A 56,779-nucleotide genomic window follows, 5' to 3' on the forward strand; every position below is an offset into this window, starting at 1 on the left:
CCACTTGGCGGAAGCCTTCGAGCAACAGCATGCCGGGGATATGGTCGAGGGGGTGGTCGAAGATCGCCGGGTTGTTCAGGTCGACGATCAGCGGCGCCACCAGCGTCGCGGCGCCCTGCTCCAGTTCACGGCCGAGCACCACATTGTTCAGCCAGTGACGCCCTACGGCGGATGGACTCAAGGGTGGCGGCAACTGTGCCAATGGATCGGCGTTGGCGGGAATCGCCGCCAGGCCACGGGCACGCATCTTGTTCCAGGCCGCGCCGCTCATCCAGCGAATGCTCATGCGTTCGTGGCGTGCAGCCACTTCGCCATTGATGCTCAGGGACATGTTCAGGGTCACGCCACTGCGCTCGCCGTGGCGCAGGTATTCATCCACCACGTAGACATCGATCTCGGCGGATGCCGGACGATCCCCCACCACCAATAAACTCCGGTCGGTCACGCGGGTCACACTGTCCAGGTAGATAAACTTGTCCTGGGCACTGACGTCGAGGAACGCATGGGAGATATAAATCGACGCCTGGCGGAATACTTCCAGCAATAACAGCATGTCGTAGTGGGCGGCGCGGTGGGTATGTTCACTGAAGTAACTGTGGGTGCGCGGTAGTTGGGCGCTGCAGCGAAAGTGTCCTTCCTTTACCAGTTCCGCGCCGGTCAGGAACACTTCGCTGACGGCGGCACGGTGCACCATGCTGCGCGGCACGGTGTTTTCGCAACGAATAGCCAGGGCTTCAGACATAGCAATCTCCTCCTTTGATTACTGCGAGAAGGCTAAGCTGAAACGTTTTTTCGCCACAACTGACCGAACGGCTAGGTCGTTGGACATGAACCTGTAGAACTTGCACTTCAGACATGGGCATCTGTCTCCTGATGAGCTTCTCCGTAAGCGTGCAGACCGCCGTACACGTTCATCGCGGTGAACGTTGTATGCTTTGCGCGGACAACCCGTTCTGGTTGTCAGTACCCTTGTGCAGATAGTCCCTTATATTTTCACTGCGCACTTAGACCCATTTGATCGAAGCTTATAAGCGCAACTAAATCATCTAGACACCCAACTAATCGTTCTAACTTAGTAGTGAAAATCCACACGCGAAGTTGCTCAAGGTCGTAAAGAACATCACGACCCGGAGCAGATTCACATGTTGAAAACAGGATTCACCCTGGCGCCTTTGGCGTGTGCATTGGCCATGGGCGGGCTGACAGTGCCGAGCCTGGCGTTGGCGCAAAACGACGCGGCGACGGTACAGCGGGTGATTGACTTCAATATCCCCGCAGGCCCCCTGGATGAGGTGCTGCTGAGCATCTCCCAGCAAAGCGGCCACCCTATCGCCTTCGATCCGCCGCTGGTGGAAGGCCGGGGGAGCCGCGCGATCCAGGGCCGACTGAGCCAGGAACAGGCGCTGGGCATTGCCTTGGGCGGCTCCTCGTTGGGCTTCAGCCAGACGGCCAGCGGTGCAGTGTTGATCCATCGACTGGCCAGCCCGGCAGCGGCGGCCAACAGCGAACCGCTGGCGCCACGCCTGAAATCCGTGGAGGTGATCGGCACCCGACGCAGCGACGTCACCGCGCTGCAAAGCGCGGCCCCCGTGGATGTGATCAGCAGCGAGCAACTGCAGCGCGCCGGCACCGATAACCTGGCCAAGGCCCTGGAAACCCTGGTTCCGTCGGTGAACTACCCGCAGGTCAACGGCACCGATGGCGTGTCGTCGCAGCGGCCGGTGTCGTTACGTGGGTTGGCGGCCGACCAGGTGCTGGTGCTGGTCAATGGCAAGCGTCGGCATGCCTCGGCGTTCGTCAACACCAAGGCCACCCTGGGGCGTGGCTCACAGGCGGTGGACTTGTCGACGATTCCCGTCAGCGCCGTCGACCATATCGAAGTACTGCGCGATGGCGCCTCGGCCCAATACGGGTCGGATGCGATTGCCGGGGTGGTCAATATCGTGCTCAAGGAGCAGGACCACGGCGGCGCCGTGCAAAGCACCTTCGGCCAGTACACCAAGGGCGATGGCTTTCGCCGGTCGGTGGGCGGCTGGAGCGGTTTCACCTTGCCCGGCGATGGTTTTCTCACCCTCAGCGGCGAAGGCCTGCGCAGCGAACGCACCTCCACCGGCGGCACCGATGGGCGGCAGTTCTACCCCAGCGGCGACGCCCGTGAAGCGGATGCCGACCGCCATTGGCGCTACGGCTCGCCGGGCCTCGAGGACTGGAACCTGGCGCTGAACAGCGGCCTGTCCCTGAGCGACACGGTCGACCTGTACGGCTTCGCCACCTACCAGGACCGTACCGGCGAATCCCAGGCAACCTTTCGCCGGCCCATCGACCCCAACAACCTGGTAGCCGTGTACCCCAACGGTTTCCTGCCACTGCTCGACGTGCGCTCGCGGGATGCCTCGGTCACCGGCGGCGTAAAGATCCGCGATGAGCAACTTGGCAGCTTCGACCTCAGTGCCAACTACGGGCGCAATCGCATCGACTATCACCTCAGCGATTCGCTCAACGCCAGCCTCGGCACCGCCAGCCCCACGAGCTTCAATGCCGGTGCGCTGGTCAATGAGCAAACCAACGTCGGGCTGGACCATATCAAGGAATTCAAGGTCGGCTGGGGCGCAGGCCCGCTGGTGTTCTCCAGCGGCCTGGCGTGGCGCAACGAAGCCTATGAAGTGATCGCCGGCGACCTCGCCTCCTGGACCCACGGCAGCGCCCTGCCCGCCCGTGCCGGCGGCGCCCAGGGCTTCCCCGGCACCCAGGACAGCGACGAAGGCCGTTATGCCCGCCACGTGTTCGGCGGCTACCTGGGCCTGGAGCAGCAAGTCACCGACAAACTGCAACTGGGCCTGGCCGGGCGCAGCGAGCACTACGATGATTTCGGCACCACCAGCACCGGCAAATTCTCCGCGCGCTACGACTTCACCCCGCAGTGGGGCCTGCGCTCGACCCTCAGCAGCGGCTACCGCGCGCCCACCCTGGGGCAGATCGGCACCTCGGCGACCCAGACCGAGTTCAAGGCCGGCGACCCCACCGCCTACCAGGTCGGCACCGTCAGCGTGAACACCCCGGTCGCCCGCGCCTTGGGCGCCAGTGACCTGAAGCCGGAAAAATCCACCAGCCTGTCCCTCGGCGTGGTCTGGCAGCCGCTCGAGCGTGCAAGTGTCAGCCTCGATGCGTACCACATCCGCATCCAGGACCGCATTGCCCTGTCGGAAACCCTCAGCGGCACCCAGGTCAGCCAGATCCTCGCCAACCAAGGCTATGGCAACTACTCCGGGGTGAGTTTTTTCACCAATGCACTCGACACCAAGACCAGCGGCGTGGACCTCGCCGCCCACTATCGCCTGGACCTGGCCGACGCCAGCCAGCTGACCCTCAACGGCGCCTTCAACTACAGCAAGACCCAGGTCACCGACATCAAGGACAACCCCGGCCCGCTGGCCGGCACCGGCATCACCCTGATCAATCGCGAAGCCCTGAGCTATGTGGAAAGCGCCTCGCCCAACAGCAAGCTGATCCTCGGTGCCGACTGGCGCAAGGGCGCCTGGCAGGCGAGCGTCAACACGATTCGCTACGGCACCTACACCCTCGATTCCAACCTTGGCGAAGCCCGCGACCAGACCTTTTCGGCGCAATGGGTGAGCAACGCCAGCCTGTCCTACGACATCAACCAGGCGCTCACCCTGACCCTGGGCGGCAACAATATTTTCGACAGCTACCCGGACAAGATCGACGTGGCCAACCGCTTTGTCGGCGGGCGCGTGGCCTACCAGAGCATCTCCCCGGCCGGTGCCGAAGGCGCCTTCTACTACGTGAAAGCCGACTACCGCTTCTGACTCAACCAAGGAGTTCCCATGAGCTTTGATCCTGTGCGTTTTACCCAAGTGTTCGAACACGACTTTGCCCTGGCCAAGCAACTGCTGATCAAGCACCAGGTGTTGTCGAGCAATGAGGCGGGCAATATCAGCCTGCGTATTCCCGGCGAAGCACGGCTGGTGATTGCCTCGCTCAGCGGCGCCGACAGTGGCGTGGCGGCGATTGTCGACTTCGACCTGCAACACAGCCAGGGCAGCCTCACCGACAACCTCAAGGAAGTGGCGGCGCTGCACGTGGCGATCTACCGCGAGCGGCCCTCGGTGAATGCGGTGATTCACACGCACTCGCCGTACCTCACCGCCTTCGCGATTGCCGGGCGAGCGTTGCGCCCCCATGCCACGCAGTTGCTGGGGATTCTGGATGAAGACCAGGAGGTGCCGCTGACGGCGTGGGGGCCGCGGTATGCGCCGGAGCCGGTGGTGGCGGCGTTACGCGAGCATCCGCGTGCGCCGGCGGCGTTGCTGGCCAATCACGGGCCGTTTGCGTGGTCGGAGCGGGACGTGCTGGCGGCGACGCGGTTGTTGGTGAACCTGGAAGAAGCGGCCTACCTGACCTTCCTGGCGCAGCAGCTCGGTACGCCGCAGCCCTTTCCCAGCGGCGCGGCGCAGCGGTCGCGCCTGGGCTGGAGTGCGACATGAGTGCGCTCGCTCATCGCCCTGATAAAAGTGGAAGGGGCGGTGCGACGATTCGACTTGCCTCCGGCCCTTACGACAGGTCACTTTGGCAGCGGGCGCTGTTGGTTATTTTTGCATTCGGCGCACTCCACGCCCACGCCGAACCCCTGCTGGAACGGGCCCAATCCCGTGGCACCCTCAACGTCTGCACCAGCGACGAATTCCCCCCCTTCAAGACCTTCGATGCCCAAGGCAAACCCGCTGGGTTGATCCTGGACCTGATCGTCGACCTGCAACAGCAGTTGTCTGCCAAGGTCGGCCAGCCGCTCACGCTGCAACTTGTGCCAGTCAATCCGCTCAACCGCCTGCTGTTCCTCGAACAGGGCCGTTGCGAGGTGCTGGTCACGTCCCTGCTCGACACCCCCGCACGGCGGCGCGAAGTGGATTTTGCCGTTCCCGGTTTCTACAGCTCGGCCGCCACGGTGTTTGCGCCGAAAAGTACCGCCGTGCCGGACTGGCAAAGCCTGCGCGGCAAGACCCTGTGTGCGCCCGCCACCAGTGTGTGGGTGCGCCCGTTTGAAACGCGCTACGGCGTGCAGTTCGCCTCGTTCAACGGCACGGCCGAAGTGCGCAAGGCGGTGGCCGACAGCCGCTGCCTGGGGGCGATGGGTGACGATGCGTTGTACAGCGCCCTGGCGCGCCAGCCGGAATGGGCCGACTACGAGGTCAAGCTGCCGGGCCAGGACCCGGCGCCGTGGGGCATTGCTTTGCGCAAGGGCCAGCCGGCGTTGTTGGCGGCGCTGTCGAGTATTGTCGAAGGCTGGCATGCCCAGGGCGTGATCATCGGCCTGGAACAGCGCTACGGCCTGGCGCCGAATGCCTGGGTAGCGCAGCAGCATGCGCGAGCCAGCCATGAGTGAGTTCAACCTGCGCCTGTGGCTGGAACAGCATGGCCTGTCGCTGAGCATCCTGTGGGACCCGATGGACCGCCAGCGCTTCCTGCTCGGCCTGGGCCTGACACTGTTGCTGTCGGTGGCAAGTATTGCGCTGTCCCTGGCGATCGGTGTGTGGGGCGCTGCCGGCCTGGGTTCGCGCCGCTCGCTGTGGCGCCGGTTGAGCGCGGGGTACGTCGCGTTGTTTCGCAACACGCCGCTGTTGGTGCAGCTGTTCTTTTTCTACTTCGGCGTCGGCGCCTGGCTGCCGCTGGCGGACGACACCAGTGTGCGGCTGCTCAACGGCACGCAATGGGCGATCATCGTGATCGCCCTGCACAGCGGCGCGTTCCAGGCCGAGAACCTGCGCGCCGGGATCGATGCCGTGCCCCGCGCCACCCTCGACGCGGCCGCCGCCCTCGGCATGCAGGGCGCCACGGTACTGCGCCATATCGTGCTGCCGCTGGCGCTGCGCAACAGCCTGCCGGCCATGGGCAATACGGTGGTGCAAACCATCAAGTCGACCTCGATTGCCTACGCAATTGCGGTGCCGGAATTGCTCTATGCGAGCAATCGGATCTGGTCGGACAACTTCAACGTCGCCGAGATGATGCAGGTGCTGTTGCTGGTCTGGTTGCTGCTGATCGGCGCCAGCAGTTGGCTGCTGCGCCGCCTGGAAAACCACCTGCGCCTGCCAGGCCAGGAGTTGCCCGATGCTGCCTGAACCGTCCTGGCCTGCGCTGTTGTGGCAGTGGGCGCCGGCGCTGCTGCAAGGTTTCGGCCTGAATATCCTCATGGGCGTCACCGCGATGCTGGTGGCCACGCTGGCCGGTGTCGTGCTCGGCAGCCTGCAGGTCAGCGCCCGGCCGCGCCTGCGCCGTGGTGCCGGGCACCTGAGCCGCCTGCTGCGCAACCTGCCGTGGCTGGTGGTGATGTTCTATGTGGCCTACCTGTTGCCCTATGAAGTGCACTGGGCCGGGCGCTGGTGGCAATTGCCGGATTGGCTCAAGGTCGCGCTGGGCCTGGCCTTGCCCGCTGTGGGCTATGTCTCGGAGATCGTGCGCGGCGCCGTACGCGCGGTGCCGATGGGGCAATGGGAAGCCGCCCAGGCCCTGGGCATGCATCACGGCCAGGCGTTGCGCCACGTGATCATCCCGCAGACCCTGCCGAGCCTGATGGCGCCGTGGATGAACCTGTATTGCGCGGTGACCATGTCCACCTCCCTGGCCAACCTGCTGGGGGTGGAAGAGCTGATGACCACCGTGCAATCGCACCTGTCCACGCAACTGCGCAACGACCTGCTGCTGCCCGCCTACGGCTTGGTGTTCATCGCCTTCTTTGTCTACATCTACCCCCTCTCCCGCCTGGCCAAACGGCTGGAGCGCACATGAGCACTGACCCTATGCATGACGATACGCTGCTGACCCATTTGGGACGCGACCCCGCCAGCCACGAAGGCAGCGTCAACACCCCGGTGTATCGCAGCTCGACCTTTATCTGGCCCGACACCGGCACCCTCGAAAACCACCTGCAACAGGCCGCCGACCCGCACTATCGCGGGCATATCTACGGCCGTAACGGCAACCCCACCACGGCCGCGTTCGAAGACGCCGTGGCGCAGCTGGAAGGCGGCTTTCGCGGGCTGATCATGCCCAGCGGCCTGGCGGCGATTGTCGGCGCGGTGCTGGCGGTGGCGCGGGCCGGCGACCATATCCTGGTGACCGACAACTGCTATTGGCATGCGCGCCAGGTGTTCGACCAGATCCTGCCGCGCTATGGCATTGAGGCCACGTACTTCGCGCCGATGCTCGGCGCCGACATCGCCGGCTTGCTGCGCCCGAATACGCGCCTGGTGTACGCCGAAGCACCCGGTTCGAGCACCTTCGAGGTCCAGGACATTCCCGCCCTGGCCGCTGCCGCCCATGCCCACGGCGCACTGCTGATGCTCGACAACACCTGGGCCACGCCGCTGTTCTTCAAGGCGTTCGCCCACGGCGTGGACATCTCGATTCATGCCGCCACCAAGTACCTGGTGGGCCATAGCGACGCCATGCTCGGCGTGATCGTCACCACTGAAACCCTGTATTCGACGCTGCGCGAGACCGTCCGCCAACTGGGCTATATCGCCAGCGCCGACGACGCCTACCTGGGCCTGCGTGGCCTGCGCACCCTGGCTGTACGCCTGCGCCAGCATCAGCGCTCGGCGCTCACCGTCGCGCAGTGGCTGCAACAGCGTCCCGAAGTGGCCCAGGTGCTGCACCCGGCGCTGCCGGGGGCCATTGGGCACGACCTGTTCAAGCGCGACTTCCTCGGTTCCACCGGGCTGTTCGGCGTGGTCCTCAAGCCGCGCTTCGAGCCCCAAACCAAGGCCTTCCTGGAAAGCCTGCAGTTGTTCGCCATGGGCGCCAGCTGGGGCGGTTTCGAGAGCCTGATTCGCCAACAGCAGCGCCACCCTTCGGCACAGATTGAAGCGGGCGTGCTGCTGCGCCTGCACGTGGGCCTTGAAGCGGTCGAGGACCTGCTCGCCGACCTGCAACAAGGCCTCGAACGCCTGAGCGCCACCCCCCATTCCCCAAGGAGTCTGCCATGAGCCAAACACTGCCCACCCACTACAGCATTTGCCCGCTGCTGGTCGCGTCCAATATTGCCGTTGAACTCGGTTGGCTGGACGAGGAATACCAACGCGTCGGCGCCGACGCGATCTACCTGCGCTCACTGCCCGACAACCTCGGTTGGCTGCCGCACTTCACCCATGGCGAAGCCCGCTTGATTCGCGATGGCGGCGCGGTGCCGGCCTTGTGGGCGCGCGCCGACCAGGCCGATACGTTGCTGGTGGCCAGCACCGCCACCCAACGCGCCGGGCAGATCCTGGTGCGTGCCGAGGGGCGTATCCGCCAGGTCGCCGACCTGTTCGGCAAGCGCATCGGCGTGCCGGTGAGCCGCAACACGGCGCGGGTCGATGTGCTCAAGGCGCTGGCCGAGCATGGCCTGTTCAATGCCCTGCAACTGGCCGGGCTGGAGCCGTCGCAAGTGCGCCTGATCGAGCTGGAGGACGAAGGCGACCCGCAGACCTTGTTGCCGGCCGTGCGGCCTTCGGCGTTCTGGTCGCAACTGCATGGGCTGCATGGCAAACCCGGGCATGAGGTGCAGGCCCTTGCCGAAGGCCGTGTGGATGCGCTGCATGTCGCGGCCGGACATGTGCCGGCGCTGCTCGCCAGCGGTGAATTCACGGTAATCGAAGACCTGGAACGCTACCCGGACTGGACCCTGAAAAACCACAACGGCCCCTACGCGACCACCGTCAACCGTGCCTTTGCCGAAGAGCATCCCCAGGTGGTCGTGGCGTTCCTGCGCGCCGCGATCCGCGCCGGGCGCTGGGTCAACCAGCACCGCGACGCCGCCGCCGAGCTGTTCACCCGCGTGACCTTCCTGCCTGACGCCGGGTTTATCCGCCGCGCCATTGCCGAGCTGGATTTTGTGCCGAACCTGGCGCCGCAGAACCTGGCGGCCCTGGAGCTGAAGAAGGACTTCCTGGTGCAACGCGGCTTTCTGCAGAACGACTTCAGCGTGCACGAGTGGGCCCAGCCCGAGTTTCTCGCCCAAGCCCACGCCGGGCTTTAACGCCACACCTTTGCCAAGGACAGACAATGATTGCTCAGTACCGCAAGACCCTGCTGGCCAGCCTGCTGGTCGCCGATTCAAGCTGGGCGGCGCAGGCCGCCGATTCCAACGAACCGCAACTGAGCAAAGTCGAGGTGGTCGGTGCCCGCGTGACCGAAGCCAGCGCCGCCATCGGCGAAGACAAGATCAGCAATACCCTGAGTATCTCGCACCAGGCGTTGCTGTCGGCGCCGGCCGGCACTTCGGGGTTGAAAATGCTCGAGGCGCTGCCCGGTTTCAACGTGCAGGTCAACGATGCGCTGGGCCTGTATGAGTTCGGCAACTCGGTATTCGTGCGCGCCTTCAACCTGCAGCAGATCGGCTTTTCCATCGACGGTGTGCCACTGGGCCGTACCGATCAGTTCGGCGGCAGCCCGATCTATCGCTACGTCGACAATGAAAACACCGAGCGGGTCACCGCCTCCACCGGCGCGGGCGACGTGTCGCAATCGGGCTATGCGTCCCTGGGCCCATATGTGGATTACCAGACCAGCAACCCCACCCTCGAGCCGGGCGCCAGCCTGTCCTATACCCTCGGCAGCGACAGCCTGCGGCGCAGTTTCGTCAAGCTGCAAAGCGGCGAGTACCAGGGCCTGTCGGCGTATTTCAGCCGCTCGAAAATCGACGGCGACCTGTGGCGCGGCCCCGGCACCATCGACCGTGAACACCTGGAAGCCAAGGTGCGCTATCGCTTCGGTGAACGTGACGAGGTGTGGCTGCGCGCCGTGCACAACGCGTTCTACGACTACGACTCGCCCTACGTGAGCAGCGCCCAGTACGACGGCAGCGCCAATGACCCGTTCGGTCGCTCGGGCCGTTACTTCGCCTACCTCGGCAGCCTGCCCGACTTACCCGAGAGCGTGCCCGGCGTGCGCTACAGCAACACCCACTACAACCAGTTCTACAAACAGGCGGTGAACCAGCGCCGCGACACCTTGTACAGCCTGGGCGGCCAGTTCGAGATCCGCCCGGACCTGCTCAACTACACCACCCTCTACTACGAGGCCAAGAAAGGCTTTGGCGTGTCCCCCGAGGCCTACGCCACTTCCCTGGCGCTGCACAACGCCGAAAGCAACGTGGATGGCCTGTTTGCCCCACGGGGCGTGCAATACGGTTTGTCGTCCCTCAGCGGCCATCGCTTCGGCGGGCGCACCGGGCTGCAATGGGACATCGGCCAGCACCAGATCGACACCGGTGTGTGGGCCGAGACCGATGTGTTCAACCGCCAGCAGGCGCGCTACAACCTCACCGACGGCAGCCCGGCCGGCGAGCCGCTGTTCAATGAACCGGTGCACCTGCAAGGGGATTTCAGCTCTACGCGCAATTCGTTGCAGTACCACCTCAAGGACACCTGGACCCTGCTCGACGACCGCCTGCGCCTGCAGTTCGGTTTCAAGAGCCTGCACCTCAAGTACCGCATCGAGGGCTATCGCAACGCCGGCGACTACATCAACGACCGCCAGCCGCGCCTGGCCACCCAGTGGAACGACGCCTTCCTGCCCCAGGCCGGGCTGGTCTACAACCTCACCGATGACACTCAGGTATTTGCTTCCTATTCGGAAAACATGGCCCTGCCCCGAGGCGCCGACGACATCTTCCGCGCGGCCAGCCCCAGCGCGCCGCCACCGGAGGCGGAGCGGGCGAAGAACTACGAGGTGGGCTATCGCATCAACCGCCCGACCTTCAACGCGGCCTGGGCGCTGTACCGCACCGACTTCGACAACCGCCTGCAAGCCTTCGCCTCAGCCGTGCCCGGTAGCAGCCAGGTGGAAACCTACTACCAGAATGTCGGCAAGGTGCAGGCCTACGGCAGCGAGCTGAGCGGGCAATGGAAACCCCCGGTCCTGGCCGACAAGGTGGTGCTCAACGGCAACCTGACCTACAACACCTCCACGTTCCGGAACGACGCCGGCGGCCTTTCGATCAAAGGCAACGAGGTGCCCGACAGCCCGCGCTGGCTGGCCCAGGCCGGGGTTACCTATGAGCTGGCGCCATGGGCACTGCTGAACTTTTCGGCACGCTATATCGGCGAGCGCTACAGCAACTTCACCAACAGTGAATCGGTGCCCGGCTACACCCTTTACAACGCCTACCTGGATCTGGGGGGCGAGCGCCTGCACTACGGCCCGCTGAAGAATGTGAAGGTGCGCTTCAACGTCGACAACCTGTTCGACAAGGATTACCTGGGCTACATCCTCACCAGCACCAGCGGCCCCGCGGTGTTCCGCCCGGGTTCGCCGCGCACCTTCCAAAGCACCTTGAGCATGGAGTTCTGAACATGAACACGCGCCTGCTGCTGCTCGCCCTACTGCCACTGCTGGCCCACGCCGACACCGCCGTCAGCCCCGCCACCCTGGCCCTGCACCAACGCCTGCTGGTATTGGACAGCCACCTGGACACGCCGCTGACCCTGACCCGCCCCGGCTGGAACATCCTCGAGCGCCACGACTATCGCCAGGACGGCAGCCAGGTCGACCTGCCGCGCATGCGCGAAGGCGGCCTGGATGGGGGGTTCTTCGCCATCTACACCCCCCAGGGCCCACGCACCGAGGAAGGCCGCGCCTACGCCAGCGCCTATGGCCTGGCCACCCTCACCCGCATCCGCGATGTGATCGACCGCAACCCCGACAGCTTCGCCCTGGCCCTGACCGCCGCCGACGCCCGGCGTATCGCGGCCCAGGGCAAGCGCGTGGTGTTTATCAGCATGGAAAACGCCGACCCGCTCAGCTCCGATCCCGAGTTGCTCGACACTTACTACCGCCAAGGCCTGCGCATGCTCGGCCTGGTGCATTTCATGAACAACGACCTGGCCGACTCGGCCACCGCGCTGCCGGAATGGAAAGGCCTGAGCCCCAAGGGCCGCGACCTGGTGCAACGGGCCAACCGCCTGGGCATCCTGCTCGACGTGTCCCACGCCAGCGACGCGGTGTTCGACCAGATGCTGGCGTTGTCCAGCGCCCCACTCATCGCCTCCCACTCCAGCAGCCGCGCGGTCAACCCGCACCCGCGCAACCTCGACGACGCCCGCGTGCGCCAACTGGCAGCCAAGGGCGGGGTGATCCAGGTCAACGCCTACAGCGACTACCTGATCCCCCTCACGCCCAACCCGGACCGCAACAAAGCCATGGCCGCGCTCGGCGCACGCTTCCACAACCTTGCCGCCCTCAGCCCGGAGCAGGTCAAGGCGCTCTATCAGGAACGCGACAGCCTCAACCAGCGCTTCGCCCAACCCAAGGCCAACCTCGATGTGTTCATGAAGCACCTGTTGCACCTGCTGGAAGTGGCCGGCCCGGATCACGTCGGCATCGGTGCCGACTGGGACGGCGGCGGTGGCGTGAGCGGGCTGGACGATGTGAGCCAATTGCCGGTGATTACCCAGCGGTTGCTGGATGCGGGGTATAGCGAGGTGCAGATCGCGAATATCTGGAGCGGGAATTTGCTGCGGGTGTTGCAGGCGGCACAATCCGCCGCCCTATAGCCTTTGCCTACTGCCACCCTCCCCCCATCACCTTATACAAACTCACCCGATTACTCTGCTCCGCCAGGCGCAGGGTGATCAGGTCCTGCTGGGCGCTGTACAGCGAGCGTTGGGAATCCAGGGCTTCGAGGTAGCTCTGCGAGCCGGCGCGGTAGAGCGCGTCGGACAGGTCGTAGCTCTTTTGGCTCGCCTCGGTCAGCGCTTGCTGGGCGGTGAGGCGCTGGTCCAGGGTGCTGCGCACGGCTAGGGCGTCGGCGACTTCCTTGAATGCGGTTTGCAGGGTTTGCTGGTAGGTCTGCACCTGGATCTCTTTCTCGACCTTGGCCGCATCCAGGGTCGCGCGGTTGCTGCCGGCATCGAAGATCGGCAGGCTGATGCTCGGGGCGAAGGTCCACGCGCCGCTGCCGGCCTTGAACAGGCTGGACAGTGACGCACTGGCGGAGCCCGCATTCGCGGTGAGGCTGATGCTGGGGAAAAACGCCGCGCGTGCCGCGCCAATGTCGATGTTCGCGGACTTGAGGCTGTGCTCCGCCGCCAGTACGTCGGGGCGCCGCTGCAACAGGCTCGACGGCAGCTCGGCCGGCACCTGCACCAACGCCGCTGCCGATCGCAGGTGGGCGTCGGGCAGCAAGGCGTCGGGGATGTCGCTGCCGACCAGCAAGCGCAGGGCGTTGCGGTCCTGGAGGATCTGGCTCTGATACTCGGCCACATCGACCCGCGCCGATTCGACGGTGGTTTGCGCCTGGGCCACGGCCAACGCCGTGGAGCCACCCAGGGCGTGGCTGCGCTGGGTCAGTTCGTAGGTGGACTGCTGGCTGGCCAGGGTCTCTTCGGCCAGTTGCAGGTGCTCGTTGTCGGCGGCCAGGGTCAGCCAGGCGGTGGCCACTTCGGCCACCAGGCTGATTTGCGTGCTGCGCCGGGTTTCGGTCAGCGCCAGGTAGTCTTCCAGCGCTTCGTCCTGCAGGTTCTGCACGCGGCCGAACACGTCGACCTCATAGCTGCTCAGGCCCAATTGCGCGCTGTAGTCATGGCTGGTGACGGCCGTACCGCTGCTGGACAGCGAGCCCGGCGTGCGGCTGTGGGTACCGCTGACGCTGGCGTCGAGGGTCGGGAACGCCGCTGCGCGCTGGATGCGGTATTGCGCCTGGGCCTTCTCGATATTCAGGCTGGCCAGGCGCAGGTCGCGGTTATTGGCCAGGGCCAGGGTTTGCAGGTGTGCCAGGCGGCGGTCGGTAAAGAACTGCTGCCACTGGATGTCGGCCGGCACCTCACCCTGCACACCCGCTTGCCATTCGCCAGGCACCGGTGCCTCGGGTTGCTGGTAGTGTGGCGCCAGGTTGATGCAGCCACTCAAGACCACTGCGGCCACTAACGGGAAGAGAAAGCGGGTCATGCGTCACCTTTTTCGACAATGGGCGCCGTGCTGACACGGCCAAAGCGGCGACGGATCAACACAAAAAACAGCGGTACAAAGAAGATCCCCAGCACCGTGGCGCTGAACATGCCGCCCAGCACACCGGTGCCGATGGCCCGGCGCCCGGCGGAACCTGCGCCACTGCTCACGGCCAGGGGCAGCACGCCGAACATGAAGGCCAGGGACGTCATCAGGATCGGCCGCAGACGCTGGCGCACGGCGATCAGCGTCGCTTCGCGCAGGCTGTTGCCTTGCTCCTGCAGGTGCTTGGCAAACTCGACGATCAGGATCGCGTTCTTCGCTGCCAGCCCTACGGTGGTCAGCAGGCCGACCTGGAAGTACACGTCATTGCTCAACCCCGTAAAGCGAGTGGCCCACACCGCGCCGACGATACCCAGGGGCACTACCAGGATCACCGAGAACGGCACCGACCAGCTCTCGTACAACGCGGCCAGGCACAGGAACACAAACAGGATGGACACCGCATACAGCAACGGCGCCTGGGACCCGGAAAGACGCAACTGGTACGACTGGCCGGTCCACTCGTAGCCGATGCCATCGGGCAGTTGCCGGGCAATCGCCTCCACCGCGTCCATTGCCGCGCCGGAGCTCACGCCGGGCGCCGGGTCGCCGACCACTTCCAGGGAGGATGTGCCGTTGTAGCGCTCCAGCAACGGCGAGCCATAGCTCCAGGCACTGCTGGCAAATGACGAAAACGGCACCATTTCATCGTTGCTGTTGCGCACGAACCAGTGGTCCAGATCGGCCGCTTGCATTCGTGTGCTGGCTTCGCCCTGCACATAGACCTTCTTCACACGGCCCTGGTTAAGGAAGTCGTTCACATAGGTACCGCCCAACGCCGTGGACAAGGTGCTGTTGATGTCGCTGGTGCTCAGGCTCAGGGCCCCCGCCTTGCGGTCATCGATGCTGATTTTGAGTTGCGGCGCATCGTCCAGGCCATTGCTGCGCACGCCCAGCAGGCGCGGGTCATGCCTGGCCAGCGCGATGAACTGCTCGCGCGCCGCCACCAATGCGTCGTGGCCAAGACCGGCGAGGTCCTTGAGCTGCAAATCAAACCCCGAGCTCTGGCCGAGGCCACGCACGGCGGGCGGTTGCATCACGAATACATCGGCATCGCCGATGCTTGCCAGGGCCAAGGTGGCACGTTGGGCAATCGTGGCGGCATCGTCCGAGCGCTCACTCCAGTCCTTCAAGCGAATAAACGCCCGTGCGGTGTTCTGACTGTTGCCGCCCATGCCCAGGCCGCTGATGCTGATCATCGCCTCGACTTCCGGCTGCTTGAGCATGTACGCCTCGAACTGCTGCAACACCGCCTGGGTGCGGCTGTCGGTAGCGCCCACCGGCAGCTGGATTTGCGCCATGAGAATGCCCTGGTCCTCATCCGGCAGAAACGAAGTAGGCAAGCTGGCATAACCCGCCGCCATGGCTGCGGCAATCAGCACATACACCACCAGGCTGCGCCATGAGCGTTGCAGGACAGCGCCGACCAACGCTTCATAGGCGCTGGAACAGCGTTCGAAGGAACGGTTGAACCAACCGAAAAAGCCCCGTTGAACCGCGTGCCCCGGCTTGAGCAACGTGGCGCACAGTGCCGGCGTGAGGGTCATCGCCACCACCACCGACAGCACCATGGCCGAGACGATGGTCACCGAGAACTGCCGATAGATGATCCCGGTGGAACCGCCAAAAAACGCCATGGGAATAAACACCGCGCTCAACACCAGGGCGATGCCGACCAGTGCACTGGTGATTTCATCCATCGATTGACGCGTGGCCGCCAGGGCCGACAAGCCCTGTTCGCTCATCACCCGTTCGACATTTTCCACCACCACAATCGCATCGTCGACCAGCAAGCCAATGGCCAGGACCATGGCAAACATGGTCAGGGTATTGATCGAGTAACCGAACAACGCCAGCACGCCAAACGTACCCAGCAACACCACCGGCACGGTGATCGCCGGGATCAGCGTGGCCCGCAGGTTTTGCAGGAACAGGAACATGATCAGCACCACCAGCACGATGGCCTCGCCCAGGGACTTGACCACTTCCTCGATGGACAGGCTCACAAAGGGCGTGGTGTCGTAGGCGATCACGTTCTTCAATTGCATTTCGGTGGGGTAAAACGGCGCCAGTTCCTTGAGCTTGGCCTTGACTGCCTCGCCCACCTCCAGCGCATTGGCGCCCGCCGCCAGTTGAACACCCATGGCGGCCGCCGGCTTGCCGTTGAGGGCTGAGTTGATGTCATAGCTCTCGCTGCCCAACTCCACACTCGCCACATCACCGAGCAGCACGACCGCGCCGTCGCTGCCGGACTTGACCACCACATTGCGGAACTCCTCGGCCGTCTGCAGTTTGCTGCGCGCGCTGATGGTGGCATTGAGTTGCTGGCCCTTCACCGCCGGCAATGCGCCGAGTTGGCCGGCTGAGACCTCGGTGTTCTGCGCCTCCAGCGCGGTGCTCACATCCGACGGCATCAGCGCGTATTTTTCCAGCAGCGCCGGGTCCAGCCAGATGCGCATGGCGTAGCCCGAACCGAGGGTCTGTACGTCGCCCACGCCGTCGATACGGCTGATGGAGTCGAGCAAGGTGCTGGAGATGTAGTCACCGATCTGGGTGCCGGTGACGCTGGGATTATCCGAGGCCAGGGCGGCAATCATCAGGAAGTCCGAGCCGCCCTTGGTCACGGTCAGGCCTTCGCTCTGCACCGACTGCGGCAAACGCGATTCGGCCTGTTGCAGCTTGTTCTGCACCTGCATCTGCGCCACATCGGGGTCGGTGCCGGCGCCAAAGGTCAGGCTGATACTGGCGCTGCCCGCCGAACTGCTGGAGGCCGACATATAGGTCAGGTTGTCCAGGCCTTTCATCTGTTGCTCGATGACCTGGGTCACCGAGTCTTCGACGGTCTTGGCCGACGCGCCGGTGTAGGTGGCGGAAATACGCACGGTGGGCGGCGCGATGTCCGGGTACTGCTCCAGCGGCAACTGGCTGATGGATAACGCGCCGCCGAGCATGATCACGATGGCGATGACCCAGGCGAAAATCGGTCGATCGATAAAGAAACGCGCCATGTTCAACCCTCCTGCGCCAGGGCGCCGGCATCGGCGGCCTGGGTCTGGACCACGGCGCCGATGCGGACTTTCTGGCCACCTTCGACGATCACCTGGTCACCGGCCTGCAAACCCGCCGTCACCCACCACTGGTTGCCCACGGCGCGGTCAACGCTGAGTACGCGTTGCTCGACCTTGCCGTCAACCACCAGCAACACCGAGGTCACGCCGCTGGCGCTGCGGCTTACGGCTTTTTGCGGGATCAGGATCGCCTGGTCATCCAGGGCCTGCTCCAACACGCCACGCACGTACATGCCAGGCAGCAGCACATGCTCGGGGTTGTCGAACACCGCACGCAAGGTCACGGTGCCGGTGCCCTGGTTGACGCTGACCCCGCTGAACTTGAGGCGGCCGTCGTGGTTGTAGGTGCTGCCGTCATCCAGCGTGAGGCTGATGCGCGCCTCGCCGTCGCCGTTGGCCTGCAACACGCCACGGGCCAGGTCGCGCTTGAGGGCGAGCAATTCAGTGGTGGACTGGGTCACATCCACATAGATCGGGTCGAGTTGCTGCACGGTAGTGAGTGCGGTGTCCTGGTTGGCCACCACCAGTGCGCCGGGGGTGACCGTGGAGGTCTCGATACGCCCGGCCACCGGCGAGCTGATGCGGGTGTAGGCCAGGTTGATGCGGGCAGTGTCGAGGTCGGCCTGGGCCACCTGGACGTCAGCGGCGGCGGTCAGCAGGGTGGCCTGGGAGTCTTCGTTGGTTTGCTGGCTGATGGCGTCGATCGTCACCAACCGGGCGTTACGCGCGGCGGTGGTCTGTGCCGACTTCAAGGTGGCGCGCGCCTTGGCCAGGCTCGCCTGGGCCTCAGCCAATGCTGCCTTGTAGGGTGCCGCATCCAGTTGGTACAGCGCCTGACCGGCCTTGACCTCGGCGCCTTCGACAAACAGGCGCTGCTGCACGATACCGCCGACCTGCGGGCGAATCTCGGCGACCATAAACGCCTGGGTGCGCCCGGCCAGCTCCGTGGTCATGACCTGGCGCTTGGGCTGCACAGTGATCACCGAGACCACGGGGGTGGCGACTGCGGGCGCAGGGTCGCCGGCCGAGCAGCCGCCAAGCAGCACCAGAATGATGAACGACAGGAGAACCGCGGCGGTTACCAGGTATTTGGCGAAAAGTTTGGTCGACATAGTTGCCTCTGCAAGACGGGGTGGTGCAAGCCTTACCGTCATGCTGCTAGGCAAATGTGCAGGAAAATTGAAGATTGCCCGCCTGGGTTGAATCTTTCCTCCCTGGGGCCCTAAATGGGCGGGTCCACTCTTTTACGGCCCTTGTTCATGAAGTTGAGTATCTCCACCAAACTGTTTGTCGCCGTATCGGCCGGTGTGCTGCTGGTCATCCTCAGCATGGGCCTGGCCACCGGCTGGAGTTTTGGCCGCGGGTTTCTTGGCTATATCAATGAACAGGCGCTGGAGCGCATGGCCACGGTGGTGCCGCGCCTGGCCAGTGCTTATGCGCGTGAAGGCAATTGGGCGTTCATGCGCAACCGCCCGGATCGCTGGTTCGACATCATGCGCCCAGACCCCGACGAAGAACGGGTCACCAATGACCTGCGTACACCGCTGGCCTCGGACTTGACCGGTGCGCTGTTTCGCATCGCCTTGCTCGACAAGGACCGCAAGCGCGTCACCGGCTACACCGCGATTGGTGAGGATGCACTGGTGAGCCCCATTGTGGTCGCGGGCGAAACCGTGGGCTGGCTGGCCGTGACCCCGTTCCAGAGCGTGACCGAAGCCGGTGGCGAACGCTTCCAGCAATACCAGCTGCGCACCAGCCTGGTGATGGGCGTGTTCTCGCTGCTGCTGGCGATGCTGATTGCCTGGTGGATCGCACGCACGCTACTGGAGCCGGTCAAGCGCGTGGCCGCCGCCACCCACCGCCTGGCCAGCGGCGACTACAGCAGCCGCGTGGCCGTGGCCTCCAACGACGAAGTCGGCCAACTGGCCCGCGACTTCAACCAGTTGGCCTATACCCTGGAGCGCAACGAAAAAATGCGCCGGGAGTTCATGGCAGATGTCTCCCACGAACTGCGCACGCCGCTGTCGGTGCTGCGCGGCGAGCTGGAGGCGATCGAGGACGGTGTGCGCAGCCTGGACCCGAATACGATGAAATCCCTGCTCGGCGAAGTCGGCATGCTCAGCAAGCTGGTGGATGACCTGTATGAGTTGTCCCTGGCGGACATCGGCGCACTGACCTATCGCAAGGCCCCGTGCATGCTGAACGACGTGCTCGAAAACAGCCTGGCGATCTACCGGGAGCGTTTCGCCGCCCGCCAGTTGCAGCTCGACCTGGAGCTGCCTCGCGAGCCCGTGGAGCTGCTGGCGGATGCCAGTCGGCTGCAACAATTGTTTTCCAACCTGCTGGAAAATTCGCTGCGCTACACCGACGTCAATGGCAGGTTGCGCATCAGTGTGGGGGTCGACCGCGACACGGTGCGTATCGACTTTCTCGACTCCGGGCCGGGCGTGTCCGCAAGCCAGTTGCCACGCTTGTTCGAGCGGTTCTACCGTGGCGAGTCATCGCGCAACCGCGAGCATGGCGGCGCCGGCCTGGGCCTGGCAATCTGCCGCAGCATCGCCAACGCCCACGATGGCAGCCTGGTTGCCGACCACTCGCCCTACGGCGGCCTGTGGCTGACCCTGCGCCTGCCCCGGAGCTTGTGAACCATGCACGATGAGCCGCCGATCCTGATCGTCGAAGACGAACCCAAGCTCGCCGCCCTGATGCGGGACTACCTGGAGGCCGCCGGCTATACCACCCGGTGCCTGGACAATGGCCTGCACGTGGTGCCCGCCGTGCGCGTCCACGAGCCCAGGTTGATCCTGCTCGACCTGATGCTGCCCGGCCGTGACGGCATGCAGCTGTGCCAGGACCTGCGCGGTTTCAGCGCGGTGCCGATCATCATGATCACCGCCCGCGTCGAAGAAGTGGACCGCCTGCTCGGCCTGGAACTGGGTGCCGACGACTACATCTGCAAACCCTTCAGCCCCCGTGAAGTGGTGGCCCGGGTCAAGGCCATCCTGCGCCGCAGCCCACAGTTGCTGGGCACCGGGGCGCCGCGCCTGCTGATCGACGAAGCCCGCTACCAGGCCTCGCTGGACGGCATCGCGCTGGACCTCACGCCCCTGGAACTGCGCCTGCTCAACACCTTCGCCCGCGCCGCCGGCCGTGTGTTTTCCCGCGACCAATTGCTGGATCACCTCTACTCCGACCACCGCGTGGTCACCGACCGCACGGTGGACAGCCATATCCGCAACCTGCGGCGCAAGCTGGAACAGGTATGCCCGGGGGAAACGCCGATTGAGTCGTTGTATGGGGTGGGGTATCGGTTTCAGTTGGCTGAAAAGCAGCCACAGGCCTGACAACCCCCCTCCCCACATTGGGTTCTTCGGTGTTTGGAAGATTGAGGTTACATCGGCGTGCTGCTGATAACCCGCAGCGCCAACCCCTCGTACGCATCCAGGGTAATGGTGAACTCGCCCTCCGCCGTCAGGTCGCCCTCCACCCGTTCGTTGATGATGTCCACCACCATCCCCGCCGCGATATCCGGCAGGTTCAGGGTTTCGGTGATCGGCGTGGCGCCGAAGTTCAGCGCGGTGATTTGCGTGCCTCTGCCGGCCGGCAATTCGTGGACCATGATCAGCAGGCCGGGGTTCTGCACGTCGGGCACCAGTATCTGGCGGCTGGCGGCGATGTCGTAGGCGCGGCGCACGGCGAGGATCTTTTGCAGTTGCGAGGCGAACGAGTCCGGGTCCTGCAACTGGCTGTTGAGGCTGCCGTAGAGGCTTTTCGAGCGCGGCATCTGGCCGGCCGACAATTCTGCGTCCGGGTTCAGGTCCACCAGGTCGTAGGCGCCGCGATGAATCCAGCGGGTATCGCCATCCTGCATCAAGTGCTCGACGTCCTCGGCGGCCAACGGCAGCGCGCCTACCAGGTCCCAGCCGGACAAGGCGAACACCCCCGGCTGCATGGCGTTGTACATCACCAGCAGTAAATGGATCTGGCGAATCTGTTGGATGTCGGCAGCACTGATCGCCTCCAGGTCGCGAATGCCCAACGCCGCCGTGATGATGCTGGCGGTGGTGCAGGACACGCCATTGGTCACGAACTTGAGGTTATACGGCGCGTGCTCGCCGGCCAGGCGTTCGTACATCTGCTCGCGGATGTGCTCGCGCAGGATATTGCCGGGGAATGTCTGCCCCTGGTAAAGGAAGGTGTCGTGGGCATGCAGGGTCCAGAAGTGCACCAGTTCCAGGGTCAGCTCATCGTGGTTCTGCAACGCGTGGATCAGCGAGCCGGGGTCGATGCCCTGGCGGTGCATTTCGCGCAGCATCAGGCGCAGGAATTCGGCATCGCCCATCAACAGCGCGTGCTGGTACGCCGGACGGGTGATGAAGTCATAGGACAGGTCGGCGCCGCCGTGGGACATCGACGCAATGTCATCCACCGTGAGGTTCAACTCCTGGAAGCTGAAACCGCCGGCCTTGCGAATCGCCCCGCCGAGCAGCTGGTTGCCGGTGATCGACAGCGGATGGCTCTCGGACCAGGCCGTGCCATCGAGGGTGCGTTCCACACCGAGGAAACCATTGGCATCCAGGCGCAGGATTTTCGCGCCCATCACGTCGATGGCGTGCAAGGCGTCGCCGATGATCATCTGCTGCGCGGCGAAGGTCGGGTCGAGCCAGTTCAGAGACGGCTGGCCTTCCTTGAAGTAATGCAGGTACACCCAGCGACGCGGCTTGCCATCCACGCCGATGACCACCGGCGTGGTGCTCCAGTCGGTTTCCTTGACGCCGGGCTCGAAGAAGATCACCCGCTGTAACTGGCCGACGATATAGTGCTTGTCGCGCAGGGCGTCCACCTGGGCCGGGCTGAGGTTCTGCGCATCACGACCCTCGGCCACGTCGGGCAGCAGCGGCCAGTCTTCCTCACGGATCTCCACCATATGGTAAAGGCCGGGGTAATCCTCGTAGGCCATCTCCGCCAGGCGAAAGTCCGCGCCCTTGCCGGTGTGGGACGGAATCACGTCGTCGATGATCACTGCATTGTGCGCCGCCGCCATGCGCGTCAACGCCTGCAACTGCGCCTCGGTGCCCAACTGCGGGTCGATCTCGAAGCTGATGCGGTCGAAATTGCCGTCGATGGTCGGCGTGTGCCGGGTGCCGGTCAGGCCACCGGATTTTTTCAGCGGGCCGTTATGGATGCCCTGGATGCCGATCTTCGACAGCGCATGCCACAGCGTTTCATCCCCCAGCGCCTCCAGCACCGTACCGCCCTCGCGCGTCACAATCGACGCCGGGTAGGCGGTAAACCACACCGACGACAAGGCCGAGGCATCACGGGGCCGGGTCTGCGCGTACGGCTGCTGCCACAACCGGCCCTGGCCCGAATAGAGCTTGGCGCGCTGGCGTGCCGCGTGCAGCATCGATTGTTCCACCAGCCAGTTCACATGGTTGTTTTCAGCCGCGGTCATAAGCGTGGTACCTGTCGTGGTTAAACATTACTCGTGAACATATGAGGGCTCGGTGGGCCATTCGTTGCATTGCAATGTGGCGTGCCTGAACGGGGGCTCGGGCGCTCAGCAGGTTTTCCGATACTGCCTCGGCGTAAACCCCGTCGATGCCTTGAACTGCCGGGTGAACGCGCTGTGGTCGGTATAGCCGCACTGCAGCGCAACCTCGGTGATCGGCATGTCGCTGTGCAACAACCGATGGGCGTGTTCCAAGCGTACTTTCTGGATCATCTGCCGGGGTGTCAGGTGGAACACGCGCTTGCAGTAGCGCTCCAGTTGCGCCACAGAAATCCCGGCGATGCGCGTCAGTTCGCCGAGGGTGACGCGGCGGTTGAAGTGCGTGCGGATGTGCTCGTCCACGGCGGCCAGGCGTTGGTAGGCCGGGTGGGTCTGGCTGGCCGATTGCAGGTCGACCGAGATCCCGGCCAGGCCGATGATGCGGCCTTCGTGGTTGTACAGCGGCCATTTGTGGGTGAGGCACCAGCCGGGTTCGCGGCTGCCGTAGAGGTGCAGTTCGAGTTGGTCTTCCAGCACAAAACCCTGCTGCAGCACGCGCCGGTCCTGCTCGGTGTAGCCCGGCCCCAATGGTGCGGGAAAAACGTCGGCGCTGGTCTTGCCCAGCAATGGTTGCAACTGCTTGAGGCCGCAGCGCTGCACCAGGGTGCGGTTGGCAAGCACGTAACGAGCGTCCAAGTCCTTGATGAAGATCGCGGCATTGGGGATCACATCCAGCATCGGCAGCAGTTGCCCCACACCGGCCAGTAGCTGCTCGATGTTGTGGGGAGGACTGGCCCCTTGGCAAAGGCTCGCAAACGCGCGTTGAAGCATGAGTGTCTCTCCCCGGCTTTCGCCCTGATGGCAAGCAGATTGCCCCATGCCCGGGGTGCTGTCGAGCAGGGCGAACTGTGCTGATTTCGTCATCGATGCCGGCAAAAAACATCAATCGCCGCCCAGCCTGCGCGTTCACGATAGGGCCACTGCATGCCTATCCCTACACTCACAAGAAGGCAGCCCACAGCTCTTATTGATGGAGCGCGTTATGAAGCGACTGCATGTGATCGACTCCCACACCGGCGGCGAACCCACGCGCCTGGTGATGACCGGCTTCCCCGCGCTCAAGGGCGCGAGCATCGCCGACCAGTTGGAAAACCTGCGCACGGAGCACGACCCGTGGCGCCGCGCGTGCCTGCTGGAACCCCGTGGCAATGACGTACTGGTGGGCGCGCTGTACTGCGCGCCCGTCACCCCGGGCGCTACCTGCGGGGTGATCTTCTTCAATAACGCCGGTTACCTGGGCATGTGCGGCCACGGCACCATCGGCCTGGTGGCGTCCCTGCGCCACTTGGGGCGCATCCAGCCGGGCGTGCACACCCTCGACACCCCGGTGGGGCCGGTGGCCGCGACCTTGCACGACGACGGCGCCGTGACCCTGCGCAACGTGCCTGCCTATCGCTATCGCCAGCAGGTGACGGTGGATGTGCCGGGGCATGGCGCAGTCCAGGGCGATATTGCCTGGGGCGGCAACTGGTTCTTCCTGGTGTCCGAGCACGGCATGGCGCTGGCAATGGACAACGTCGACGCTCTCACCGACTACACCTGGGCGATGCTCAAGGCCCTCGAGGCCCAGGGCATCCACGGTGCAGACGGCGCCCTGATCGACCATGTCGAACTGTTCGCCGACGATGCCCACGCCGACAGCCGCAACTTCGTCATGTGCCCTGGCAAAGCCTACGATCGCTCCCCCTGCGGCACCGGTACCAGCGCCAAGCTGGCGTGCCTGGCCGCCGATGGGAAACTCAACCCCGGTGAAACCTGGGTACAAGCCAGCATCACCGGCAGCCGCTTCGAAGGCCGATATGAATGGGACGGCACACGTGTCATCCCCTTCATCACCGGCCGCGCCTACATGACCGCCGACAGCACCTTGCTGATCGACGAGCAAGACCCGTTTGCCTGGGGCATCTGAGCCCAACCCCTTTGATTGAACGCTGCAAGGAGCCAGAACAATGAGCGACAACATCTTCACCGGTTGCATCCCCGCGCTGATGACCCCATGCACCGCCGTGCGCAAGCCGGACTTCGACGCGCTGGTCGCCAAGGGCCGCGAGTTGATCGATATCGGCATGAGCGCCGTGGTGTATTGCGGGTCCATGGGCGACTGGCCGTTGCTCACCGAAGCCGAGCGCCAGGAAGGCGTGGCGCGCCTGGTGGCGGCCGGGGTGCCGACCATTGTCGGTACCGGTGCGGTGAACAGCCGCGAGGCGGTGGCCCACGCCGCCCACGCGGCCAAGGTCGGCGCCCAGGGCTTGATGGTGATCCCGCGCGTGCTGTCCAGAGGTGCGTCCGCCACCGCGCAAAAGGCGCATTTCTCGGCAATCCTCGAGGCCGCGCCCAACCTGCCGGCGGTGATCTACAACAGCCCTTACTACGGCTTTGCCACCCGCGCGGAGTTGTTCTTCGAACTGCGCCGCGAACACCCGAACCTGATCGGCTTCAAGGAGTTCGGTGGCGCTGCCGACCTGCGCTATGCCGCCGAGCACATCACCTCCCAGGACGACAGCGTGACCCTGATGGTCGGCGTCGATACCCAGGTGGTGCACGGTTTCGTCAACTGCAACGCCACGGGCGCGATCACCGGCGTCGGCAATGCCTTGCCCCGCGAAGTGCTGCACCTGGTGGCCCTGAGCAAGCAAGCCGCCAAGGGCGATGCCAAGGCCCGGCGCCAGGCCCGGGAACTGGAAGCGGCGCTGGCGGTGCTGTCTTCCTTCGATGAAGGCTGTGACCTGGTGCTGTATTACAAGCACCTGATGGTGCTTAACGGCGACACGGGCTACGCCCTGCACTTCAACGAGACCGATGTGCTCAGCGATGCCCAGCGGCGTTACGCCGAAACCCAGTACGCGCTGTTTCGCCAGTGGTATGCCAACTGGTCGAGAGAGGCGTAGCGGATGCACGACCCTGACCCTGCGGATATCACCGTAATCGGAGCCGGCATCATTGGCGTTGCCTGCGCCCTGCAGCTGGCGCGCCAGGGGCGGAAAGTGCGGGTGATCGACCAGCAGGCGCCCGGCATGGGCGCCTCCTACGGCAACGCCGGGCACTTGGCGACCGAGCAAGTGTTCCCGATCGCCGACCTGTCGATCCTCAAACGCTTGCCCGCCATGCTCACGGACCCCATGGGCCCGCTGCGCCTGGACTGGAAATACCTGCCGCGCGCCCTGCCCTGGTTCATCCGCCTGCTGCTGAACCTGCGCCCGGCGAGTTACCAGAGCACGGTGAAGGGTCTGCGCGCGCTCAATGAAGCGAGCCTTGGCGCCTGGCAACGGTTGCTGGCCAGTATTCAGCGCCCGGAGCTGTTGCGCGAAGATGGCTCGCTGCTGGTGTTCGAACGTTCAGACTCCCGCGCGGCCATCGATGGGTTGCAACAGCGTATGCGGCAGCAAAACGTGCCGGTGGATTTCTGGTCGGCGGATGCCATACGTGAAGCTATCCCGCAATTGGGCGCCCAGATCCAGGGCGGCCTGTTTTTCCCGCGAACAGGACACTTCCTCGACCCTTACCGGTTGGTCTGCGAATTGGTGGAGGTGGCGAAGGCCAGTGGCGTGCAGCTCCTCCAACACCAGGTGCTGGATGCGCGGATTGAAGGCGATGGCATCACCGTGAGCACCGATCAAGGCACCTTTGCCGCCCGCCAGGTCCTGATCGCCTGTGGCGCCCACTCGGCCAGACTCACCGCCGCCCTGACCGGCAAAAAAGTCCCGCTGGACACCGAACGGGGCTATCACCTGATGCTGCCCCATGAACAGCAGCGCCTGCCGTTTGCCGTCACGTCCCTGGAGCGCAAGTTCATCATGACGCCCATGACAGGCGGCCTTCGCCTGGCCGGCACCGTGGAATTCGCCGGCCTCGACCGCCCGCCGAACATGGCGCGGGCGTGGCAGTTGCATAGGTTAAGCCAGGGACTGTTCCGTGAGGACCTGAGTGCCGAGGACGCGACGCCGTGGATGGGCTTCAGACCGTCGCTGCCGGATTCGCTGCCGATTATTGATCGGGTGTGTGACGGGAAGGTGCTGCTTGCGTTTGGGCATCAGCATTTGGGGCTGACCCAGGCGGCGGTGACGGCGGAGATGGTGGGGCAAATGGCGTCGGGAGCGCCTGAGTTTTCGGGGTTGCCGGCGCTAGGGCCGTATCGACTGGGGCGGTTTTGAGAAGAACCGCCACGTCCAAGCACAGCAACTTGCATACGCTATTTCATGTGGTGAGCGGGCTTGCCCCGCGTGGGGGGCGAAGCGCCCCTGATCAAGACGAATGCGGAGTCTCAGGCACTCCTCTGCGCCTGGTTTTGGGGCTGCTGCGCAGCCCAACGCGGGCGGTGCGACGATTCGACAAGCCCGCTCACCACAATTGAGCTCGACAACTCCCACATTTGATCTTCATGGTTTTGCAGACGGTGCTCGCTTCACTGAACGAGACTACCGGTCGAAGCTGCCAACAGGGCATCCGCCATGCCTTGGATTTCTTCGCGCATCCACAGCTTTTCCAACCAGCCGCCAGGAATCGCTTGGGCGCCATAATATGCACCGGCCAGTTGGCCAACGATGGCTGCGGTAGTGTCTGCGTCATCGCCCAGATTGGCCGCCATCAGCACTGCCGCCGCAAAGCTGTCGGTATGGTGGAAGCACCAGAGTGCGGCCTCAAGGGACGCCACGGCGTAGCCGGTGCCGACGATATCATCACGGGACTTCTCCAGGTAATTGCCCTGCGCAAGTGCGGCGACGTTGGCCGCCGCTAGGTCCATCTGCGCCAACTGCAATACCTGATCCTTTGAAACACCCTCAAGCGCATTGCTGATTGCCTGGGCCAGCACCAGGCAGCACTCGATTGCCTCCTGAGCAGCGTGGGTGGTGCGCGAGCTTTCGGCGGCGTAATGGCGGATACGTTGAAGGTCCGGAAAGTAAAACAACACCACCGGTGCAAGGCGCATCATCGAACCATTTCCGGCGGAATACGGGTCCGTAGAGCCTGAAAAGGGGTTTGCACTGTCTTGATAGGCCGTTAGCGCCTTACTCACGGTCAGGCCAATATCGAAACAGTCGCCGGTGGAACTCAAATAGCCCCATTTCCACCAATTCAGATAGCGGCCCATCTGATCCGCCGCGTCAAAACCCTCTTTGCGCAACAGACTTTCGGCCAGGCACAGCGCCATTGATGTATCGTCGGTCCACTGGCCGGGCTTGAGGTTGAACGGCCCTCCTCCCACCATATCGGTGAGCGGAGTAAATGTGCCACGGGGCATGAACTCCACCGTGGTCCCGACTGCATCGCCACAGGCCAAACCCAGCAGACTGCCGCGATAACGATCCAAACGTGTAAGAGACATGGGTCCTCCTTGAAAAATCATGCCGGCGCGCATAGAGCGGCAGTCACTTTACTTGACCAACCGCTTCTCCTTGGAGGGGCGATATCCGAAATACGAGCTGTAGCATTTGCTGAAATGGCTCGGCGAGACAAACCCGCACGCCACCAGCACTTCCACCTGTGACAGTTCGGTGTGCTGCAACAGCCGGCGTGCTTCGGTGACGCGCAGTTCCATGTAGTAGCGCTGCGGCGTGGTGCCCAGTTGTTCCTTGAACAGGCGCTCCAGTTGGCGGCGCGAGCGGCCGGCGTAGACGGCGAGTTGGTCGAGTTCCAGCGGTTCTTCGAGGTTGGCGTCCATCAGCTTGACCACTTCGCGCAGGGGCGCGCTGACGCTGACGTTTTCAGTGGGTTTGATCCGCCGGTAACGCGACTCTTCAAAGGCGAGGATGTCTTCGACACCTTCGACCAGGGCTTTGTCGTGCAAGCTTTTGATCCAGTCCAGGGCCATGTGGAAAGCGCCGGAGGGGCTCGACGCGGTGAGGCGGTCGCGGTCTATCACGTAGGGCTCGCTGGTAACGTGGGTGGCCTTGGACACTTCCGCCAGGGCCGGGCGGTGTTCGGGGTGGATGGCGCAGCGGTAGCCCTGCAGCAGGCCGGCGCGGCCGAGGAACCATGCGCCGTTCCACAACCCCGCGAGGCTCACGCCCTGCTCGGCGGCACTACGCAGCAGTTGGATCAGTTGGTCGTCAGCCTTGAGTTCGGTACGAAAGCCCCCGCAGATCACCAGCAGATCCAGGCCTTGCAGCGCGGGCGCATCGAGACGCGCGTCGGGGCGGATCACCAGGCCCAGGTCGCTGATGACTTCCCCGTCGTCACAACCGAAGGTGCGCGTGGCGAACAGATCAGGTCGCAGCAGGTTGGCGGTGACCACGGTGTCGAGGGTCTGGGTGAATGCCGGCAGGGAGAAGTGTTCGAGCAGCAGGAAGCCGACGCGGCTGACCGATGCCGGCTGGGAGGTTTCGTTGAGGTAGCGCAGGTTCTTGCCTTTCATGCCACCGCTGAACTGGCGTCTTTCCATCGAGGGTTGGCCCACTTTTATTGTTGATGCAATGGGCGCCATCTTAGGGGGAAAAACGCTGGCTGTCTCAGGCACTGATCTTGAAAAAACCACAGGCCCCAAAAGCCCGTGGCAGAAACCTCGCCGGCGCATCTGATACGGTTTTTTCTTTGCTATCTGCGCCTGTATTGAAACGCCGCCTGGGCGGACAATGGCCACCATTCCCACCCCCTTCCCTTCGGAGGCCTTATGACCAAGATGGCAATTTTCCTGTTCGGTTTTTTAGTGCTGACCATCGGCATCGGCCTGCTGGCGACCATCTCGCCGGTTTAGCACCTAGCCGGCAAACAACATCGGGTACAGCGACAGCACCAGCAACCCGGCCATTGACCAGTTGAACAGCCTTACCCAGCGCGGTTCGCGCAGCACATTGCGCAAGCCGCTGCCACACCCGACCCACACGCACACACTGGGCAGGTTGACCACGGCAAAGACCAGCGCGATCACCAGCACGTTGGTGACATAACCCTCGGCGGGGGTGTAAGTAGTGATGGCCCCGAGCGCCATGATCCACGCCTTGGGGTTGACCCATTGGAACGCCGCCGCGCCGAGGAAGGTCATGGGCTTGCCGTGTTCCTCATTGCTATCGGACATGCCGCCCGCCGTGGCGATCTTCCAGGCCAGGTACAGCAAGTACGCCGCGCCCACGTAGCGCAACACTGTGTAGGCCCACGGGAATACCTTGAACACTTCGCCCAGGCCCAGGCCGACCGAAATCACCAGCAGCATGAATCCGATACTGATCCCCAGCGCATGGGGCATCGAGCGGCGAAACCCGAAGTTCACCCCCGAGGCAAGCAACATGGTGTTATTCGGCCCTGGGGTGATCGAGGACACGAAGGCGAACAGCACAAAGGCTGACAGCAGGCTGGTAGACATGGACATGGTGCGGCATCCGAGCGGTGTGGTAGGCCTGCGACAGTAGTGGGTTATGCCGCCCGGCGCCCCGTACAGCCAGGCACGGATCGAGGCATACACTTCAGGTTCAAATGGCTCAGGCGTTTTCACAAAGCTTTCACAGGCGCGGCCTTATGGTGAACCCAGCTCCTAATGAACATCCCTTTTAGCCCGTGCTCCCCATCGCGGGCTTTTCTTTGCCTGGGATTTATCCGGGGCAAAAAAAGAGGCAGACCATTGTTCATGGCCTGCCTCTCGTTGACTGACTGTCAGCGCGGACCGCCACCAGGGCCGCCGCCTTGACCATGACCACCACCGCCATGGCCACCACCCCCGCCACCGCCCGGCGGCATGAATATCCAGCAGCCCGACAAGGTCGACAACAGCGCGACAACAACAGCTGCCTTGGTTAGGTAATTCAACTTCATGACAACGCTCTCTGCTTTACAAGGTTGGGTGTACGTCAAGTAAGACCGCGTTAAATGAAGTCCGTCATGGGTTTCGTGTAACGTCTTGGTAGGGTTTGTGTTGGGGTGGATACACGTCAACTCATTGGGTACGCGTTAATCGGGGGGGAAGAACATGCTCAACATTCGCGCAGCGACCAAGGCCGATCTCGATAGCCTGCGTGCAGTCGGCTGCGAGACCTATCAAGCGCATTTCTCGACACTCTGGTCTCCCGCAGGCATGCAGGACTTTCTCGAACAGGATTTCTCACGGGATTCGCTCAGCCGCTCACTTGAGCTGCCCGACCGTCATTCGTGGCTTATCGCCTCAGACGAACGCGGTAACCCCTTGGGTTTCTCCAAGGTCAACTGGTCAACCCCGGCGCCGATCACCGGCGAATTGGGGGCAGAGCTGCAGAAAATCTATTTCCTCAAGTCCGCCGCCGGTCTTGGCTATGGCAGGCAACTTTTGCAGGTTATCTGCGATCAGGCGGTGCAGCGCGGGGAACGCTTGCTGTGGCTGGACGTGCTCAAGAGCAATTCAAATGCCCAGCGGTTTTACGCGGGGTTTGGGTTTCGCCGGATCGGTGAAATCCCCTACAGCACGGACTTGGCAGAAATCGGCATGGTGGTCATGGGCCTTGAACTGAATCAGCACCAGGCGGAGAAGTAGATGAAAGAGTTGATACAGGGCCTCGATGGACCCAGAACCGCCCAGCAGGAGTTGTTTTATGACCTGGACGATGCAGCTGCAGTGATTGGCTGGTCCGTGGTTGAGCTGACAGCCCTGGCAAACAGCAGCAGGACGCCGAGTGAGGCGTTGGCGCTAATGAAGATCTGCACGTTGCTGGCAACTCAGCGGGATAAAATCACCAGGTACGCGGGTGAAGTGAAGGCGCAGCGCATCAGCAGGTCAGAGACTGAGTGCTGAAGATTGAGTTCAGTACGCTCAAGAATGAGGGCCTCGACTCGGAAATCGTAGCCAGCCCTCGATCTTTACGTCAGTGAATAGTGCGAGCCAGCGGGAGCCGCCTCGATCAGCTCATTCGACAGCAGCGTCAGGTTGAGCGTTTGTCGTCGAGATCATGTAGTTTTTTAACACCCTTCCCCGTCTTTCGCTCGTATTGATGATGAAAAAACCAAACGACCAAAAGTAGCATCGCCAGACCAAAAATGAATAGCAACAGCTCTATTGCGGGACCTTCGTGTGAAAACATTTTCGTTCCTCATCCTGAAGTAGCGTGACTTGAAAACAGCCACAACCGAAATTATTCGTAACAATACGAACATTTTCAGGGTAGTCGCCAACACGAGCCATGACAACCTTAAAAGCCTCCTGACCCTTGATCTAGACGCGTCACTCGTCGAAAAAACCTTCGAGCGCGGGAGGGACACGGCACAACGCCATACACAAGGGGAAGGGAATGCTCCCTGCACAGGCGGATGCGGAGGGAGGTAGATCGGCCTGCTCGAGAGGTTGGCACCCGGGCCTTTTCTTTCGCCCAATAAAAAACCCCGTAGACGTTAATCTACGGGGTTTTCAAGAGTGGAGGCCGAGGTCGGAATCGAACCGGCGTAGGCGGATTTGCAATCCACAAATTTCCATTTATTTATCAATAAGTTATACAAAAATCTATTCCGCATCACCAAGATATACACGCCGCTGGAGCCCTCTAGAATCGGGCGGCTTTATTTCGGTTGCGGAATGGATTTTCCGTGCTTCGTCACCTACATCTCCGCAGCCTCACCTCTTCTTATATCCCATATCTTTTTCCATTTCGGTCTTGTCTGTCGCCTTGGTGATATGGGTATGACACACCTCATAGACATAAGCGAAATGGCTGCTTTTTACCATTTGCGTAGTGCTCGTTGGTAAAAGCAGCCATTCGATTAACGGCATAGAGGGATAGGGATTCGAACCCCTTCTTGCGTCTCTGCATACCGCTTAAGGCCAGAAAATACGATGTTTTCGTCCTTTGCTCATGGCGCCATGCGGTCTATGGCGGCCCTGAATCTGCCCTAATTTTGCCCTAAACATCTTCTCCACTGCCGCTGCTATGCTTGATCTTTCTCGAAAGGAGTCGACCCCATGTCAGGCGATTACTCACTACCCGATGTACTGGAAAGGATCTATGACAATCAGCTCGCCTTGGAGGCGGCGGTAATGGAGCTGACGTTGTGGGTGGAACAGAGGGCTTCGCCAGAGGTCGGCGATAATATTCGTGGAGCACTGGAAGCTATTGGAGAGAACGCTGGCCACATCAAACAGGGCTTGGCCAAACTCAAGGGTACGAATCGCGGCTAGGCATCAGCTTCCCGAGTTGACCTCAGAATCGCCTCAGGCAAGCCTAATGATTGCCAATATAAATATGCACAAAAGGCCATAGTCACCGAAAGGAGCTAGTCGTAATTGTTTAGATAATCGGAGGTGATTCCAGATCACGGTGGCACGGTGGCATAGATGCATTTTCTGGACTAGTGTCCAAACTGGCCGTACGTGGAACATTGGATGGTAAGGAGCTGTAATGTCTCAAAAAATTTACTTTGACGAGTCCGGTTTTACAGGCAACAACCTATTGCATCCGAGTCAAAATTATTTTGCCTACGCCTCCGTTGCGTCCGATGATGATGAAGCAAAAGCACTCGTTGAGCGATTGATCAAGAAATACCACATTCAGGGTGGTGAGCTTAAAGGCGCCAACCTAGTGAAATTCGCCAAAGGGCGGAAAGCGATTTCTGAAATATTGGAGGCTTTCGATGGGCGCATAAAAATCTCGATCTCAGATAAAAAATTCGCGCTCGCAGGGAAGGTTCACGAGTATATATTCGAGCCCTGCTACTCAGATGTGAACTCGCTTTTCTACAGGATTGGATTTCACCGATTCATCGCTAACATCCTGTACACAGAGTTCATGGCCCGTGGAGCAGGTGCGGAAGAACTATTTGCTGAGTTTGAAAGTCTGATGCGCGAGCTGGATGGGAAAGGCCTACAGACGATCTTCTCTTCATCCGATGCTTCTCATTCCGAAACTCTCAGGATGATCAGAGAATTCGCACAGAAGCGTCACACCGACATTCAAAAGGAGCTGGACTCTCTTGCTGATGGAGAGACAGGCAAGTGGGTATTGGATCTCACCGACAGCGCGCTTTTCACCCTCCTGGCAAACTGGGGCACTCAGTACGAGCAGCTTACCGCGATCTGTGATCACTCCAAGCCGCTCCTAGCCAATCAGGAGATGTATAACGGCATGATTGGCAATACCGAAAAGGTTTTTTCAGAGCTTGTGGGTGGGCAAGAACATCCCGTGACTTTCAACCTTTCAGGGCCAATTGAGTTTGCAGACTCTCGCACGACGCATGGCATTCAGCTCGCTGACACGATTGCTGCTGCTGCAGTCTTCGTCTTTTCTGGAAAGCTAGATGAGTCGAGCGAGCATTGGCGTAGCATCATCGCACGCCAGGCCCACTACGGCAGCGTCATTCCAGACATGGAGGAAGTGAAGTTGGAGAACACCCGCTCGAAACTCAATGCCTTAGTACTACATCAACTGCATGATCGAGCTATGAGGGGTGTTGATCTCATTGAAGGTGCGAGGGAGATGGTCATAGACCTAACACTTAGTCTCAGCTCGCCAAGTTACCGAATGAATCACCGCTAATTTGTTTGCGTCGCAAGCGTCCATTGAGAGTTGAAAACGGTCCTAAAGCCGGCGGAGAATCAAAATAGACGCTAGCAAGCCTGATGATGGGCAATAGAAAATGTTATGAGAAGCTGCTTCTGTTGAAAGCTCGAAAAGACAAAGTCTTGTCTCCGTTTTTGAAAAGCACAATACTGTTCCTCAATTTTGCTCTTTTCTCAAGGTGTGGCGCTAGGCTATCGTTCACTCAGATCAACATACGTAATTTTGCAAGGGACTAACCAGCGGAAGGATCACGATATGCTTAGATGCAAAGTACCTGTCCTGAAAAATACGTTCCTCCCCTGCAGTCAACCGAAACTGTTTTTGGCAGTCAGGCAACCCGCAGACATAAAGTTCACCGCCGGGGGACATACATCTCCTAAACTTTCAATCTTAACGCCCTATAAAAATTTTGCATTTTTCACTAGAGACAACTCATGAAGCTGAATCTCGAACGGCCCTTTAGATCTATACACTCACTTAATGAATTGGAACTTCCAGACTTCACAGTAATTACAGGAAAAAATGGTGCAGGAAAAAGTCATCTTCTAGAAGGCCTTATTAAAGGAGCAATAACTATTGAAGCCATACCACACCAAATTCAAGACTTGACCACTATAAGGTTATTCGACGCAAACACCTTAATCCCACAAGATACCGAGGCCTTTTCAAACTTTCAAGCAAGACAAGAGAAAGACGCCATATGGAGTCAACTCGTTGAACTTTTAGAAATTCATAAAAGCCAACTCAAAGAATTCACCAAAAAATTTCCTAAACTGGACGAATTAGAAGTCAGAACGATAGTAAAATTAAACAGAGAGGACTTGATCGAGTATGACATACCAGAGCTAGAGCTAGACATGGTTTTTTCGGAGCTTAAAAGTAGAATCTCCTCAAATAATGACAACCTAACCATTCAGTTTATTTCCCAAGACCCCATCCGCCACCCTAAACTTGTACACCTTATAACGGAAAACAGTGCAACATTATTGATAGGTTTAGACTTTAATACGTTCCACAAAAACTTCCCAATTTCCTGGCAACCAGTCGAAATATTCCAACAGTCATTTGCTCGAATTTTTTCTGAATACCAAGGAAAACTTTTACAGAACAGGGTAAATTCTTACCGACGTGATAAGCGGTGCGAGGCGGTGACCGCTCTCAGTGATGCAGAGTTCTACGAAACTTATGGCGCACCACCTTGGGACTTCCTAAACAATATACTTAAAACAAGCAATCTAACTTTTACAATTAATCAACCAGATGACTCAGAGGATAGACCTTACGAACCAATTTTAACTGACACGGTTAGCAAGGCAGAGATAAAGTTCAACGAACTTTCGTCTGGTGAAAAAATATTAATGTCTTTTGCTCTGTGCACTTATCACACCAAGGGCGCAGAAGGAAGAATCGACTATCCCTCCGTCCTGCTTTTCGACGAAATTGATGCTTATTTACATCCATCAATGACAAAGTCGTTGCTTGACACCATACAAAAATTACTTGTACACGAACGAAACATAAAAGTAGTTTTTACAACTCACTCGCCCTCAACTATAGCTTTATGTCCAGAAGAGGCCATTTACGTCATGAGCAAAGAGGGTTCAATCCGTATAAATAAAACCAGTAAAGACGCCGCTTTATCCTTGCTACTTTCAGGCGTTCCTAGCATTAGCATTAGCTATGAAAACAGACGACAAGTGTTCGTAGAGAGTTATTTGGACGCAGAATATTACGACGCAATACTAAGAAAAATCAAACACCATCTACACCCAGAAGTTTCACTCAGTTTTATCGCCTCAAAGAAATCAAGAGCAGCAGCAGGAGGCTGTGTACACGTCAAAAGCATTGTTGAAAACCTTGCTTCAAATGGCAACAACACCATCAAAGGATTAATAGATTGGGACTGCAAAAATTCCCCAACTCCCCATTTAGAGGTTTTAGGAAATAAAAAAAGATACGCTATAGAGAACTATATCCTAGACCCTTTACTAGTAGCCCTACTGCTATTCCAAGACAAAAGCATTAAAAAATCAGAGCTAGACCTAGGCGAACATGAAACCGCTTCTGACATAATGCTCATGCCTAACTCACGCCTGCAAAAAATAGCAAATTACGTAATACAAAAAATCGAACCTTACATAGATAATTTCAATCCTGAATCAATAGATTGCGAATACTCTGGCGGACAAATAATTTCTATCCCCAGATCATATCTCACATACAATGGGCACAAGCTTGAAAAGCTATTAACAGAAAACATATATGGACTAAAAAAATATCACAAAAAAGGCCAATTAACGAAGGAAGTCTTAGAACGAATTTACGATGAGTACCGCCAATTCATACCACTCTGTTTTATAAATACATTTAAAAAACTACAAGAACCTCTTTAGCGTTGCCTATGGCACAGCATCTGCGGGTATCCGTACTTCCATAGCCCTCTCCGAAAAAAGCCCGTAAATTACGGGCTTTGAAAACCGAGTTAAAGTAGTTTCGGGATTTTGACCTTTAGCGATACTTGCTTGGACTGTATTAGTTTTGCTTTCAGCCAGTTACGCAAATTTATGTGTCTATCCTCCAGAAGCCACGCACAAAAAGCTGCAAACACTAGGCATAGGAAAATCGAAATCCAAGCATTAGAAATCAGAGTTACATTCATACGCGTACTAATCAAAATACGAATCGGCTCATGCGTCAGATACATTGCGTAAGAAACGTAAGCGCCTTTAGTCACCACCCACCTGACAGGCGAAGGAACACGCAGATTCGCACTTGCCAAAACAACAAGCATCAACCCCACACCCACCAAGATCATAAGCTGCAAGTCATACATATTTATCTTGCCGGCGAGCGAGAGCATCTGAAAACGCCACGACAGTGCAGCCACAATAGCAGCCAGTGGGATAGCAGCTTGTCTCCAGCTTATCTACGGAGAGTAAACATATATGGCAGCACATGCAGCCCCCAGAAACCACTCCCAAGCGACAGACTCCCAAACTGTAAAGTACCCGACCACCAGGATCGCCGGGCCTGCAAGCACCAGTGCGAATGCTCTCTCAACCTTTGACATTGACTGCCAAAAAAAAGCTATGCCAAAGAAGACATAGAGCCACCATTCAATTGCAATCGTCCATAGGACACTGTTGCCCCCAAAAATATTTATAGGTGGTATGCCTTCGATCATTCTGGCAAATGGTGTGTGCTGAAGCTGTAATAAGTGGCCCACTACATCCCAAGCCGTTGGAGACACGCGACCCAATACAACAACAAAAACGAGATACGAGACAATCATGGCAGGAACATACAAAACATATATCCGGCTAAACCGGTCTATCATGTATTCACCAAAACTATATTTAGCTTTGCTCAAGCACTGATAAGCGATGAGAAAACCTGAGAGCCAGAAGAATACAACAACTGCCAGGCTTTGGAACGGCACTACTCTACCAAACCAACTTATGGGCACAACGCCCACCATTGTATGCCCAACTAAAACCGAAAACGCAGCTAACGCCCTTATTGCGTTGAGCATCGTTGACTGACCAATGGTCAAACCCTTAATCACAAACGAATCCCTTCTTGGCGAAACACAAAATAACAATATTTATTTTTGCCTGTTTTTTGACTCAATAGACAAAAACTTCCTGCGGCGAATTGTAAGCAACCAGACACAATTTCTCTACGTTGTTTTACTGATGGGTCGCCGGTAAGTTCCTCCCAGACGGCCCACCATACGGCCACGCTAGGTGATCTGCCCGCTCAAGCCGCGAGCATCTGACTGGTAATGGCTCAGCAGAACAACCCTCCCAGTGCCGCCGGCTCCCAGTTCAGAATCACCAGCTCGCCGCTGGACTCAGCCTTGCCGTGCCGCTGGTTGGTGGTGCTGTAACGAATATCGACGGTCTCAAAATGGAACCCCTCAAAGACCTGCCGTATGTCAGGGTGATCGTTGATGCTGACCATCACCTTGCCTTTGCAGCACCGCATGAAGTCGGCCATGCGCTCGTAATTCTCAAAGGGAAAATCCACGCCATAGCCTGCCGTCTGCCAGTAAGGCGGATCCATGTAGTGAAAGGTGTGGGCACGGTCGTAGCGCTCAGCGCAGTCCAACCAGGGCAGGTTCTCAACGTAGGTGCCGGACAGCCGCTGCCAAGCTGCAGATAGGTTCTCCTCGATCCGCAGCAGGTTGATGGCCGGGCCCGTGGTGGCGGTGCCGAACGTCTGCCCGGTCACCTTGCCGGCGAAGGCATGATGCTGCAGATAGAAAAACCGAGCGGCGCGTTGGATGTCGGTGAGGGTTTCAGGGCGGGTCATCTTCTGCCACTCGAACACCTGGCGGGAGCTGAGCGCCCATTTGAACTGGCGAACAAATTCTTCCAGGTGGTTCTGCACCACGCGGTACAGCGTCACCAAGTCGCCGTTGATGTCGTTGAGGACCTCAACCGGAGCGGCCTGGGGACGCATGAAGTAGAGCGCGGCGCCGCCGGCAAAGACTTCGACATAGCATTCATGGGGTGGGAAGAGCGGGATAAGGCGGTCGGCCAGGCGGCGTTTGCCGCCCATCCAAGGGATGATGGGTGTGGACATATAAAAGCAAGACCTTTGCTGTATGGATAAACAGTGCCAGGCTCGCTCCGCTTTGTGCACGAAGCAGGAGCCTTGGCTGGACTTGCAGGGTCGATCTGCGGGGAAGGTGGCCGGGTTGGATGTTGACGCATCCTGCCCGGCCGCTCCTTTTACTTCGGTGTAGCAACTTCTTTTGCGTAGGCCTGACAGGCCCGCAGGGCGATCAATCCTTGGTCGCCGGCATCGGTGATGCCGATAATTCGTTGAGCATGCGCTGGGTCAAGTTCGGCTCTTGTGGGGCCATGAACCACGCGGCCGGTGGTGGCGGTGGTTGACACTGAACAGCCGCTGGTGGCCTCGGTGGCGGCGAGTACGACTGACAACCGCAGATCAGCAGTAGCCAGGCGATCACGCAGACGAGCCTGCTTCGTTTGCTCATCGGTCAATTCCTTGTGGTGGGTTTCGTCTTTGTACTGCAGGCGCTGCTCCAGGGCGAAGCGCTTGTCCTGCTCAGTGCGCTGCAGGGCGGCAGCGGCTTGAGATAACTCGTTGAGGGTGTCAGCCTGCAGCCTGGCCTGGCGCTCCAGCTGCTGACCGTAACGCCAGCCTTGGGCGGTCCAAGCCATGGCAGCGGAGCCAGCGGCCAATATCGCAAGCAACAAGCCGACCGCCGCGACTCGGTATTGCGTGGGGATCAGGTCGAAGAGACGCATAACACCGCCCTCGCCCTGGCCCACAGCTGCAGACGATCTTCCAGGCCGTTGAGCCCGCCATTGATCCGGCGGGTGATGGTGTTGAATTGTCCTTCATCCGCGAGCGCGTTCAACCCGTTCACGTACCAGAACCACGCTGCAGACTCTGCCGCCCATTGAGGCGTTTCTAGCAGCTCCGGCGTGCGCAGCAATCGCTCATCATCAAACAGCGCCAAGCTGCAGCGCAGGTAGTTATCGTGGCCGGTGATCTGGATCAACCCACGGCCGCGATAGCGTTGACCGTCACCGTCGGCTGCCGGGGTGTTCCCCAACTTCGCAGCCAGCGGGCCGGTGTCGTACTTGCTGAGGTACTGATCACCGCCCAGCTCGCGCACATATTGCAGCTGACCGGACTCATGACCGACCTGGGCAAGGAAGGCCGCCTGACGCTTTGGCGAATCGATCTTGCGGTTAGCCATGGCCGCGTTCAGGGCGGAAACAAAAACGCCCGCTTGGCGGCGGGCGTTGGGCATGATGCGTTGGAGTTGTTGCTCGGTAATGGACATCGCTTTTTCCCAGGCAAAAAAATACCGCTCGATGGCGGCGGGTGGTGAGGCAGGTACGGGACTTACAGCTCCAGAACTTTGACCTCCTTGGGCGTCTTCTTTTTCTTACCAGCCGCCTTGGCCTTGCCCTTCTTCCCTGCGTTGCATTCGACTGTGGTGCTCCAGCCGGACTGGGTGAACACTTGCTCCACCGAGTCGACCAGGAACTCCCCGTCCAACCCCTCCTTGAAGCCCTGCGCATTGACCTGTCGTTCAGCGTACAGATCCGTACGTCCGACCATCTCCAACCGTACTTCAGCAGTCGAGCGGTTGAATGCGGCGAGCCGAGCTTTGGCTGCCTGCTCAGCGGCGGATTTGTTCGGGTGTATATGCCGGTCGGTATGCACCGGCGGCAAACCTGCAGGTGCGTCATCGTTGTCCAGGGTCAGGTTGACCAGTTCGCCGGTTTTCTTGTCCTGATACCTGGCTTTGACTGCCTTTTGAGTGGTGCGGTCGGTAAAGCGGAATTGCCAGCGGCTGACGTCACTGCGTCGAATGGTGATCGCCGGCAGATTCTTGCCACTGGCTGTCTGCCCACTTTGACGCGGCAATACCAGCAGCTTGCTGTCGGCCACCTTGGCGGTACAGTCGTGAGCCTTGGCGAGCCGAGTGATGAAGTTGTAGTCCGACTCGTTCATCTGATCAGCCCGAGGAACTACCGTTGCTACTGGGCATTCAGGCTTCCATCCATTACGTGCGGCAATATCACTGACGATGTTGGACAGCGGCACATTTTCCCAACTGCCGCTACGGGTGGTCTTGCCGCTGCCGCGCATGTCGCTGGCCTTGCCACGAATGACCAGCGTGTCAGGCGGGCCGGAAACCTCGATGTCGTCGACCGTGTAGCGACCCAGGCGGGCCAGTGCTTTGCTGTCGTAGCCGAGGTAGACCTCGATCCCGGCGCCTTTCTTGGGGAGCGTGACAGCACCATCACGGTCATCGATACGAAGCTCGAACTCGTCCGACTCCATGCCGGGTTTGTCGAGCGTACGCAGTAACAGCAGACGGTCGTTGATCAACGCTGTGATGTCGTTGCCATCAGCGACAATACGAAAGATTGGCCTCATAGAAACACTCCGAAACAAAGTTCTAAGCTCTTGCAGAATCAAGCGTGATACTGGTGTTGCGAGATATCAAAACGTCATCAACACTTGCTTTTCCGTCAACAATCATGGAGTGGAAAATATGTCTGATTTCGCAAAAGGAGATGTGGTCTTGTTGAAAAGCGGCGGCCCAAGAATGACCGTTCAAGAAGTCGGCGATTATGGCTTCAGCGAAGACCCTGTGAACGGTGCTCATTGTGTTTGGTTTGAAAAGAACAAATCGTTTGAGAAAGTGTTCAGCTTTGACGTGCTCGTAAAATTCAAAATCGCCGGCCCGATGGTGTTTTAAAACTCACCATAAATTGCCAATGAACTATCTCAGGTTCGTTGCTTTGAATGCCCTCTCAGAGCAGCAAACCTAGTGTCAATCCCACAATTGCACCTGTTCGACCGTCATTTGTTCAATGTCAGGGAAGGTGATTAGCAACCCGGCACGCAATGGCTGCGGCTCATCCGCCAACAGCCGGTTGGCCGCGAGCACCGCCTCGACCGTGCCATTGAGGTGCCCGTAATGCTGATGACACAGCGTATCCAGCAGGTCGCCGTCAGATGTTCTGCATATCATCGCCATAGCGCGTGAACTCCAAACTAAAGGTTTGCTTGCGCGGGATTCCGCCAGCCAACAGCGCGCCCTGCTCTTCCTCTACGCTGCCCAAACACCAGGTGCCAAGGACAACGCCGTACCCCGTAGTAAGGTTCAACGGCAACAGTTGCCCGCCGATGGAGCGCAGAGTGTCGAGCTGCTTGAGGCCTCCCTTGAAGGTGGGGAAAATTGCGCCCTTGAGACTGAGCTTATCCTCGCCGATACCCACGGCCTGCTGTGCAGGCCGACGACTGAGGCGCTCTTGTGAGGCCCAGCGGAACTGGGTTTGCCGGCGTAGTTCGTCGAAGGCCGCCGTGTCCAGGTTGAAGTAGAACGGCTGTGCATTGGCTTGCAGCGGCTGCAAAATCAACAGATGGGGAAACGGTTTGACCGCTTCCGCCATGGGCGTGGCGTTTGGCGCCAAAGCACTGGTGGGCAAGATGTTCGCCAGGCGCGGGCTGACCTTGCCCGCGATCTGGTTGATCGCGTTGCTGGCCCTGGCGGCTTGTTCCTTCAGAGTGCCCAACCGCTCATCAATCGCCGACATCGCGCGCGTTGCTTTGCTGTAGGTCGACAAAACAGTGCCAACCTTGGATTGCGCTGCATTGATCCCACGCATCACCCGTTGCAGCTTTTCCCCTACACCAGGTGGTACGCCTGGAATGCTGGACAGCTCATCAGCTGCCCCTGTGATTTCACCAATGGCGCCATTCACCGGGCCGATCATATCGTCGATGCTATGGCGCCCCGCCTCCCCGGCCTGGACCAGGGATTTGAAACCGGATTGCAGTTGCTCCATGTAAGCCATGACAACTCCTTAAACGTGAGGGGCATCGAACAGGTTGCGCCGCCCCTGCTCCCGGCTGAACTCCTCAAACATCTGACGCAGGTGCGGCATCATTTCCTGCGCGAGCTGTCGTGGATCCTTGACGTCGCCGTGCACGGTCACCGGCATGGTTGGGGAGAACGTCCACTGTTGATCAACCCGAGGGGGGTCCGGTTTTGCGGCGAGTCCAGCAGCAAGCACGGCCGGCACAGCAGCCACTGGAGCAGCAGCCGCCAACGAGCGCGAGACATCACCCAAGGCTGGCCCCGGTGCTGCAGGTGCTTTAAGCATCAACGGGCCGGACGATAACGAAGGTGCCATCTGCGCCAGACGTGGCATCGGCGCCGCGCCAGGCGGTGGCAGCCGCAACGGCGAAGGTTGATCCGGCAGCGCCAATCGCTCGGCCGGAGCGTCCGGCCCACCGAAGGCAGCCTTGCCAACGGCCCCGCCCAACTCGCCGCCGCCCCAGCTGCCGAGGAACCCGCCGATCAATCCGCCAACCACGGTGCCGATCACCGGCACCACCGAACCAATCGCGGCACCCGCTGCAGCTCCGGCCAGCGTGCCCGCCAAGGTGCCGGCTGCGTTACCGTAGCCCTCGGCTTTTTCGTCGCGCGTCTCAGCGTTCTGATAGGTATCGGCAGCGATCAACCCCGCCTCGATCATCGCCATGGGCGCACCGACCTTTGCAAACCCTAGCCCCTTGCTCATCATGACCTTCGGCGCAAACCGACTGGCAGCAGCGCCGACGGGCGAAGCTGATGCCGTATTGGGCATCGGACCGCGAGCGGGCTTACGCCGATTACGCTTGCGATTACCATCCCCACCGTCAATGCCCGCGCCACCTCCTCCTGGATTGGTAACGAACACTCGCTGGATCACGTTCGGATTACCCATCATCGATCCGCGAGCAACGTTCAGCAGGCCCTTGCCGATCTTAATTGCATTGACCGCGGCGCCCAGGCTGACAACGCCTGCAGCCAACACCGTCGCCCCACTGATCACCGCCGGAAACTTCCCTGTCAGTTCCCCAAGCCCATACGCCAGTTTCGCCAACCCATCGGCCGCCACGTCAGTCAACGGCCGCAAAGCATCACCAATGCGCGTCATCGACGACTCAATGCCGGCAGTCGCGGTCGCCCACTTCCTGTTGGACGTCTCACGCGCTTTCGCCGCATCGGACTCGATCTTGGCCTTGCCGTCCGTTTTCTTGATAGTCGACATATCCGCCTTGATCTTGTCGCCGTATTTGATCTGCGCGAGCAGGCCCGCACTGGCGCTCTGATCGCTGACGATGGTCGCCAGGCCAGCCGCTTCGGTGAGCGCGATCATGGCCTGCGCTTCCTCCTGGCTACCATCGGCCGAGCTTTTGATCTTCTCCTTGAGGGCCTCGATTTTCTTGGCCTTGGCCGGATCCTGTTTTTTGATCAACTGCTCACTGAGCATGATGAACGCATCGACAGGATTCGCCGCCTTGCCACTTTTCGTCGCCGCGATGATCGAGCCGGCCAGGTCGTAGCCTTCCTTGGCAAATCGTTCCTGGCTGGTACTGCTGATCACAGCGTTGAGCAAGTTGTCCATGTTAGTGGCTGCAGCCGCCGCATCCTGGGTTTGCGAGTACTGCGACTGCAAGCTGGCACCGAGAAAGCGCACGGCCTCGGGACCTTCCATGCCCAGGCGCCTGATGTTGCCAAGCATGGCTGGCAGATACCGCGCCATATCTTTGGGACCGAACGCACCGATGTCACCGGCCGCCGCGACCTGGCCCAGCATGGCCCCCATATCAGCCTGCTTAACGCCGGCCTCTTTGAAAGAGTTGATCAGGGTCGCGATGGTGGCAGGCTCCATACCCTGACCGTCGATGAGATCGGCGATCTCCCCGGCGTAGCTGGTGGATTCCTTCCACTCAACGCCCTTTTCGATCAATGCGCCAACAGCACCCGCGAGCAGTTTCTGGCTCATGCCCTTGTCTGCGGCGACCTTGCTGATCGCCTCTGTCATCGCGGCCTCATCACCAGTACCGGCGGTATGAGCCCACAGCGACATCTGACGCATTTGCGCTTGATAATCGCCGGACACTTTCGTAGGGATCGCCAACGACGCCGAAAGCGCCGCCGCTTTGCCGAGGGAATTCTTCATCCCCTCCTTGCCCTGCTGGATCTGCGTATGGCCCAGCGCCTTGAGTTCGGCGCCACGCGCTACCTGGCCTAGGGCCTGGTACTCCTTGCGCAGTTTGCCGACCTCAATTCCCTGCTCTTTGAGGGTTCTAAGATTGCCCTCCAGCTTTCGCAGCAGACCATCGGCCGATGCTGCACCGGTGTCATGGGCTTTCTTCCATTCGTCCCGTAGGCGAATGGTGTCGCCGATAGTGCTCTGCAGCACGCGAGCCTTGGTGCCGGTCTCGCCGAGTTTCTTGATGCGGCCTTCAACATCCTTGAAGGCAGCGCCGACCGTGGAGCTGACGACGCCGCCGATGACCAGGCCGAGCGCCAGGTTGTTTGCCATGAGAATTCTCCAGGCAGGGATGCGGGGCTCAGTCCATGAGCCACCAGATCATCGTGGAAAAGGGCATGGTCTCGATTTCATTGGCGGCAAATGAAAACTGCGTCGCCAAGCGCTTCGCGACCTGCTTCTGCAGTTCGGCGTTAAACCCCGTCGTCCTGCACCAGGCGAAAGTAGGCGGCTTGCAGCCGCTGGTAGTCCGTCAGCTTGAGCCCCTCCAGATCCTTGGTATCGGATTCAGACAGGTTGGCCAGGAGGATCGTATCGCGCTGATCATCGTCGCCATTAGACGCCGAGGTCGCGGCACGTACGTCACGGACAGTGGGTGCGCGCAACATCAGGCGGTCGAGCTTCATGTCTTTGAAGTCATACGGTTTAGACAGTGTGACGACGGCGCCGTCTGGGCCAACGACCAACCATTTCGGCGTTTCGCCTTCCTTGTCGGGAAGTCCGGCGTCCAGCAGCAACTGCGAATAGGCCGTCTGCACACGCGCATAATCCGTAAGCTTGAGCCCATCAATGTCCTTGGTACCGGCGTCAGTAAGTGAGGCTAACAAGGTCACCTCACACAACACGGCGTCAGCACCACCGATTGCGTCAGAGGCGCGTACCTCACGCAACGTCGGAGCGCGCAGGGTCAACTGGTCGACCTTGAGGCCGTTGATGTCACTCGGGCGCGTCAGGGTGATCGTCGCGCTGTCCGAGCCGAAGGTTAGCCAGGACGGAATCAATTTCAGCTTTTTCACGTTCATTAGAGACGCTTCCGTTACAGGCCGAGGTCGCGGCGGACGCTGGCAAGTTGATCCACACCGTTGATAACCCGGACGCAGTTAATCGGGTCGATTTCGTACATCAAGCGGCCGGCGACTTCGAGCTTGTAATAGCTGACAGCCACGGAGTACTTGAACTCCCCCGCCTCGCCTGCTTTCCAGTCTCCCGGATCAATCTCTTTGAGCATGCCGCGCAGGGTGGCGACCACTGCCGTGGTCGCACCTTTCTGGCCTTTGAAAGAACCCCGGAACACCGCGTTGAACGCAGTCTGATCGGCCAGCCCGTAAAACTTCATGATCTCGGGGCGCGCACCTTTGCCAGCAAAACTGGATTCCAGTTTTTCCATACCCTGATCCATCTCGACCGGGGCATCCATGCCACCAGCTCGATGCTCCTCGGTTTTCAAGGTGAGCTTGGGGAGCGTCAAGCTCGTGATCTCCCCGTTGAAGCTGAGGCCATCGATATGGGCGTTCATGTTGTAGAGCGTTTGCGGAACCATCTACGGTTCTCCTTATGCGTTGGTGTCGAGGACTTCGGTCAGCCACTGGTTGGTGACCTCGACCCGGAAGTTAGGGTTTTCTGCCGGCGGTACGTCGGTGAAGCGGATGTTCCAGTACACCTTGCCCTGCTCCAGCTGGCTGGCCGTGTTCAACTCCGGGTCGGCGAACACCTCGAAGTTGATCAACGCGCCCTGATTTTTCAGGTCGCGCATAAAGGCCTGCAGCCCGTTCGTGACGTCGCTGACGTAGGTCTTGGTAATCGAGCGGTCCACCGCCCATTTATGGCCGTAAAGGATCGCGTCCATAACGATGTCCATGGTCCGCACGCGAGTGACAAACGCCCACTTCGGATCGCTGGAGCAGGTGCGGTTGCCCCACAGGCGGAACCCGTCATCACGGATGATGGTGGTGATCTGCGCGTTGTTGAGGAGGTTGGCCCGGCAGGTTTCGTCGCCGTCCAGGAACTCGATGGGCCGACCGGTACCGGTAATGCCGACAAACTCTTTGTTCGACGGCGAGGCCCAGAAGCCGTACTCCGAATCGGTCCAGGCGAAGAGCCCGGCGACCCAGGCAGATCCTGGTGCATCGACGGTGGCACTGAGCGTGGTGTCCCAGTACTGCACGCCGGGGTCGACCAGGAACACGCGCTTGCTGCCGAAGTTTTCGCGGTACGCCATCGCGGCTTCATCGGTGGTGTTGGGGCCGTCGATGATTGCCAGGGCGCGCAGCTTGTCGCTGAGGCCCTCCAACGCCGTGGCAACGGGCAAGGTCGCAGTGTGCTTGGGTGCGGCCAGCAATCGAGGCTGTGCGTTAAAGCGGCTCTTGCCATCGAGCAGCGCCTGCATGCCGGTACGAGTGCCGTTCGCCAGGACGCCGCCGATGATGGCTGTGGTCTGCGCGGCGGCATCTGCCAGTTTCTCCACGCCACAGGCGACGATCACCGCCTTGGAGCGAACGTAGATGGCCTGCACGGCCTTGGTGATTGCCGCGTCGGCGCCCCAGGCGGCGATGGCTTCGCTTTCGCGGGTGATCAGCATCAGCTGATTGGGCAAGGCACTGGCAGCAGGGCCTGGTGTAAAGGTGTCGCAGAGACCAATGATCGACGACGACGGCACGGCGATAGGCCGCGTGCCAGTGTCGACATTGGTCACGGTGACGCCGTGAAAAAAACCACCTGCATTACTCATGATTAAACTCCAGAAATGAGAAAGCCCCGCATCAGCGAGGCCGTGGTTGGTTCGTGTTGCCTACAGCAGGAAAGAAAACGCCCCGTCAGTGCGGGGCGTTTATTGGAGCGGTTCCGTCAGCCAGAGAGGCGGTGCCGGTCGATGTTCAAGCAACGGGAATGCGCCTGCTTCCGGCCAACTACGCAATGCTCGACGGTAGGCTTGAAGCTCGGTGTACTGGGCGGCTGTCAACGTGGTTTCCAGACCATCCTCCAATTCATCACGATGGCGCGAAACAACACCATCAGTATTGGCAAGCTGGCTGTCACGCCAAGCACGCTCAATCTCCGCAAGGAGATCCGGGGATGGCATAGGCGGATCAACCAGTATCGGATAGCCGCTCTCATCACACGCGATGACCTGGCCGTCAGCTTGGCCTTGCAGGAGTGCAGCATGCTCGCCCTCGGAAATTTCTACGCCGCCGCTGTCACTTGCCAGAAACAGGAAGCGTCGATCCTCAGCTAACCATGTAGCCCAAATAGTCATGCGGCTTGTCCTTTCGCAATGTAATGGCAGATGGTCGATGCAAGGTTGCAATGACCATTGAATCCCGAAGAAGTAGCGGAGTCATGCCATGCCGAAACCGCAGCAGTTGAGGTGCTGACAGGCGTGATCACCAACTGGTTTATTGACCCAAACCCCAGAGGAAAAGTGACGTTCACCGGTGCGCCAGGCGTAGGGCTGGACGTAAAGCTTCCCCGGCATTCCTGTAGTCCACTGGGCAGCTTTTGATAGCCGTTGGAGCCGGAGCCTGCCGCCATTACATAGGCATATTTAAGCGCGAGCGAACCACCCACCAACCGCCACTCACCCGGCACCCTCGATAAAATTGCCGAGTCACCTTGTCCCAGAACAACGGTAATTGCGCTGCCACTTATGTTGGTGGTGTTCTCTCCGTTTGAACCGAGCAGAGTGACAGCTCCGACCCCACCACTCACCAACATGATCATGGCCCCCGCCCCTACTGCCCCCGTGGGTGGCAAGGTAATGCTAATTGCGGTGAACGAGGTCGCACTGACGATGCCGCCAACACTTCCATTACCCAGCACGGTATTGGCATTTACCGTACTGAAACCCGACCATTCAACCCCCACGCGCTTCACAAACTCAGTCGTTGCAAACGCTTGGCTGCTCTCGAACTGGGGTCTGGTTGTCCAATTTGAGCCCGACATAACGGCTGCATATTTGAGTGCCATGGCGCCGCCACGTAAGCGCCAGGTGCCCGAGACCTTCACAAGCTCGGCGTTGTCCCCTGCACCCAAAACAACGGATACCGCCCCCGCGAATGGTGACGCCAGCACATCCAGCCCGGAAGGAAGGACAGTTACCGCAGCGGCCCCAGCGTTCACCACCTCGACCGTAGCTCCGTCCGGCACTCCGGCAGTCGGCGGTAAGGTAATGTTGATAGGCGCAACGGATGCTGCCGCCACAACACCACCAACACTTGAGGCCCCCAGCGCGGTGCTGGCGGTAAGCGGTGCAAAGCCAGAGTACTCGACCCCCATTCTCTTGACAGAGGCGGTGGTCGAGAGCCGCGTGCTGTTATCAAACTGAGGCGGAGTCGGTCCCGTTGGAGTGCCCAACAAGGCCGGAGAGTTGATCGGTGCAAACCCTTGCGTCACGTTTTGGAAAGTCAGAGCTGTCACGCCCAGCACGATCACGCCATCGGTGATCAATTGCCAGCGCGTGTCGGCCAGGGATGTCCCTTGCTCAACAGACACCTGCAGTGCCGATGTGACCTCGGCACTGACATCAGCATCCGGCGCCCGCCCCCAAACACCCGCCGCCGCGATGTACAGGCCGTTGTCTTTAGCGACCGCCTGGTTTTTCACCAACACCCGGTCACCTGCGACCAGAGCAATGCCATCAATGGTCTGAAGCCCCGCCAGCGCGATATTGGTCGTGGTGCCCACCCGGACCGACTGCTTGCTGTCGAGCTTGTAAAGCTCCTCCAGAATCCGTAGGTCGACGTATTCACGGGTCGCCAATACTACAGCGGGGTCGATCTTGAGCACGATATTGTTGGTGCTGGAAACCACGAAGTTCATCCGCACAACCTGCGTGCGGCCAGACCCCTGATCCAACGCAGCCTTATAGCTCGGCGCACAATTGGCAACGGCGACCAGGTCACCGTCCGAATCGTACACGCCGATCTCCCGAACCCACCAGCCGCCAGCATCAGCGGGAATCACCTGCTCGGCGATGATCACCGCAGCGTTCACCGGATCGACCTTCACTTGATTCAGTGGAGCGCGTCGGCGTTCATTGATCAGCTTGGTCTGAGTAGGACTGGGCATCGGGTCGTTACCGTTGGCATCCCCAACACCCAGTTGGGTGAGATTCCACGGAATGCCCAACGCCGTGGCATTAGCCAGCTTGGCGGCGCCCACGTTTGTGAGGATCGCCATAAATTGTGAGTTGCGATCAATCATGGATAAACGTCCAGAGTGTCTATGCTGAGTTCGCGCCCAACCACACCGATGTAACCAGTGACGTCGATGTCACGGTTCTCAGGTGGGTAGACGTCGATTACGTCGCCTTCATAGAGGGCGACACCGATGTTTAAGGCGCCTTGGGTTTCCAAGCTGATCGCCAGGCCGGTCAATTGCCGACTGACGGGCTTGGCGTCATCAATCAGGCGCTCCAGCTCCAGGTACATCTCTTCGGTGATGCCGGTTTCCAGCACGCCAACCTTCAGTGCAAAAGTGCCCGGCACGCCCTTAGGCGTGGTTTGCCACCATTCGACCACCTCGATCAGGTAGCCCAGCGGCTCGACTACCCGCCGTAGGGCGCCAATGGTGCCCTTGTGCGCATGGACGTAAAACGCCGAGCGAATGGCCGAACGCTTGACGGCTTCCGACCACTTGTTGTCCCAGCGGTCGACTGACCAGGTCCACGCCAGCCACGGCAGCAAATGCGCCGGGCAGGTGTCCGGGTTGTACAAGGTGCGTAACGGAATCTCGGTTTTCTCTGCCAGTGCTGCCTCAATGGCGCGCTCCAGCTGTGTGCTGTTCAGGGGGAGCAAACTGGTCATGTCAGCCTCCGAGGACCACAGTGAAGCCAGTGCAATACGCCGCCTGGGACTTGCTTGGTTTGAGGTCGACCCAGTTTTTCAGCTCAACTCTACCAACGCCGCCAATATGCAACTGGGCGTCAACACCGGATCGAGCAACCTCCAAGGCCAAGCGCTTACGCGGGTTAATCCAGGCCGCGAGGCGCTTTATGGCCTCGGCAAGAATCGCGTCATTTTCCGGGCCGGCACCGATCATGTGCAGCACGGCATCAATCCGATAATTCAGGATCTCGGCGCCCTGCACGATGAGGCGGTCACCAACCGGACGGATGTCATCGTCGCTGAGTTTTTTGTACACAGCATCAAGCAGAGGCTGATCAGCTTGGCCGCTACCGGTCAGGCTCAGTACTGTCACCACCACGACAGCCGGTGATGGGCTTTCTGCTGTGGCGTCGGCGACCAGCGCCGAAGCATTGCGCGCATGGAAGATGTAGCTGTTGCGTGGACCAGCGGTCGTCAACCCTTCGTAGACCAACTGGATACGCTCACGCAGCGCATCATCGGACTCTTTGACCTCTTCGACCGAAGGCACCGCCAGCAGATTAGCCGGCTGAATCACCAGTCGTTGAAGCTTCACGTTGGCTGCAAGCTGATCAAGGTCCTCCTTTTCGGCAGACGCCAGCATCAGCGCCTTGGCCGCGTCGTTGACCCGCGCACGGTTCTGCATCTTGCCGTACGCACCTAACTCCACCAGCTTGACCACCGGATCGCTCTCGAGCGCCGCCGACCAGTTGTCGCCCATAGCCCCGCGAAACGCCGCAAGGCCCTCTTCGTACAGTGCTTCATAGTCCAAAGGCTCAAGCACCTGTGGTGCCGGCAACGTCGATAAATCCACCGTACTCATGCCGACACCTCCAGCAACAGGCGTTCGCCCTGATATTCACCGGTTAATTTAAAGTCGATACGCCCGCTGACAATGGCAACGACCTGCACCTGTTCGAGCTTAAGCCGCGGCTCCCAACGCCCAAGCGAGCGAGCCACCTCGGCCTGCACCGCGCTCTTCCAACCCGCGTTAACTGGCAGGTCGACAAAGCGCCGGATCTGGCTGCCGTACTCAGGACGCATCCGCCGACTGCCCACTGGCGTGCCGAGAATGTCCCCAATGGACTGGCGGAGATGGTCGAGCCCGGACAGCGGTTTGCCGGTATGGCGATCCATTCCGATCATCGGGGTTACTCCTGCACCAACTCCGGGTGGGCTTTGAGGAAGGTGAACTGCTCATCGGTGGCAGCGGTCACGCGAGCCTTGGTCACCGCCACGGTGCTGCCATCGGGAAGGACCAGGGTCCGAGAGGTGTAGAGCGTGTCGCGAAAAACACGCCCAGGCCCGGTTTCCTCCTGACTTTCGGTTTTGTTCTTGCTCATCAACGGATGCTCCTAAAACGAAAAACCCGCTCATGGCGGGTAGTGATCAGTGTTTGTGGTTCGGCGTGTTTCCGCCGGCGTCGATCACCTTGCCAGCACTGTTGATGTCGCCGGTTGTATTGAGTGTGCTGTTGATCTGCGTAGCGCCGTCGATGGTGACCAGGCCCACCAGGTTGATCTCACCCGACACCAATCGCGTGCTATCCGGCGTCATCTCAAGCACAGACCCTCCGACCTTGATCGTGACGGTGCCGGCCGGCAGATCGATGGTGTAGCTGTTGGCTTCCCAGTCGTAGACCAGGGAACCACCATCATCGAAACGCCATACCTCGACGTGATCGCGATTGTCCGGTTGGGCACCGGCATTGCCATACAGGCCAGGGATGAAGGTCCCCATCGCGGGCTCACCGCTTGGGCTGAACAACACGCCCTGCTCTTTCAGGCTCGGCGCGCGCCAGTGGCGCGCTTTGCCAGCAGCCAGGCTGTGCCAACGCACCCAGGCGCTGATCCATCCGTCCGCTTGTACCCGTACCATCGCCGCCGACAGGTCCACCGCGACTACCACGCAAGGCATCAACATCGAGGCGATCATTCGATCATGCTGCGTGGAGGCGTAGCTCATTACAGATCCTCCGGTTTGATGTATTTGCCTTCATGGCCTGATCCAGTATTTTCATTGAACCCCAGCATCAACGTGCCCGGCGGTTCATCCGGCCACGGCCACTCTTCTGGCCCCAGGTAGATCGTCTGATCCCACTCAACCAACCAGACGAAATAGCCGTCCAGTTCGGGCTTGGTCCAGTCCTGAGTGGACCGCACGAACGCGGCGCAGTCGACCTCCAGCCCCCAGCTCTGCGCCCGAAGTAACACCGCCAGTTGAGACGCCAACTGCACGGCCTGACGTTGCGGATCCACGCTGATCGAATCGACGATGATCCGCGCCTCAAACTTGCAGGTCAGGGCGGTTTCACCGGTACCGATATCCGGCGCGGGTTCCATCTCGGCCATCTCCAGCAGCACCACCGGCGTGGGGATGCTGGTGTCTGCCGATAGATTCGGCCAGAACGATGCGCCCTGAATACCTGGCAACTGTTCCTGCAGGTGCTGCTCGATGGCGTCGTACAGACGTTCGAGGCTGAATGGTTGATCAGACACGGGCGGTCCCCTTGAGGTACTTCTGCAGTTCAAAGTTGAGTTCTTGCTTAAGGATCTCCAGCAAGCGTTCATCAGCGCGTTTCACCCAGCTGTCGAAGTGCGGTCGCACCTGGTCCAGCGAAACCTTGGCTTTCGCCAGCGGGAAGCGGTTGTCGTTCTCTGCGATGAAACCCGAGCTGCGCCGCCCCTGCGTGCTGCCGGGGTAGTCCGTGGCGTTGAAGTGCTTGCTCGACGTGCGTATCCAGATGTCGGGGCTGTTGCCATAAACCTGCTTGAAGAACGCGCCCTGGTAACGCCGCCCCGCCACCGACACACCGGCGCGGGACTGCCGAGGCCGACCGATGCGGCTGGCCTCGATGGCGTTGACCCCAAACCACAACTTGCCGCGCATCGCGCCGCCACTGACCGGGTAAGCCCTCAGGCGTTGCCGGACGGCGCCGATGACAATGCGTTCCTGCTTGCCGACGGCACGGGCGATATGGGTGCGCAGCCAACCCAACGTCTTGTTGATCGCACGACGCTGAGCCGCTGCAGCAGCCTTGGGCACCAACAGCCCGAACTCGCGCAGAGCCTGGGAATGCACCGCCGACGGCTGGATGTTGATCATCCCGCTGTCGCGGTTCTGCTGAACATAGCTGCCGACACTCATGGGCGCTTCCTCAAGATGAGAGCCACCAGGCCGTCGCCACCAGGCGCCAGCTGCAGTAGGTCGTAGTCACCGCCGCCATCCAAAGCCGGCAAGTCGATGGTCACCCGCAAGCCCTGGCTCAGGCCGGCCGAATCCTTCACACGGATCTCAAAGCGAGGCTCGCGTATTGCGGTGTGGGTCTTGCCAAACTGCGGCGCTTTCCAAGGAGCCGCGAACATGCCCAGCACCGGTTCGGCGCGGCCCTCGATCTGGGCACTGTCGCCCAGGGTTTCGAACACCACGTCGTCGATGTCGTCGATCAGATCGCGGAAGGCCACGGTCACATTTCCAACAGAATCTGCGCCCGAGGTCGAGTGCACAGGTGCAGCGGGTTGGACTGAGCTTCACCGGCAACACCCTTGCCGAACTGCATTGGCTCGATCTTGCTGTAGTACGGGATGCCCTGGGTGTTGACTGTTTCCATGTAGTCAGCCGGCGCGAAGGACGAGATGTACAGATCCGGCACGCCCTCGGGGATCAGCAGGGCCTTGTCGTCGTGGACGAACGCAACACCGGCCACCTTGCCGCGATAACGCTCCCATACGATCCCGCCGAACTCGAAGCTTTCACGGGCATCGCCACGCAGGGACGCAGCCTGCATGGTGTTGAGGTAGGTCTCCTTGACCGACTTATGCACGATGAGCTTGTTCCAGAAGTTCTTGCCGCACATCGCGCGGGAGCCGCTGCTGGTGACGCTGCCGAGGGCTTCCTCTTGCATATCCAAGGCTTCACCGCATTTGACCCGCAGCTCGGTGTCTGGACTGTTCAAGCCCATTGGTAGCTTCTGGCGATTCACGCCAAAGGATTTATAAATATCCAGCAGGACTGTCTTGCCATCGGCGTCCAGTACCTGCCCGTTCAACGCGCCCATGCGCTGGAACTCGTGAGTGGCGTCCAACTGCCGGCGCGCTTTCGCGAGGCGCTTGTTGACCACATCCTGTACCGCCTGCAACTCGGTACGCGTGCCAAAGGCGCGAATGCCCTGGATCTCGTCGGCCTTGATGGTGAAGCGTTCCGGCAGGTGCACGGTGTTGAATGGAATCAGCGTGCGTTTGCTGCCACCGACCACCAGGCCGGAAGTACCGCGCTCACCCGCTGGCACCAGGGCCAGGGTGTCGCCGTCCTTCTCGATCTGCACAGTCAGCGTGCTGATGCCCTCTTCGCGGAACAGACCCAGGCTACTGATACGGCCCGGCAGATATTCCTGGTCGTTGATTGCAGCGGTCAACGAGGAGACGCTGAACGCATCGTCTTCAAAAATGGCGATCTCGGCCATGGGGTACTCTCCAGAAACGAAAAATCCCGCACTCGGCGGGATGGATAAATGGGGTGAGCGTCTTAGCGGACGATCACAAAATGGTTTGCCAGGGCCTTCTCGGCGGCAGGGTCGAGGCCGGTCAAGTGCGCTTCGCTGACTTCGGCCAGCCGCACGATGGCGCGCCCGCGACGTGGCACATCCGATTCGCCCAGCGGACCGTAGAGGATGGCAATGGCGTTTTCGGTGCCGTCCTCGGCGGTTGGTTGATACGGGGCAAACTCGCTGGTGAGGGTGACCAGGCCCAGGATCTGACCCGGTTCCAGGGCGGCACCGGCGGCGACGTTGATCGCTTCGCGGGAAATGTTGCCAGCGCCCTCGGACAGCAGGAACTCGCCTGCGTGCATCGATTCAGTTTTCATGCTCTTGCTCCTTTCGAGTTACCGTTTTGTGCCGCCTGACGGGTGGCCCAGATTGAGTGAGTGTCGACCTGCTTGGCCTTGACCGTTGGTGCTGGATCATCGTCCAGCGGTAGGCTGTTGTTGATTTCAAAACCGCCACCGCTGCCTACCAGCTTGTCGAAGAGCCGCGCACGGACTGCGGCTTCGTCCAGGCCAGCACTGATGAACTCGCCGGTCAGCTCTGGCAGCCGTGCTGCAACACAGAGACCATGCAATGCTTTCGCATTGATCAGCGCGGCCTGGATCACCGCTTCGCTTTCGAGCTTGGTTGCGGCAAGCAGCGGCTCCACCAGGTTACTGATGCCAGCAGCTGCACAACCTTGCGTGACCATCAGCGCCAGCTTGGCCGCATCCAGCACTGGGGCCGGATCAGGTTCCGGCGGCTCAACTTCCGGCTCTTCGTCCAGCTGGGCGAGCAGCTCAGGCGGTGCATGCTGGAAACGCTGTAGCACGCTGCCCTGGCCGAGACAGGCGCTGACCTTGAGGCCGTCGCCGACTTCATCGGCCAAGCCCAGCGCCACCGCCTCATTGGCCGTGAGCCAGGTTTCAGCGTTGACCATGCGCCGCAGCTCGGCTTCGTCGATGTCCGGCGCCTTGGCCTTGTAGGCTGCGATAATCGCTTCCAGGGTTTGGTCCAGCACATCGGCGACGCGGCGGAAGTCTTCAGCATCACCACCGGTGAAGGTGTAGGGGTTGTGGATCATCAGCATGGCGTTGGCTGCGATCACCACCCGGTGAGCGCCGCACACCGCGACACTGGCCGCGCTCGCCGCCAGGGCATCAATGCGCCCCGTACAGCGCTCGCCCAGCCGGGACAACGCGTTGTGAATCGCCAGACCGTCGAACAGATCACCGCCGATGCTGTTGAATGCGACGATCACCGGGGACGCGCCGTCATCCATGGCGCGCAGATCCTGCACGAACTGATTGGCGGTGACGCCCCAGGCGCCGATCTCGCCGTACACGAAGATTTCGATGCTGCGCTGTTCGGCTTCGCCGCTGGCCTGAAAGGTGTACCAGCTTTTATCGGCGACCTTTACCTGCTTGCCCGCCTTGTCATAAACGCGGGGTTTGGCTTTTTTACTCATGGTGATTCCTTGTCATCAATAGGCTCGATGGCATCAAGAGTCGTGTAGTTGAGGCCAAGGTCCGTGGACCTGGCGAGGTCTGCAGCGTTTTCAGCGTCGATGGTTTCGGCGTCGTAGCCGTTGCGCAGACACATCTCACTGCGCGAACCAAAGCCCGCCTGCACTTCCATCCTCCGCGCCTGCACGTCCTGCACCGGCTGGATATAGGCCCA

General features: G+C 60.5%; 56 protein-coding genes and 1 pseudogene (2 of these 57 only partly in view). 20 read left to right on the forward strand and 37 right to left on the reverse strand.

The genetic code is table 11. The features are described 5' to 3' along the window. Nucleotides 1-742, reverse strand: partial view of a ScbA/BarX family gamma-butyrolactone biosynthesis protein gene (locus AC07OT_RS02365; protein ID WP_495107333.1) — the 5' portion only. The gene continues 269 nt to the left of window position 1, outside the view; the window shows 742 of its 1,011 coding nt (coding positions 1-742); its start codon is at nt 740-742; the stop codon falls past the left edge of the window. A gap of 400 nt (nt 743-1,142) precedes the next feature. Between AC07OT_RS02365 and AC07OT_RS02370 the strand changes: the two genes are divergently transcribed. Genes AC07OT_RS02370 through AC07OT_RS02410 form a run of 9 tightly spaced genes read left to right on the forward strand, consistent with a single transcriptional unit; the run spans nt 1,143 to nt 12,551 of the window. After that, the gene (locus tag AC07OT_RS02370) at nt 1,143-3,827 is read left to right on the forward strand and encodes a TonB-dependent receptor domain-containing protein (RefSeq protein ID WP_495107334.1); all 2,685 of its coding nucleotides are present in this window, start codon (nt 1,143-1,145) and stop codon (nt 3,825-3,827) included. Nucleotides 3,828-3,845: 18 nt separating this feature from the next. Further along, entirely contained in the window at nt 3,846-4,505 is a 660-nt protein-coding gene (locus tag AC07OT_RS02375; RefSeq protein WP_065927401.1) for a class II aldolase/adducin family protein, read from the forward strand. Beyond that, complete coding sequence (locus AC07OT_RS02380; RefSeq protein WP_495107335.1) at nt 4,502-5,401, forward strand: transporter substrate-binding domain-containing protein; 900 nt, start codon at nt 4,502-4,504, stop codon at nt 5,399-5,401. The genes AC07OT_RS02375 and AC07OT_RS02380 overlap by 4 nt, the downstream gene beginning before the upstream one ends. Next, nucleotides 5,394-6,137, forward strand: a complete 744-nt coding sequence (locus AC07OT_RS02385; RefSeq protein WP_495107336.1) for an amino acid ABC transporter permease — start codon at nt 5,394-5,396, stop codon at nt 6,135-6,137. The genes AC07OT_RS02380 and AC07OT_RS02385 overlap by 8 nt, the downstream gene beginning before the upstream one ends. Beyond that, the gene (locus AC07OT_RS02390) at nt 6,127-6,804 is read left to right on the forward strand and encodes an amino acid ABC transporter permease (RefSeq protein WP_495101485.1); all 678 of its coding nucleotides are present in this window, start codon (nt 6,127-6,129) and stop codon (nt 6,802-6,804) included. The genes AC07OT_RS02385 and AC07OT_RS02390 overlap by 11 nt, the downstream gene beginning before the upstream one ends. Beyond that, the gene (gene metC / locus AC07OT_RS02395; protein ID WP_495107337.1) at nt 6,801-8,003 is read left to right on the forward strand and encodes a cystathionine beta-lyase; all 1,203 of its coding nucleotides are present in this window, start codon (nt 6,801-6,803) and stop codon (nt 8,001-8,003) included. Before AC07OT_RS02390 ends, metC begins: the two co-directional genes overlap by 4 nt. Then, nucleotides 8,000-9,034, forward strand: coding sequence for an ABC transporter substrate-binding protein (locus AC07OT_RS02400; RefSeq protein WP_495107338.1), 1,035 nt, complete (start codon nt 8,000-8,002; stop codon nt 9,032-9,034). Before metC ends, AC07OT_RS02400 begins: the two co-directional genes overlap by 4 nt. Nucleotides 9,035-9,060: 26 nt before the next feature. After that, complete coding sequence (locus tag AC07OT_RS02405; protein ID WP_495107339.1) at nt 9,061-11,349, forward strand: TonB-dependent receptor; 2,289 nt, start codon at nt 9,061-9,063, stop codon at nt 11,347-11,349. A gap of 2 nt (nt 11,350-11,351) precedes the next feature. Next, nucleotides 11,352-12,551, forward strand: coding sequence for a dipeptidase (locus AC07OT_RS02410; RefSeq protein ID WP_495107340.1), 1,200 nt, complete (start codon nt 11,352-11,354; stop codon nt 12,549-12,551). A gap of 7 nt (nt 12,552-12,558) precedes the next feature. On the opposite strand, the gene AC07OT_RS02415 is transcribed toward AC07OT_RS02410, so the two are convergent. Genes AC07OT_RS02415 through AC07OT_RS02425 form a run of 3 tightly spaced genes read right to left on the reverse strand, consistent with a single transcriptional unit; the run spans nt 12,559 to nt 18,226 of the window. Continuing rightward, the gene (locus AC07OT_RS02415) at nt 12,559-13,944 is read right to left on the reverse strand and encodes an efflux transporter outer membrane subunit (protein WP_495107341.1); all 1,386 of its coding nucleotides are present in this window, start codon (nt 13,942-13,944) and stop codon (nt 12,559-12,561) included. Continuing rightward, complete coding sequence (locus tag AC07OT_RS02420; protein WP_495107342.1) at nt 13,941-17,054, reverse strand: efflux RND transporter permease subunit; 3,114 nt, start codon at nt 17,052-17,054, stop codon at nt 13,941-13,943. Before AC07OT_RS02420 ends, AC07OT_RS02415 begins: the two co-directional genes overlap by 4 nt. Nucleotides 17,055-17,056: 2 nt before the next feature. Further along, nucleotides 17,057-18,226 (reverse strand): efflux RND transporter periplasmic adaptor subunit, encoded by a 1,170-nt coding sequence (locus tag AC07OT_RS02425; protein ID WP_495107343.1) that lies wholly within the window; start codon nt 18,224-18,226, stop codon nt 17,057-17,059. Between the two features lie 114 nt (nt 18,227-18,340). Here AC07OT_RS02425 and AC07OT_RS02430 point away from each other — a divergent pair, with 114 nt between their 5' ends. Both AC07OT_RS02430 and AC07OT_RS02435 read left to right on the forward strand, forming a co-directional pair. Next, a complete protein-coding gene (locus AC07OT_RS02430) occupies nt 18,341-19,759 on the forward strand; it encodes an ATP-binding protein (RefSeq protein WP_495107344.1) in 1,419 nt (472 codons plus the stop codon). A 3-nt stretch (nt 19,760-19,762) separates the two neighbouring features. Next, complete coding sequence (locus AC07OT_RS02435; RefSeq protein WP_065941668.1) at nt 19,763-20,458, forward strand: response regulator; 696 nt, start codon at nt 19,763-19,765, stop codon at nt 20,456-20,458. Between the two features lie 47 nt (nt 20,459-20,505). Here AC07OT_RS02435 and treS read toward each other — a convergent pair whose 3' ends face one another. Next, a complete protein-coding gene (gene treS / locus AC07OT_RS02440; protein WP_495107345.1) occupies nt 20,506-22,569 on the reverse strand; it encodes a maltose alpha-D-glucosyltransferase in 2,064 nt (687 codons plus the stop codon). Between the two features lie 105 nt (nt 22,570-22,674). Then, the gene (locus tag AC07OT_RS02445; protein ID WP_495107346.1) at nt 22,675-23,436 is read right to left on the reverse strand and encodes a PAS domain-containing protein; all 762 of its coding nucleotides are present in this window, start codon (nt 23,434-23,436) and stop codon (nt 22,675-22,677) included. 211 nt (nt 23,437-23,647) lie between these two features. Between AC07OT_RS02445 and AC07OT_RS02450 the strand changes: the two genes are divergently transcribed. Genes AC07OT_RS02450 through AC07OT_RS02460 form a run of 3 tightly spaced genes read left to right on the forward strand, consistent with a single transcriptional unit; the run spans nt 23,648 to nt 26,816 of the window. Then, nucleotides 23,648-24,574 (forward strand): 4-hydroxyproline epimerase, encoded by a 927-nt coding sequence (locus AC07OT_RS02450; protein ID WP_495107347.1) that lies wholly within the window; start codon nt 23,648-23,650, stop codon nt 24,572-24,574. A gap of 40 nt (nt 24,575-24,614) precedes the next feature. Next, nucleotides 24,615-25,553, forward strand: a complete 939-nt coding sequence (locus AC07OT_RS02455; protein ID WP_495107348.1) for a dihydrodipicolinate synthase family protein — start codon at nt 24,615-24,617, stop codon at nt 25,551-25,553. A 3-nt stretch (nt 25,554-25,556) separates the two neighbouring features. After that, nucleotides 25,557-26,816, forward strand: a complete 1,260-nt coding sequence (locus AC07OT_RS02460; RefSeq protein WP_495107349.1) for an NAD(P)/FAD-dependent oxidoreductase — start codon at nt 25,557-25,559, stop codon at nt 26,814-26,816. A gap of 251 nt (nt 26,817-27,067) precedes the next feature. Here AC07OT_RS02460 and AC07OT_RS02465 read toward each other — a convergent pair whose 3' ends face one another. The 4 genes from AC07OT_RS02465 to AC07OT_RS02480 form a co-directional block, all read right to left on the reverse strand. Further along, a complete protein-coding gene (locus AC07OT_RS02465) occupies nt 27,068-27,988 on the reverse strand; it encodes an ADP-ribosylglycohydrolase family protein (protein WP_115487409.1) in 921 nt (306 codons plus the stop codon). 48 nt (nt 27,989-28,036) lie between these two features. Next, complete coding sequence (locus tag AC07OT_RS02470) at nt 28,037-29,044, reverse strand: GlxA family transcriptional regulator (RefSeq protein WP_495107350.1); 1,008 nt, start codon at nt 29,042-29,044, stop codon at nt 28,037-28,039. A gap of 315 nt (nt 29,045-29,359) precedes the next feature. Further along, entirely contained in the window at nt 29,360-29,968 is a 609-nt protein-coding gene (locus tag AC07OT_RS02475) for a LysE family translocator (protein WP_065941675.1), read from the reverse strand. A 281-nt stretch (nt 29,969-30,249) separates the two neighbouring features. Then, nucleotides 30,250-30,408 (reverse strand): hypothetical protein, encoded by a 159-nt coding sequence (locus AC07OT_RS02480; protein ID WP_167361111.1) that lies wholly within the window; start codon nt 30,406-30,408, stop codon nt 30,250-30,252. A gap of 154 nt (nt 30,409-30,562) precedes the next feature. On the opposite strand from AC07OT_RS02480, the gene AC07OT_RS02485 reads away from it, so the two are divergent. The 5 genes from AC07OT_RS02485 to AC07OT_RS02505 all read left to right on the forward strand — a co-directional run bounded on the left by AC07OT_RS02485 (nt 30,563) and on the right by AC07OT_RS02505 (nt 36,502). Continuing rightward, nucleotides 30,563-31,099, forward strand: a complete 537-nt coding sequence (locus tag AC07OT_RS02485; RefSeq protein WP_495107351.1) for a GNAT family N-acetyltransferase — start codon at nt 30,563-30,565, stop codon at nt 31,097-31,099. Next, the gene (locus tag AC07OT_RS02490; RefSeq protein WP_495107352.1) at nt 31,100-31,357 is read left to right on the forward strand and encodes a hypothetical protein; all 258 of its coding nucleotides are present in this window, start codon (nt 31,100-31,102) and stop codon (nt 31,355-31,357) included. A 1,158-nt stretch (nt 31,358-32,515) separates the two neighbouring features. Further along, nucleotides 32,516-32,731, forward strand: a complete 216-nt coding sequence (locus tag AC07OT_RS02495) for a hypothetical protein (RefSeq protein ID WP_305469040.1) — start codon at nt 32,516-32,518, stop codon at nt 32,729-32,731. 220 nt (nt 32,732-32,951) lie between these two features. Beyond that, entirely contained in the window at nt 32,952-34,085 is a 1,134-nt protein-coding gene (locus AC07OT_RS02500; protein ID WP_495107353.1) for a DUF3800 domain-containing protein, read from the forward strand. 458 nt (nt 34,086-34,543) lie between these two features. Next, entirely contained in the window at nt 34,544-36,502 is a 1,959-nt protein-coding gene (locus AC07OT_RS02505; protein WP_495107354.1) for an ATP-binding protein, read from the forward strand. An 89-nt stretch (nt 36,503-36,591) separates the two neighbouring features. Here AC07OT_RS02505 and AC07OT_RS02510 read toward each other — a convergent pair whose 3' ends face one another. The 6 genes from AC07OT_RS02510 to AC07OT_RS02535 form a co-directional block, all read right to left on the reverse strand. After that, nucleotides 36,592-36,969, reverse strand: coding sequence for a hypothetical protein (locus AC07OT_RS02510; protein WP_495107355.1), 378 nt, complete (start codon nt 36,967-36,969; stop codon nt 36,592-36,594). A 66-nt stretch (nt 36,970-37,035) separates the two neighbouring features. Further along, complete coding sequence (locus AC07OT_RS02515) at nt 37,036-37,674, reverse strand: acyltransferase family protein (RefSeq protein ID WP_495107356.1); 639 nt, start codon at nt 37,672-37,674, stop codon at nt 37,036-37,038. 224 nt (nt 37,675-37,898) lie between these two features. Continuing rightward, a complete protein-coding gene (locus AC07OT_RS02520; RefSeq protein WP_477747367.1) occupies nt 37,899-38,696 on the reverse strand; it encodes a DNA adenine methylase in 798 nt (265 codons plus the stop codon). Nucleotides 38,697-38,845: 149 nt separating this feature from the next. Further along, entirely contained in the window at nt 38,846-39,388 is a 543-nt protein-coding gene (locus AC07OT_RS02525) for a lysis system spanin subunit (RefSeq protein ID WP_495107357.1), read from the reverse strand. Next, on the reverse strand, nt 39,370-39,933 hold the full coding sequence (locus tag AC07OT_RS02530; RefSeq protein ID WP_495107358.1) for a glycoside hydrolase family 19 protein: 564 nt from the start codon (nt 39,931-39,933) through the stop codon (nt 39,370-39,372). Before AC07OT_RS02530 ends, AC07OT_RS02525 begins: the two co-directional genes overlap by 19 nt. 62 nt (nt 39,934-39,995) lie before the next feature. After that, the gene (locus AC07OT_RS02535) at nt 39,996-41,039 is read right to left on the reverse strand and encodes a phage late control D family protein (protein ID WP_495107359.1); all 1,044 of its coding nucleotides are present in this window, start codon (nt 41,037-41,039) and stop codon (nt 39,996-39,998) included. Nucleotides 41,040-41,157: 118 nt separating this feature from the next. Between AC07OT_RS02535 and AC07OT_RS02540 the strand changes: the two genes are divergently transcribed. Next, complete coding sequence (locus AC07OT_RS02540; RefSeq protein ID WP_495107360.1) at nt 41,158-41,364, forward strand: YodC family protein; 207 nt, start codon at nt 41,158-41,160, stop codon at nt 41,362-41,364. A gap of 75 nt (nt 41,365-41,439) precedes the next feature. Here the strand turns inward: AC07OT_RS02540 and AC07OT_RS02545 are convergent, their stop codons facing one another. The 21 genes and pseudogenes from AC07OT_RS02545 to AC07OT_RS02645 all read right to left on the reverse strand — a co-directional run. Next, on the reverse strand, nt 41,440-41,646 hold the full coding sequence (locus tag AC07OT_RS02545) for a tail protein X (RefSeq protein WP_495107361.1): 207 nt from the start codon (nt 41,644-41,646) through the stop codon (nt 41,440-41,442). Next, nucleotides 41,621-42,466 (reverse strand): phage tail protein, encoded by an 846-nt coding sequence (locus AC07OT_RS02550; protein WP_495107362.1) that lies wholly within the window; start codon nt 42,464-42,466, stop codon nt 41,621-41,623. Before AC07OT_RS02550 ends, AC07OT_RS02545 begins: the two co-directional genes overlap by 26 nt. Before the next feature lie 9 nt (nt 42,467-42,475). Then, nucleotides 42,476-44,989, reverse strand: coding sequence for a phage tail tape measure protein (locus AC07OT_RS02555; RefSeq protein ID WP_495107363.1), 2,514 nt, complete (start codon nt 44,987-44,989; stop codon nt 42,476-42,478). 140 nt (nt 44,990-45,129) lie between these two features. Then, entirely contained in the window at nt 45,130-45,447 is a 318-nt protein-coding gene (locus tag AC07OT_RS02560; protein ID WP_495107518.1) for a phage tail assembly protein, read from the reverse strand. A 12-nt stretch (nt 45,448-45,459) separates the two neighbouring features. Next, nucleotides 45,460-45,738, reverse strand: a pseudogene (locus AC07OT_RS02565) (phage tail assembly protein); the annotation flags it as partial. Between the two features lie 14 nt (nt 45,739-45,752). Next, on the reverse strand, nt 45,753-46,256 hold the full coding sequence (locus tag AC07OT_RS02570; RefSeq protein ID WP_115487757.1) for a phage major tail tube protein: 504 nt from the start codon (nt 46,254-46,256) through the stop codon (nt 45,753-45,755). Nucleotides 46,257-46,268: 12 nt separating this feature from the next. After that, a complete protein-coding gene (locus tag AC07OT_RS02575; protein WP_495107364.1) occupies nt 46,269-47,444 on the reverse strand; it encodes a phage tail sheath subtilisin-like domain-containing protein in 1,176 nt (391 codons plus the stop codon). Nucleotides 47,445-47,543: 99 nt separating this feature from the next. Beyond that, on the reverse strand, nt 47,544-47,969 hold the full coding sequence (locus AC07OT_RS02580) for a tail fiber assembly protein (RefSeq protein ID WP_477747376.1): 426 nt from the start codon (nt 47,967-47,969) through the stop codon (nt 47,544-47,546). Further along, entirely contained in the window at nt 47,966-49,915 is a 1,950-nt protein-coding gene (locus AC07OT_RS02585) for a phage tail protein (protein WP_495107365.1), read from the reverse strand. Before AC07OT_RS02585 ends, AC07OT_RS02580 begins: the two co-directional genes overlap by 4 nt. Beyond that, complete coding sequence (locus tag AC07OT_RS02590; RefSeq protein WP_495107366.1) at nt 49,912-50,517, reverse strand: phage tail protein I; 606 nt, start codon at nt 50,515-50,517, stop codon at nt 49,912-49,914. Before AC07OT_RS02590 ends, AC07OT_RS02585 begins: the two co-directional genes overlap by 4 nt. Nucleotide 50,518: 1 nt before the next feature. Beyond that, complete coding sequence (locus AC07OT_RS02595; RefSeq protein ID WP_495107367.1) at nt 50,519-51,400, reverse strand: baseplate assembly protein; 882 nt, start codon at nt 51,398-51,400, stop codon at nt 50,519-50,521. Continuing rightward, nucleotides 51,397-51,723, reverse strand: a complete 327-nt coding sequence (locus AC07OT_RS02600) for a GPW/gp25 family protein (RefSeq protein ID WP_477747380.1) — start codon at nt 51,721-51,723, stop codon at nt 51,397-51,399. Before AC07OT_RS02600 ends, AC07OT_RS02595 begins: the two co-directional genes overlap by 4 nt. Before the next feature lie 5 nt (nt 51,724-51,728). Next, on the reverse strand, nt 51,729-51,920 hold the full coding sequence (locus tag AC07OT_RS02605; protein ID WP_477747381.1) for a hypothetical protein: 192 nt from the start codon (nt 51,918-51,920) through the stop codon (nt 51,729-51,731). A 46-nt stretch (nt 51,921-51,966) separates the two neighbouring features. Next, complete coding sequence (locus AC07OT_RS02610) at nt 51,967-52,542, reverse strand: phage baseplate assembly protein V (RefSeq protein WP_495107368.1); 576 nt, start codon at nt 52,540-52,542, stop codon at nt 51,967-51,969. After that, entirely contained in the window at nt 52,542-53,075 is a 534-nt protein-coding gene (locus AC07OT_RS02615; RefSeq protein ID WP_495107369.1) for a hypothetical protein, read from the reverse strand. Before AC07OT_RS02615 ends, AC07OT_RS02610 begins: the two co-directional genes overlap by 1 nt. Next, on the reverse strand, nt 53,068-53,724 hold the full coding sequence (locus AC07OT_RS02620) for a hypothetical protein (RefSeq protein WP_495107370.1): 657 nt from the start codon (nt 53,722-53,724) through the stop codon (nt 53,068-53,070). The genes AC07OT_RS02615 and AC07OT_RS02620 overlap by 8 nt, the downstream gene beginning before the upstream one ends. Next, entirely contained in the window at nt 53,721-54,041 is a 321-nt protein-coding gene (locus AC07OT_RS02625) for a head-tail joining protein (RefSeq protein ID WP_115487747.1), read from the reverse strand. The genes AC07OT_RS02620 and AC07OT_RS02625 overlap by 4 nt, the downstream gene beginning before the upstream one ends. A gap of 2 nt (nt 54,042-54,043) precedes the next feature. Continuing rightward, nucleotides 54,044-55,039 (reverse strand): major capsid protein, encoded by a 996-nt coding sequence (locus tag AC07OT_RS02630; protein WP_115487746.1) that lies wholly within the window; start codon nt 55,037-55,039, stop codon nt 54,044-54,046. A gap of 62 nt (nt 55,040-55,101) precedes the next feature. After that, nucleotides 55,102-55,440 (reverse strand): head decoration protein, encoded by a 339-nt coding sequence (locus AC07OT_RS02635; RefSeq protein ID WP_032888612.1) that lies wholly within the window; start codon nt 55,438-55,440, stop codon nt 55,102-55,104. Further along, nucleotides 55,437-56,567: a head maturation protease, ClpP-related gene (locus tag AC07OT_RS02640; protein WP_477747387.1), complete on the reverse strand. Its 1,131-nt coding sequence runs from the start codon at nt 56,565-56,567 to the stop codon at nt 55,437-55,439. The genes AC07OT_RS02635 and AC07OT_RS02640 overlap by 4 nt, the downstream gene beginning before the upstream one ends. Further along, on the reverse strand, nt 56,564-56,779 hold the end of the coding sequence (locus AC07OT_RS02645) for a phage portal protein (protein ID WP_495107371.1). The gene runs 1,266 nt beyond the window's last position; the window shows 216 of its 1,482 coding nt (coding positions 1,267-1,482); the start codon falls outside the window, past its right edge — the gene reads right to left on this strand; it ends in the stop codon at nt 56,564-56,566. The genes AC07OT_RS02640 and AC07OT_RS02645 overlap by 4 nt, the downstream gene beginning before the upstream one ends.

The organism is Pseudomonas sp. GW821-FHT09C10 (assembly GCF_059418085.1).

Bases quoted from the DNA above. Each gene is read 5' to 3' on its own strand.
- AC07OT_RS02370 (WP_495107334.1), top strand. From the start codon at position 1,143: ATGTTGAAAACAGGATTCACCCTGGCGCCTTTGGCGTGTGCATTGGCC.
- AC07OT_RS02375 (WP_065927401.1), top strand. From the start codon at position 3,846: ATGAGCTTTGATCCTGTGCGTTTTACCCAAGTGTTCGAACACGACTTT.
- AC07OT_RS02380 (WP_495107335.1), top strand. From the start codon at position 4,502: ATGAGTGCGCTCGCTCATCGCCCTGATAAAAGTGGAAGGGGCGGTGCG.
- AC07OT_RS02385 (WP_495107336.1), top strand. From the start codon at position 5,394: ATGAGTGAGTTCAACCTGCGCCTGTGGCTGGAACAGCATGGCCTGTCG.
- AC07OT_RS02390 (WP_495101485.1), top strand. From the start codon at position 6,127: ATGCTGCCTGAACCGTCCTGGCCTGCGCTGTTGTGGCAGTGGGCGCCG.
- metC (WP_495107337.1), top strand. From the start codon at position 6,801: ATGAGCACTGACCCTATGCATGACGATACGCTGCTGACCCATTTGGGA.
- AC07OT_RS02400 (WP_495107338.1), top strand. From the start codon at position 8,000: ATGAGCCAAACACTGCCCACCCACTACAGCATTTGCCCGCTGCTGGTC.
- AC07OT_RS02405 (WP_495107339.1), top strand. From the start codon at position 9,061: ATGATTGCTCAGTACCGCAAGACCCTGCTGGCCAGCCTGCTGGTCGCC.
- AC07OT_RS02410 (WP_495107340.1), top strand. From the start codon at position 11,352: ATGAACACGCGCCTGCTGCTGCTCGCCCTACTGCCACTGCTGGCCCAC.
- AC07OT_RS02415 (WP_495107341.1), bottom strand. From the start codon at position 13,944: ATGACCCGCTTTCTCTTCCCGTTAGTGGCCGCAGTGGTCTTGAGTGGC.
- AC07OT_RS02420 (WP_495107342.1), bottom strand. From the start codon at position 17,054: ATGGCGCGTTTCTTTATCGATCGACCGATTTTCGCCTGGGTCATCGCC.
- AC07OT_RS02425 (WP_495107343.1), bottom strand. From the start codon at position 18,226: ATGTCGACCAAACTTTTCGCCAAATACCTGGTAACCGCCGCGGTTCTC.
- AC07OT_RS02430 (WP_495107344.1), top strand. From the start codon at position 18,341: ATGGGCGGGTCCACTCTTTTACGGCCCTTGTTCATGAAGTTGAGTATC.
- AC07OT_RS02435 (WP_065941668.1), top strand. From the start codon at position 19,763: ATGCACGATGAGCCGCCGATCCTGATCGTCGAAGACGAACCCAAGCTC.
- treS (WP_495107345.1), bottom strand. From the start codon at position 22,569: ATGACCGCGGCTGAAAACAACCATGTGAACTGGCTGGTGGAACAATCG.
- AC07OT_RS02445 (WP_495107346.1), bottom strand. From the start codon at position 23,436: ATGCTTCAACGCGCGTTTGCGAGCCTTTGCCAAGGGGCCAGTCCTCCC.
- AC07OT_RS02450 (WP_495107347.1), top strand. From the start codon at position 23,648: ATGAAGCGACTGCATGTGATCGACTCCCACACCGGCGGCGAACCCACG.
- AC07OT_RS02455 (WP_495107348.1), top strand. From the start codon at position 24,615: ATGAGCGACAACATCTTCACCGGTTGCATCCCCGCGCTGATGACCCCA.
- AC07OT_RS02460 (WP_495107349.1), top strand. From the start codon at position 25,557: ATGCACGACCCTGACCCTGCGGATATCACCGTAATCGGAGCCGGCATC.
- AC07OT_RS02465 (WP_115487409.1), bottom strand. From the start codon at position 27,988: ATGTCTCTTACACGTTTGGATCGTTATCGCGGCAGTCTGCTGGGTTTG.
- AC07OT_RS02470 (WP_495107350.1), bottom strand. From the start codon at position 29,044: ATGGAAAGACGCCAGTTCAGCGGTGGCATGAAAGGCAAGAACCTGCGC.
- AC07OT_RS02475 (WP_065941675.1), bottom strand. From the start codon at position 29,968: ATGTCCATGTCTACCAGCCTGCTGTCAGCCTTTGTGCTGTTCGCCTTC.
- AC07OT_RS02480 (WP_167361111.1), bottom strand. From the start codon at position 30,408: ATGAAGTTGAATTACCTAACCAAGGCAGCTGTTGTTGTCGCGCTGTTG.
- AC07OT_RS02485 (WP_495107351.1), top strand. From the start codon at position 30,563: ATGCTCAACATTCGCGCAGCGACCAAGGCCGATCTCGATAGCCTGCGT.
- AC07OT_RS02490 (WP_495107352.1), top strand. From the start codon at position 31,100: ATGAAAGAGTTGATACAGGGCCTCGATGGACCCAGAACCGCCCAGCAG.
- AC07OT_RS02495 (WP_305469040.1), top strand. From the start codon at position 32,516: ATGTCAGGCGATTACTCACTACCCGATGTACTGGAAAGGATCTATGAC.
- AC07OT_RS02500 (WP_495107353.1), top strand. From the start codon at position 32,952: ATGTCTCAAAAAATTTACTTTGACGAGTCCGGTTTTACAGGCAACAAC.
- AC07OT_RS02505 (WP_495107354.1), top strand. From the start codon at position 34,544: ATGAAGCTGAATCTCGAACGGCCCTTTAGATCTATACACTCACTTAAT.
- AC07OT_RS02510 (WP_495107355.1), bottom strand. From the start codon at position 36,969: ATGCTCTCGCTCGCCGGCAAGATAAATATGTATGACTTGCAGCTTATG.
- AC07OT_RS02520 (WP_477747367.1), bottom strand. From the start codon at position 38,696: ATGTCCACACCCATCATCCCTTGGATGGGCGGCAAACGCCGCCTGGCC.
- AC07OT_RS02525 (WP_495107357.1), bottom strand. From the start codon at position 39,388: ATGCGTCTCTTCGACCTGATCCCCACGCAATACCGAGTCGCGGCGGTC.
- AC07OT_RS02530 (WP_495107358.1), bottom strand. From the start codon at position 39,933: ATGTCCATTACCGAGCAACAACTCCAACGCATCATGCCCAACGCCCGC.
- AC07OT_RS02535 (WP_495107359.1), bottom strand. From the start codon at position 41,039: ATGAGGCCAATCTTTCGTATTGTCGCTGATGGCAACGACATCACAGCG.
- AC07OT_RS02540 (WP_495107360.1), top strand. From the start codon at position 41,158: ATGTCTGATTTCGCAAAAGGAGATGTGGTCTTGTTGAAAAGCGGCGGC.
- AC07OT_RS02545 (WP_495107361.1), bottom strand. From the start codon at position 41,646: ATGGCGATGATATGCAGAACATCTGACGGCGACCTGCTGGATACGCTG.
- AC07OT_RS02550 (WP_495107362.1), bottom strand. From the start codon at position 42,466: ATGGCTTACATGGAGCAACTGCAATCCGGTTTCAAATCCCTGGTCCAG.
- AC07OT_RS02555 (WP_495107363.1), bottom strand. From the start codon at position 44,989: ATGGCAAACAACCTGGCGCTCGGCCTGGTCATCGGCGGCGTCGTCAGC.
- AC07OT_RS02570 (WP_115487757.1), bottom strand. From the start codon at position 46,256: ATGGTTCCGCAAACGCTCTACAACATGAACGCCCATATCGATGGCCTC.
- AC07OT_RS02575 (WP_495107364.1), bottom strand. From the start codon at position 47,444: ATGAGTAATGCAGGTGGTTTTTTTCACGGCGTCACCGTGACCAATGTC.
- AC07OT_RS02580 (WP_477747376.1), bottom strand. From the start codon at position 47,969: ATGACTATTTGGGCTACATGGTTAGCTGAGGATCGACGCTTCCTGTTT.
- AC07OT_RS02585 (WP_495107365.1), bottom strand. From the start codon at position 49,915: ATGATTGATCGCAACTCACAATTTATGGCGATCCTCACAAACGTGGGC.
- AC07OT_RS02590 (WP_495107366.1), bottom strand. From the start codon at position 50,517: ATGACCAGTTTGCTCCCCCTGAACAGCACACAGCTGGAGCGCGCCATT.
- AC07OT_RS02595 (WP_495107367.1), bottom strand. From the start codon at position 51,400: ATGAGTACGGTGGATTTATCGACGTTGCCGGCACCACAGGTGCTTGAG.
- AC07OT_RS02600 (WP_477747380.1), bottom strand. From the start codon at position 51,723: ATGATCGGAATGGATCGCCATACCGGCAAACCGCTGTCCGGGCTCGAC.
- AC07OT_RS02605 (WP_477747381.1), bottom strand. From the start codon at position 51,920: ATGAGCAAGAACAAAACCGAAAGTCAGGAGGAAACCGGGCCTGGGCGT.
- AC07OT_RS02610 (WP_495107368.1), bottom strand. From the start codon at position 52,542: ATGAGCTACGCCTCCACGCAGCATGATCGAATGATCGCCTCGATGTTG.
- AC07OT_RS02620 (WP_495107370.1), bottom strand. From the start codon at position 53,724: ATGAGTGTCGGCAGCTATGTTCAGCAGAACCGCGACAGCGGGATGATC.
- AC07OT_RS02630 (WP_115487746.1), bottom strand. From the start codon at position 55,039: ATGGCCGAGATCGCCATTTTTGAAGACGATGCGTTCAGCGTCTCCTCG.
- AC07OT_RS02635 (WP_032888612.1), bottom strand. From the start codon at position 55,440: ATGAAAACTGAATCGATGCACGCAGGCGAGTTCCTGCTGTCCGAGGGC.
- AC07OT_RS02640 (WP_477747387.1), bottom strand. From the start codon at position 56,567: ATGAGTAAAAAAGCCAAACCCCGCGTTTATGACAAGGCGGGCAAGCAG.